The following is a 43,487-nucleotide window of genomic DNA, read 5'->3' on the forward strand; positions in this document are numbered from 1 at the left end:
GTCGGTGGCGGGTGCGACGATGATCCCCGCCTCCCACCCGGAGGCGCCGTAGGGAGGCGGGGAGCGTGAACGGGCCACTCGAGCCAGGGGTCTACCTGGTGCGCAACGTCGGCAGCGGGCTGCTGCTGGAGGTGTTCGGGGGACGCGGCGGCAGCGGCGTCAACGTCCAGCAGGGCAAGGAGAACGGTTCGCCCGCCCAGCAGTGGCGGATCGAGCCCGTGCCCAACGGCAACGGGCTGTACCACTTCGTCAATGTGGCCGGTGGCAAACGCCTCGACGTGGCGAACGCCTCCACGGAGAACGGCGCCAACGTCCAGCAGTGGAAGGCGAACAACTTCGGCGCCCAGGAGTGGATCGTCGAACAGCATCTCGACTCGCCGGGCACGGTGACCATCGTCAGCTTCATCAGCGGACTGCTGCTGGAGGTGGCCGACGGCTCGGGCGAGGACGGGGCGAACGTCCAGCAGTGGGAGGACACCGACTCCCCCGGCCAGTGGTGGCGGTTGGAGCCGGTGCACTCCTGACGGGCCGCACCCGGGTCGGGCCGCGGCCCCCGCGTCCCTTCGGTCCCGGTGTCCGTTCAGTCCTTACGGGCCGTGAACACGGTGCGCGCGGCCAGCATGTAAGCGTCGGACCGCCGCAGCAGCCCTTCGGGGTCCTCGGGGTCGAGCAGCCGGTCCAGGACCGCGATGTCCTCGTCCGGCAGCAGCCCCTCGACCAGCCGGCGCTGCCACGCGAAGGCGGACAGCAGCTGCGCCCGCACCGCCGCCGGCACGGGCGCCGGGATGTCGAGGAGGAAGGAGCGCGTACCGCTCGGCGTCAGCCCCGACGCGGCGAGCAGTGCCCGCCAGTCCTCGACCTCGTCCTTCGCACCGGGCAGCTCCGACCGCATCCGCGCGAACCACTCGTCGACGGCGGCACCGACCCGGCTCTCCAGGCCGGGCCTGCCGATCCCGAAGTCGCGCGGCAGATGGCGGGCCGGCAGCCCGCCCTCGAGTACGGCGACCAGACCGCCCGGTCGCACCAGGCGGGCCAGTGCCCCGAGCACGGCACGCTGGTCGCCCAGGTGGTGCACGGATCCCGCCGCCCAGACGAGGTCCGCCTCACCCAGGTCCGCGATGCCCTCGGGCAGTTCGGCGAGATGTGTACGGACGCGGTCGGCCTGGCCGTTGCGGGCGGCGCGCGCCTGTGCCCGTTCCAGCAGGGGCGCGGCGGCGTCCACGGCGACGACCTCGGCGTACGGGAACGCCTCCGCCAGCAGCCCGGTGATCACTCCGGGGCCGCTGCCGATGTCGAGAACGCGCCGGACGCCGCCGGCCGGTACCAGCTCGCGCAGCCAGTCGGCCGTCTGCCGGTACATGGGGCTCTGCAGCTCCGCACCCTGCTCCAGCAGTTGCGCGTGCTCGTCCCAGTCGATGTGTGTGGAGTCGTGGTGATGGCTCATGGGCACAGAGTGGACCGGGACCTGCGGTTACGGCGAGCTTTGTTGCCGTTCCGGCAAAGCGCCACCCGTTCGGTGCTCCTGCGGGCTGATGCCCCGTACCCGCTTGAAGGCGGCACTCAGCGCGAACGAGCCGCTGTAGCCGACCTTCCTGGCCACCGTCTCCACCGTCGCGTCGCTCTCGCGCAGCAGGTCGGCGGCGAGCGCGAGCCGCCAGCCGGTGAGGTAGGCCATCGGCGGCTCGCCGACGAGGTCGTTGAAGCGCCGGGCGAGCGCCGCCCGGGAGACCCCGCACTCGGCGGCCAGCGTCGCGACGGTCCACGGGCGGGCCGGACCGTCCTGGATCAGCCGCAGCGCCTGCCCGACCACGGGGTCGCCCATGGCCCGGTACCAGGCGGGGGCCTCCGCGTCAGGGCGGGAGAACCAGGTGCGCAGCACGGCGATCAGCAGCAGGTCCAGGACGCGGTCGAGCACCACGCTCTGGCCGGGGTCGTCGCGGGCGATCTCCTCGTCGAGCACGGTCATCAGCGGGTGGTTCCACACCTCGGCCGACAGATGCAGCAGCGGCGGCAGCGCGTCCAGCAGCCGGCCGCTGACCTCGCCCTTCATCTGGTAGGTGCCGATCAGCATGGACGTCGAGCCGTCGGGCGCGTTGCCCCAGGTCCGCACGCCGAGCCGCATGGCCTGGGCGAGCGGTTCCCCCTGGAGGGTGTGGCAGGTGCCGCCGGGTCCGATCCTGGCCTGCGGCTCCGCGCCGGGCGCGTGGGAGACCGTGTACGGCTCAGGTCCGCGGGCGATCGCCACGTCGCCGGGCCGCAGCAGCACCGGTTCGCCGGAGGCCGGGGCGATCCATGATTCCCCCTGGGTGACGCACATGAGGCAGAGCGGGGCCTCGTCGTCGATGTGCACGGACCACGGCGGCTCCATCACCATGCGCAGCAGAAAAGCCCCCCTGGCCCGCGGCCCGTCCAGAAGTCCGGCGAGAGCGTCCATGGCCACCAGCGTAGACGGACGCGTATGCCGGCAGGGCCGCGACACCTGCCGACGGCACCGGCGACGGCGTGCGGGGCTCCCGCCGCGTCAGCCTTCCTTGCGGAACGCCCGCAGGGTGTACGACGGATCGGGGCGGCGGGAGTCCTGGCCGGGCAGCAGGGCCAGCTCCGAGGCGAGCGCGCGGGCCGTCGCGCCGTCCGCGTCGGTGAACCAGGAGCGGAAGCGTCCCGCCGAAAGGGCTGAGGCGGCGCCGCGGGGTGTGCGGCCCTGGCCGTGTCCGGCGAACCGCGCTCCGCCCGCGGGCCGCAGGCCGTGCGCCGCGGCGTACGCCTCGATCCTGTCGGCGCGGTCGGAGGCGGCGGCGAAGGAGCGGTGGGGGCGCAGGACGGTGTCGATGTCGCTGTCCACGTCGTGACCGGCGTCCTTGTCGACGGTGGTGACGAACACCCCGCCGGGCCTGAGCACCCGGGCGGCCTCCGCGACGACCGCCGCGGACCGGGGGACGAGGTGCAGCAGCCACACGGCGCTGACCGCGTCAACGGCCCCGTCGCGCAGCGGCAGACGCCGTACGTCGCCGAGGACCACGGAGCCGCCGATGCGGCCCGTGGCCTTGCGGGCCATACCGTACGCCCCGTCGCAGCCGAACACCCGCAGCCCGGGGCGGCGCAGCCGTTCGGTCACCAGGCCGGTGCCGCAGCCGATGTCGAGCAGCGTGCGCGCCCGGTCCGGCACCAGGCCGAGGACCGCCGCGGCGGCGGCCTCCGCCCTGGGCACGCCACCACGGGTGGCGTCGTACGCGTCGGCTTCGAGGTCGTAGTCCAGCATGATCCGAAGCATGCCGGACCGGCGGGCGGGACGGTGCTGTTTTCGCGTCCCGCCTCAGTTCGCCCCGTGGGCCGGGGCGATCTCCTCGACGCGCTCGGCCAGGGCGAAGTCGCGTTCCGTCAGGGCGTTCACATCGTGCGACTGGACGGTCAGGGCGACCGAGTTGTAGCCGAGGGTGAGGTCGGAGTGGTGGTTCAGCTCCTCCTGGATCTGGGCGATGTGGACGACCAGGGCGGTCGCCGCGAAGTGCGAGTCGAGGCGGTAGGAGCGGGCGATCCTGTCGCCTTCCAGGGACCAGCCGGGAAGCTCCCGGAGCCGGTCCTCGATCTCCTTCTGCGACAGCGGCTCTGTGGGCATGGCCAGGATCCTTCCGGCAGGGGGCGGCGGACGGGAACACCATAGATCCGATGCCCGATAAATCGGGTGCCCGCACGGGCCACGCTGTGTACGTTCCACCGAGTGGAACCATTGACCGACAAACAGATCCGTGCCTCCTTCGTGAACTGCACCAAGGGTGAGGCGACGCGTATGCGCCTGCCCGCCGACTTCGCCGAACTCCCCTGGCCCGACCTGGACTTCCTGGGCTGGGTCGACCCTGGAGCGCCGCTGAAGGCGCACCTGGTGCTGCCGCGGGAGGAGGGACCGGTCGGCATCACGCTCCGAGTCCCGTCCACCGGACGGACCAGTGCGGTGAAATCGAGCATGTGCCAGGCGTGCCTCACCGCCCACGCCTCGTCGGGGGTGACCCTGTTCGCGGCGCCGCTGGCCGGCGCGGCGGGCCGGGAGGGGAACACGGTCGGCACGTATCTGTGCGCCGATCTGGCCTGCTCGCTGTACATCCGCGGCAAGCGGCAGCCGAAGCTGCGGCACGGACGCTACGAGGAGAACCTCACTTTGGAGGAGCAGATCGACCGGACCACGGGCAACCTGTGGGCCTTCGCCGACAAGGTGCTCGGCCTGCGCTGACCAGCCGGGCCGGGCGACGCCCGGCGGCCGGCGGTCGGTCCGCGCTGCCGGGCCCGGATCAACGGCTCGCGGCGGACAGCGACCGGAGGCGGAGGAGCGACCGGGGCGGAAGGGCGCGGGGGCGGCGGATCAGCGGCCGTGCGGCGGGTCAGCGGCCCGCGGCCAGGACCTGTTCGATCGTGTCGGCCTCCGCCGCGGACTTGTCCGGCCGGTGGCGCAGCACCCGCGCGAACCGCAGGGCGACGCCCGCCGGGTAGCGCGTGGACCGCTGGAGCCCGTCGTAGGCGACCTCCACGACCAGTTCCGGCCGGACGCGGACGGTGAACCCGTCGTCCTCGACGGCCAGTTCCCCGAGCATCTCGGTCTGCCGGCGCAGCATGTCGTCGGTGAGGCCCTTGAAGGTCTTGCCGAGCATCACGAAGCCGCCGTCGGCCGAGCGGGCGCCGAGGTGGAGGTTGGAGAGCAGTCCGGTGCGCCGGCCGTGGCCCCGTTCGACGGCCAGGACCACCAGGTCCAGGGTGTGGACCGGCTTGACCTTGAGCCAGGAGCGGCCGCGGCGGCCGGCGCTGTACGGCGCGTCCAGTGCCTTGACGAGGACACCCTCGTGCCCACGGTCCAGGGTCGCGGTGAAGAACTCCTCCGCGGCGGCGACCTGTGCGGGGTCGGACGGGTCCTCGACGACCGTGCGCCGTACCCGCGTCGGTTCGGGGACGAGCCGGGCGAGGATCCGGTGCCGTTCACGGCCCGGCAGGTCGAGCGTCGGCTCCCCGTCGGCGGCGAGCACGTCGAAGTACACCGGGTACAGCGGCAGGGTGGTGCGGGCCGCCTCGACGTCGAGCCGCGAGCCCACGCGGGAGGCGATGTCCTGGAAGGGGACGGGCCTGCCGTCGGCGGCCATCGCGATGACCTCCCCGTCGAGGATGAACCGGTCGCCCGCCATTTCCCGGGTCTGCTGGGCCACTTCGGGCAGCCGGTGGGTGATGTCGTCGAGAGACCTGGTGAAGATCCGGACATCGGTCCCTTCGCGGTGCACCTGCACACGGATGCCGTCGAGTTTCTCCTCGACGACGCAGGCGGCACCAAGGGCCTCGACGGCTTCCGTCACGGACTTCGCGCTGTGGGCGAGCATGGGCTGCACCGGGTTGCCGACCCTCAGCCGGAACTGCTCGAGTGCCGCCGGACCGCCGGCGAGCAGCGCCGCCGCGACGCGGGGCAGCGACCCTTCCAGCATGACCGCGCGGCGCACGTCCGCCGACGGAGCTCCCGCGGCCTTCGCGACGGCCTCCAGCGCGACGGCGTCCAGTGCGCCCTGACGGACCTCCCCGGTGAGGAGCCGTACGAGGAACTCCTGCTCCTCCGCGGTGGCCGCCGACATCAGCCGGTGCACCCGGCTGCGGCGTTCCGCCTGGGCGCCGGGGCCGGAGACCTGGGCGAGGGCCGCGAGCGCGGCGTCGGTCCCGCCGACGGTGAGGGACGGCACGGAGGCGGGCGGCACGGATTCCTTGAGGACGCTCCAGCCGATGCCGATGCGGCCCTGGGGCACCCGCCCGGCCAGGTACGAGATGACCAGGGCGACATCCTCCGGCCAGGCCTCCGAGAAGAGGTCCGCCAGCGCGGCGATCTTGCGCGAACGGGCCGATGTGGCGGCCACCTCACGGGACACTTCGGCGACGCGGGCGAGCAGCATGCGGCCATCGTGCCCCGGCCGGGCGACGCACGCACCCCGGCGCCGCGCCCCGTCCGGCCCGCCCTCGGCGACCTGCCCGCAGCGCACCCCGGGGGCGTCCGCGGCGGCCGGCACGGTCTCCGGGCGGTTCACCCAACTCCCCTGCTCTTCCGTCGGTTTGACCGCTCGACGCACAGACAGGGGCCCGTCGGCCGGCTCTCTCGCGTCGCTGTGACGACGGCCGTCGCGGCTCAGGACTGCACGCCCCACACTCGCTCCGGCGCAGCCGGCCAGCACCGACCGGCGGCTACGGACGCGCGCGGCGTCGCGCACGCGATCGACCGGACGAATCCGACGGAGCAGCAGGCCCGCAACCGCGTGGCCCTGCCGGTGGGGCGGCACGCGGCGGGGTGTCCGCGGGCCGGTACCCGCTGCCGCAGGCACCAGGCTCCGCGACCGTAGACCTTGCCGACGGGACGGCACGCGAGCCGGGTGTCCGCGGGCCAGTACCCGCTGCCGCAGGCACCAGGCTCCGTGGGCGCGTGGCACTGCCAGTGGGGCGGCACGCGAGCCGCGTGTCCGCCGGCCGGTTCCCGCTGCCGCAGGCGCCGGGCTCCGTGGGAGCGCGGGGCGGCGAGTGGCCGGGACGCGCCAGCGCGCCCGGGGTAACGGCGAGTAACCCTCGTCACAGACGGGGCGGGGGATTCCACGGAACACCATTCGATGGTTTATCGTTCATCTACACGTGGATGCGAAGGGGACGCACTCCCCCGACCTCGCCGTTCGCGCGCCGGGAAGACCGTTCGACCGACGCTCCCGCGGAGCGCGTCACCCGGTGGCGACCGACGTTCGCACCACACCCAGTGACCGCCCCGGCCGGAAACCCCCGTCCGGCCGGGGCCTCCCCTTCCCCGCCCGCCGGACTCCCGGCCGGCAGCGCGCGGATCCGGTTTCCGGATACCCGCCCGTAACCCGCCCCCGGTCCCAAATACACGGATATGCGGTGGCGCAAAACCCTAGCCATCCTGGCTCAATCGTTTCAGTCTTGGTGATGCAGGTCACACGCGCCACTGGCGTCGCTCGCGGGCACGGCCTGCCCGGGACGACGTACGTGCACGAGAGCGGAACCGCGCAGCAGCAGAGGAGCGAGCGATGTCATCGACCATCGAGCAATCCGTCCGGGCCCGTCTCATCAGCGATGCGCCCCACTCCCTGTCCGTGCCGGTGGTTCTGCGCTACTGCGACACCGACCCGTTCGCCGTCCGCATGGTCTTCCCTCCGGAGGCATGCCTGAACGACACCGGCGTGACCTGGACCTTCGCCCGCAGCCTGCTCGACGCGGGACTGCGCGCACCGACCGGCGACGGCGATGTGCACGTCTGGCCCTGCGGACGCGTGCAGACCATGATCGAACTGCGTTCGCCGGAGGGCGTCGCGCTGCTCCAGCTCGACACGGCCGGCCTGCGCCGGTTCCTGGTCCGCTCGTACGCGACCGTGCCGGCCGGCAACGAGGCGGCGGCCCTCGACATCGAACGCGCCCTCGCGGCGCTGCTGGGCAACGCCCGGGGCTGAGTCACCGATGGCCGGCGTACTACGGTCTGGCTATGACAACTGTCGCGTCCGGTACGGGAGTAGGGCCGCTGCTGCGCGGCTGGCGCGAGCGCCGGCGGTTGAGCCAGCTCGAACTGGCTCTGCGCGCCGGCTCCTCCGCCCGCCACATCAGCTTCGTCGAGACGGGCCGCTCCCGCCCCAGCGAGGACATGGTCCTGCGCCTCGCCGAGCATCTCGACATCCCGGTACGGGAACGCAACTCCCTCCTGCTGGCGGCGGGTTACGCCCCCCGGTACGCGGAGACACCGCTGGGCGACCCGGCGATGGAGGCATTGCGTGAGGGCATGGAGCAGCTCCTGAACGGCTACGAGCCGTACCCCGCGCTGGTCGTCGACGGCACGTACAACGTGCTCGCCGCGAACCGGGGGATCGCGATGCTGCTCGACAGCCTGCCGGAGCACCTGCTCGCCCCGCCGCTGAACGCCATGCGGATCACTCTGCACCCCGAGGGTCTCGCGCCCCGGATCCGCAATCTGCGCCAGTGGCGCGCGCATCTGCTGGCCCAGATGGAGCGGCAGATCGCGTTGGCCCGCTCCGACGCGCTGCGCGCGCTGTACGACGAGGTCGCGGCCTATCCGCTGCCGGAAGCCGGCGACGACGCGCACACGGGCCTCGCGGAGGACGAGAGCGAGGCAGGGGAAGCACCGTTCCCGTACTTCGCTCTGCCGCTGCGGATCGAGCACGAGGGCCGGGTCCTCTCCTTCGTGTCGTCGATCTCGACCTTCAACACGCCCATGGACGTGACCGTCGCCGAGCTGGCCATCGAGACGCTGCTCCCGGCCGACCCGGCGACGGTGAAGTACCTGCAGTCGCTCACGCCGTAGTGGTCGCGCGCAGCGCGGACCACTGGACGACGGCGAAGCCGGCGACGGTCAGCGCCTGGACCACGGCCCAGGCTGCGCCCACGGCGGTGGGATCGAGCCACAGCACCAGAGCGGCGAGGCTGAGCACCGACCACAGGATGTTCGTGTCGACGACCAGGGTGACCGCGGCCCTCGGCGGCCGGGGGCGGGCGGCGAGCACTCCGACGAACGCCGCGTAGGCGGTCAGGAAAAGACCGAGGCCGAGCAAGAGTGTGGCGTCGACTCCGAGGAGCCGCCCGAGCGGCCCCGAAGCGGCCGCATAGGCAAGGCCGTTGGCGCCGGTCACGGCGGCGTCGGCTGCGAGGAACCGGCGCAGCATGGTCTGCGGCTCGGTGGTACGGGAGATGTTGGCGAGCAGGGTGGCGGACATGGCGGATCAGCCTCCGTCGAGGTTGCGGGCTGGTCGTGGGCCCGGAGCCCGGACGGAGTGCGCCGCCCGGGTCCCGGTGCTCACAGACTGCCCTGCGCCCCATGCGGAGGTCGATTACGCCGGAGGTAATGCGGCAGCGGACAGGACGACATCCAGAGGGAGCCAACCCAAGTGATTTGCCGCTTCGAGCACCGAGCCGGCGGACACGCTGACCCCTGCATCTGGCACGGCTGTGGCACGGCGGCCTGTTCGGTTCGAAGCAACTCAAACGGGGCTCTCGGGCGATGACATCCAAGCGAAAGCGTCGGCTGTTCGGGCAGCCAGCGATCCGCACCGCCAAGAATCGGTTATCTCGGTCCAGCGGTCGAGGCGGGCGCTACGCGCGCCGTGCTCTGCTGCTTGGTCATAGTAGAGAGTGAACTTGTAGACCCTGCCTTCCTCGGAAATCACCCGGCCGTCCTCGTGATCGGGACCTTCCTGCAAGAGGTCGACGACGATCGTTCGGTCCGGATCAAGTCCCTGGGCCTTCAGAAGCTCCCGCAACCGGCTCCACAGGTCGTAGTCGCTGGTCCGCAGGAGATCGGTGTACTGAACGACGATGCTTGACACCATGACCCCATGATCGGTCCGGCATGCGGCGAAGGGAAGCCGGCCGCTGAGATGCCGGCGGTAGGCCATCAGCTTGGGAAGCTGCGATCGTTCACGGACGGTTCGAGCGCTGAACGGGGCGAACGTACGGCCCTCTGACCCCAACATCCCACCCGTGTCAGGAGATCCGAGAATCAGTGCCTAGTCCCGGGTGCCTCGCCAGTCCAGGCAGACCACGGTGGCGTCGTCGTGCAGGACACCTTGTTGGGCATGTAGGACGGCCTGGGTGAGCGCGTGAACGGCCTGGCGAGGATGCAGATCGCGGGTGGCCTTGATCAGGGCGGGAAGGTCATCGGCGGCGGCGTTGCGCTCGAGCATGCCATCGGTGACCAGGATGAGGCGGTCACCTGGTTGCAGCTGGAGGGACTGGACGCGGTGCGGGTGCGGCAGGGGGGCGCCGAAGGGCGGATCGATGTTGGGAGTGATGTGATCGAGGCGTCCCCCGCGCAGGCGCCAGGGCCAGGGGTGGCCGGCGTTGACGAACTCGGCGCTTCCCGTCTGCAGGTCGATGCGCAAGAGCTGGCCGGTGACCAATGGGCCGAGGACGCCGTGGTCGAGCAGGGCCTGATGGGCCTGCCGGGCCTGTTCGGCGAGGTCGGCTCCACTGCGCCGGGCACTGCGCAGAGCGCCGACAAGCAGGGTGGCCATGAGAGCGGCACGGACGTTGTGGCCCATGGCATCGGTGATGGACACATGAAGGGTGTGTCGGTCGAGGGAGTGATCGAAGGTGTCACCGGCGATCGTCTCGGCCGGGATCAGCTCGCCGGAGATCGTGAACTGCGGTGCTTCGCAGGTGAGGCTGTCGGGAAGGAGAGTGTTCTGGATCTCGGCGGCCAGGTTCACCGGGAGGGTGCGGCGACCCCACTGGTACAGGTCGGTGAAACGGCGATTGGCGATGAGGATGTAGGCCAGAGCATGGGCCGCTTCGGTCATTGTCTGCACAGTTGCGGGTTCGGGGGCTTCAGGGAGGAGGACTTCAAGAAGCCCGATGGCGTCCCCGCGGTTGGTCACTGGGGCCACGATCTGGACCTGTCTGTCGTTCTCCGGGGCTGGGCGGACGGACACCCGCTGGTCGCGCAGTACCTGTTCATAGATGGTGCCGGGCAACTTGATGTGCTCCCGTTCCTCGGCGGCGTCGGCGTTGCTCAGACGCACGACGGCGTTGCCGGTGAAGTCAGTGATCAGGAAGGACACGGATCGCGCGTCCAGGCTCCTCGCCAACGCGAAAGCGACCGCCTCGGCCGACTCAACGGGCATCCTTGCCTCTGCCGCAGCAAGCAGTCCGGCCAGCCCTGCAGAACCCTCGACCATGTCCGGCTCCTTTCAGTGGATCCGCTCAGAGGCCACTCGCGTGCTGTGTGCACCCCCGGGCGGCACCCGTCATGCGACGCAACACAGCGTTATCCCGCCAGACGGGCCAAACCCCCATTACGCCGCCAGCGGCATGTCACACACCGTCCGCCGCACACCGCGGGGTGTCCGATCACGGCATCCCGATCGAGGTCATCGCCCGCGTCGTCGGCCGCAGCGGCACAGCAGTGACCGAACGCGTCTACCGCAAGCAATTCCGCCCGGTCATCAAGGAGGGAGCTGAAGCCATGGAGCACATCTTCAAGTCCGACGAGTCCCCGTCCGCTGACGGCTGAGCGAATGCCTGATTCAGAGCAACATGGCTCCCCTTATGGCTCCCCCTGCCTGATACGCATCAATGCATCTGCCGCTTGACCAGGCCGAACGCCAGGCAGGCAGGGGGGAATCCGGATTGCGCCGGAGGTAATGACGGTCAGGCGCCCGGGACGATCACCGTGACGCCCGTGCCGGACGCGGTCCCGAGCGCCGTCAGGGCGTCCGGTACGGCGTCGAGGCCTATTTCCTTGGTGACCAGGAGGTCGGGCCGCAGGGCGCCGGAGGCGACCATGGCCATCATCTCCGGGTAGGCGTGGGCCGCCATGCCGTGGCTGCCGAGGATCTCCAGCTCGAGGGCGACCACCCGGTCCATGGGCAGTTCGACGCCCGACGGGAGGAGGCCGACCTGCACGTGCCGGCCCTGCCTGCGCAGGCTCTGCACCGAGTTCACGCAGGTCACCGGCGCGCCGAGGGCATCCAGTGAGAGGTGTGCGCCGCCTCCGGTCAGATCACGCAGCGCCGCGCCGACCTCGCCCTCGGCGAGCTCGGAGGCGTCCAGGCAGACCTCCGCGCCGAAGGTACGGGCCAGTTCCAGCGCGCCCGGCGAGACGTCCACGGCGACGACCCGGGCCCCGCAGGCCGCGGCGATCATCACCGCGGAGAGGCCCACTCCGCCGCAGCCGTGCACCGCGACCCACTCCCCCGGCCGTACCCGCCCCTGGCCCGCCACCGCGCGGAAGGCGGTGGCGAAGCGGCAGCCGAGGCTCGCGGCGGTGGTGAACGACATGCTCTCCGGCAGCGCCACCAGGTTGGTGTCCGCGTGACGGAGCGGGACGAACTCGGCGAAGGAGCCCCAGTGCGTGAACCCCGGCTGCTCCTGGCGTTCGCACACCTGCTGGTTGCCGTCGGCGCAGGCGGCGCACCGCCCGCAGGCGCAGATGAACGGCACGGTCACCCGGTCGCCGGGGCTCCAGCGGACGACGTCCGGGCCGACGGAGTGGACCACGCCCGCCAGTTCGTGTCCGGGGACGTGCGGAGTGGCTATGCCCTCGTCGTGGCCCATCCAGCCGTGCCAGTCGCTGCGGCACAGCCCCGTCGCCCCGACCCGGACGACGACGCCGTCGGGCGACGGCCGCGGGTCCGGGACCTCGCGTACTACCGGCCTTCCACCGAACTCGTCGAATACGACTGCGCGCACGTGCCACTCTCCTCGGTTCCTGCGGCCCTGGTCCTGCGGGCCGACATCCAGGCGTACACCAGCACCCCGGCGAAGAGGAACAGCACCCCCTGGTAGACGGCCTCGTAACCGGAGCCGGCGACCAGCCACATGGAGAATCCGAAGGCCGCGGCGGCGAGGACCGCGTCGCGCACGAGGCGCCGCCGGTCCACCCTCTCCGGCCGGCCGGAGAGCAGGTAGTAGATCTGGGCGGCGGTCGCCAGCAGGTAGGGCACGGTGGCGGTGAAGGTGGTGACGAGGACCAGGATCTCGAAGACCCGCTGCGATCCCGCGGTGTAGTTGTAGATGGTCAGCAGCGACGCGAGGACGACGGTGACGAGGACGCCGGCGGTCGGCACACCGCGCCGCTTGGTGGCGAACACCGGGGGGAACAGGCCGTCCTTCGCCGCCGCGTACGGGGTCTGGGCGCTGAGCAGGGTCCAGCCGTTGAGGGCGCCGACCATGGAGACCAGTGCGGCCAGGGCGACGACGGTGCCTCCCCAGCTGCCGCCGAACATGGAGTCGACCGCGTCGCTGAAGGGCGCGGTGGAGCCGACGAGCTCGTCGTGTGCGACGGTGCCGAAGACGGCGAGGGTGCCGAGCAGGTAGATGCCGGCGGCCGCGGCGGTGCCGAGGACGGTGGCCCGGCCGACGTTGCGCGCGGGGTCCTTGACCTCGCCGGCGCTGACCGCGGCGGACTCGACGCCCAGGTAGCTGAAGAGCAGGATGGCGGCGGACGCGGAGACCGCTCCGGCCGCGCTGTGGTCACCGGCCTGGAAGGGGCCGAGGTTGTCGGTGTCGAAGAAGAACAGCCCGCCGACGGCGACGAGCAGCAGCGGCACGAACTTCAGCACGGTGGAGACTAGCTGGACGGCGCCGACGTAGCGGGTGCCGGCCAGGTTGGCGAGCGCGGGCAGCCACTGCAGGACCAGCGCGGCGGCGATGGTGGCCGCCGTGGAGTGCTGGACGGGTATCAGCACGTCGAGGTAGCCCACGGCGGCGACGGCGAGGGCCGCGTTGGAGACCCAGGTGGTGATCCAGTACGACCAGGCGGCGAGGAAGCCGGCGAAGTCGCCGAACGCCTCGCGGGCGTAGACGTACGGGCCGCCGGTCCTGGGGTGCCGCTCCGCGAGCCGGCCGAAGACGAGGGCGAGCGCGATCGCTCCGGCGGTGAGGACCACGAACGCGACCAGGCTGATGGTGCCGAACGGGGCGACGGACGCGGGGAGCAGGAAGATGCCGCCGCCGATGATGTTGCCCATGACCAGGGCCGTGGCGACGGGCAGCCCGAACCTGCGGGCATGCCTGTTCTGTGGTGCTTGGGTGGTCATGGGGTGTGCGGCCTCTTCCGGTGCGCGGCGGTGTCGGGGACCGGGACATGTTCCGGCATGGGAGAGGCTGCGGAGAAATCACCCGTTTTTGTCCGGCACGACTCCCCCGTCAACCGGAATTTCTTCTTCCGTTTCGCTGTCCGGCCGGGAAACCTGCACCGTCCCGATCGGGATCTGCGGGCCTTCCCCCTCCCGCAGCCAGCGGCGCAGCACCCGGTGCACCTGTTCCGCGCCGATCAGGTCGTCCCCTGGAGGGACCGGCGGGGACAGTTCGAACGGCGACAGCAGGAACGCCTGCGACTGCTCCCCGCCGAGCCCTCCGTGCGACCCGATCTGCTCCTCGAAGGCGTGCACGACACCCGTCCTCGGGTCGTGCATCGAGTTGACCATGATGTCCGCGACGTGGGGGAACGAGTCGGTGCGGCGCACTGCGTCGGCCGCGCCGGGCCCGAAACCGGCCAGCGGTCCGGCGTCGTCCTTCAGCGCTTCGACGGGCACCTCCGTGCCGTCCGGGCCGAGCACCACGGAGCCGTACATTTCGCTGCGCACCAGCAGGAAGCCGATGCCCGGATGGTTGGCGAGAGTCGGCAGCAGCGCCGGATGGCGGCGGCGGATCTCCTCCTGGCTCATGCGGTACGGCACGTCGGGGAACGAGATCAGGGCCAGGTTCCCCGAGGCGAGCACGATCGGGTCTGAGCCCGTCGCCGGACGCTCCTCACCGTCCCCGGCCGGCTGCCGGTGCAGCGCGGTCCGCAGCGCGTCGCGCGCCGCGTCGCGGGCCTCCGCACCGCTCTTCGACCGCCCGGCCCGCCGCGGCACCGGCAGCCCGCAGCCGGCCCGCACCAGGTCCTTCAGCGTCAGCCCGTACGCGCCCTCGAAGGTGTCGCCCGGACTCTGGCCGTGGTCGGAGAGCAGCACGATCCGGTAGGCACGCGGCGCGTGCTCCGCGACCTTGGCGATCAGGGCGATGGACCGGTCCAGCCGCTCCAGCACCGCGAAGGCGTCCCCGCTGTGCGGCCCTGAGTGGTGGGCCACCTCGTCGTAGGCGACCAGATCGGCGTAGACGGCCCGGCGTCCGGCGAGCATGTCCCCCATCACGGCGGCGACCACCACATCGCGCTCGACGACGGTGGCGAACGCCCGGATGAAGGGATAGAGACCGCCACGCCCGACCCGGGGCGTGTCGCCGCGGAGCCTGGCCCTCGTCGACTGGCCGATCTCACGGCCGACCTCCGCGACGAAGGACACCGCGGTGCGCACCGCGTTGGCCGGATCGGAGAAGTACGCGAAATAGCCGGCCCGGGAACGGTTCGCCCTGCCGCGCCGGGCCGCCATCGACAGCACCAGGGCGAGCTGGTCCGCGCCACCGCTGAACAGGTTGCCTCGGCTCGCGCCGTCCACTGTCAGCAGCCCGCCGTCGCCGGTGAGCTCGATCGCCCGCCGCTGGAGCTCCCCGGCGCTCGCCGGACGGTTGCTCACCACGATCCGGCGGGTGTCCTTCTCGTACCAGCGGAACGCGGGCACGTCGTGGTTGGAGCCGTGCAGGATGCCGAGCTGACTCGCACCGGTCTGGCTCGACCAGTCGGTGCGCCAGGGCGTGAGCCGGTGTGTGGCGCCCAGCCAGCCGGCCACGGTCGGCATCACACCGCTCTCCGCGGCGCCGCGCAGTACCTCGTAGCCGACGCCGTCGAGCTGGAGGAAGACCGTGCCCGGCGGGCCCGAGCGGTCCTGTGAGGTCCTGCCGCGCCCACGGCGGTGGGCGAGCCGGTACAGCCTTCGCCGGTAGGCGTTGTCGTCGCGGACGGCGAGCGCAGTGGAGGTGGCGGAGGCGACGGCCGACATGACGGCCGCCACCACCACCGCCGTCTCCGGGTTGGCCGTGCCGCGTCCGTCGGGAACGATCCACAGGGCGATCAGCAGCAGCGAGCCGTTGAGGAAGAACACCAGCAGGCCGAGCACCAGGGCGGGTACGAGCAGCAGGGCCCGCACCACCACGGGCCAGACGAGGCCCGTGAGAAGTCCGAACGCGCCCGCACCCGAGGCCGCGGTGACCGCGGTCCGGGTGGCGCTGTCGCCGTCGTCGGACTGGAGCCGGAAGTCCGGCAGAAGCCCGGCCAGCGCCAGCATCGTCAGCGTCGAGACCGCCCACACGACGGTCACACGTACGACGGCGCTGCCGGCCCTGCGCCACCGCCCTTCGCCCACGCCCCTTCACCTCATCCTTCGAGCAGGACTCCAGCGTGGCACAGCGCGAAGCCGGGTCCGGCGGGGTGGCCGCACCGGGCCCGGACCGCCCGCGAAGGCCCTAGGCTCGTACGGTACGGGGGTTCTTAAGGAGGAGGCATCGCGTGCCGGTGGAGGTCACCTGGTGGGGTCATGCCACCTGCACGATCGAGGACTCCGGGGTCCGGGTGCTGACCGACCCGCTGTTCGTGCGGCGGCTGGCCCATCTGCGCAGACGCCGCGGCGAACTGCCGCCGCCGCAGGCCGCCGTAGCCGACGCGGTGCTCGTCTCCCATCTGCACTCCGATCATCTGCACCTCGCGTCGCTCGCCCGCCTGGCGCCCGGCACGCGCCTGATCCTGCCGCGCGGCGCGCCGCGTTCGGTGCCGCGGCTCGGCCGGCTCGTCCGCACGGCCGCCCTGCGGGTCACCGAGGTCGGTCCGGGCGACGAGGTACGGGTGGGGGACCTTTTCGTACGGGCCGTGCCGGCGATGCACGACGGCCGCCGGCTGCCGCTCGGGCCGCACCGCTCACCGGCGCTCGGCTTCGTCGTCAGCGGCGAGTCGCACACCTATTTCGCGGGTGACACCGGCCTGTTCGACTCGATGGCGGAAGAGGTCGGCCCCGTGGACGTGGCACTGCTGCCGGTCGGCGGCTGGGGCCCGTTCCTCGGCCACGGTCATCTGGACGCGGGCCGTGCGGCGCAGGCCGCCGCCGTGCTCGCGCCGCGGGCGGCCGTGCCCGTCCACTACGGCACATACTGGCCGATCGGGATGGACGGCATCCGGCCGCACGAGTTCTACGCGCCCGGGGACGAGTTCGCGCGCAAGGCGGCGCTGCTGGCCCCGAAGGTGGCGGTGCACCGGCTCGGACACTGCGAGCGGATCCGGCCGGAGGAGAAGCGGTGAGGACGCAGCTCGCCGAGGCGCTCGGCCAGTTGTCGGAGCTCGTACAGCAACTGCCCCCCGAGTCGACCCAGCAGGCCGTCGGCTATCCGTCGCTTTTCCTGCTGGTGGTGCTCGGCGCGCTGGTCCCGGTCGTGCCGACCGGAGCCGTGGTCTCCTCCGCCGCCGTGGTGGCCTTCCACCAGATGGCACCGCTCGCGCTGCTGTACGTCTTCCTCCTCGCCTCCGCGGCCGCGTTCCTGGGAGACGTCACCCTGTACTGGCTCGGACGGCGCGGGGTCCGCTCGAGGAACGGTTCACGGTGGCTCGCCGCCCTGCGCCGGCGCGTCGCACCCGACCGGCTGGAGCAGGCGCAGCGCAAGCTGGACGAGCACGGCGTGACGGTGCTGGTTCTCTCGCGCCTTGTGCCCGCCGGGCGCATTCCGGTCATGCTGGCGTGTCTGCTGGCCAGAATGCCGCTGCGCCGCTTCGTACGCGGCGACGTCCCGGCCTGCCTGGCGTGGGCCGCGACCTACGGTCTGATCGGCATCGTGGGCGGTTCGCTGTTCGCCGAGCCGTGGCAGGGGGTCGTCGCCGCGGTCGTGCTGACGCTGGTGATCAGCGGGGCGCCTGCCGTCTGGCGCAGACTGCGGACGGCCTACGGCTCCGACAGCCGGCCCGCCTGACCGCCCGCTCCCCGCAGCGCCCTTCCCCGCGGCCGGGGCGGGCTCCGCCACAGCGGCTGACGGCCCTCAACGGAGCCCGTCGAAGACCGATCGCAGATTCTCCAACGCCTGCGCGACATGCGGCAGTTCAAGTGGCTCCGCAGCGGCGAGCGACTCGAGCCGCTGCTCGGCGTTGGCCCCCAGGAAAGGCGCCGTGTCCAGCCTGACGTGCAGTGCGCCCAGTTCGTCGCCGAACCGGTGCCCGCCGGGCACCGGCATGCCGAGGCGCTCGGTCAGATAGTCCTCCAGCTCCATGGAGTCGCTGACGCCCAGTTCCGCGAGGCGGCCGCGCAGCGGGCTCAGGTCGGCGTAGAGGTGCCGGCCCGCCTGCGGGGGCCGGGAGACCGCGCCGGCCTTCACCACCGTGCGGTGCACGGCGGCCGCCGTCCGCGCGTGCAGCGCGACCGCTTCCGCTGCCCGCTCGGTGATCTCCGGGGGCTCGTCGAGCGCGTGCGCCGCGGCGGCGGCGACCGGAGCGGGGACGACGGCGCCGAGCGCGGTGAGGATGTCGAGGGTCCTGGCCCGCCGGGCCGCGCCCCGCTCCCCCTGCGGGAAGCGGGCGACGGAGACCGGCCAGGACGACGGGAGGAGCGCGCCGGCGAGGTCGCTCATGACCGTCACCTGCTCCGCGTACATCTCGGCGGGGCTGACCAGCATCGTCGCGTGCGGCTCGTGCACGGTGTCGCGCCAGGTCTCGTCGCTGATGATGTGCAGACCCTCACCGACCGCCGCCTCGCAGACCTCGCTCAGCATCTCCGGCGGGGTGACGGTGGCGGTGGGATCGTCGGCGACGGACAGCAGGAGCAGCCGGGGCCGGCCGCCTTCCAGCCGCACCCTGCGCACGGTCTCGAGCAGCGCGACCGGGTCCGGCACTCCGCCGCACTCCGCGGGGACCGGCACGTGGTAGGCGGGGCGCCCGAGCAGCCGCACCTGCGGGGTCCACCTGGCAGGGCACGGACGGGGCATCAGTACGTCTCCGCCGTACGCTCCGAGCACCGCGAACAGCAGGGACTGCGCGCCGGGCGCGGCGACGACCTCACCGGGGCGGCTGCGCAGTCCGCGCCGCCACCAATATCCGCAGGCCGCCTCCCGCAGCGTCGGCCCGCCGCCCGGCGGCTCGCCCTCCGCCGCGTCGGCGGCGGCGGCCAGGACGGCACTCAGAGAGGGCAGCACGGGAAGCCCCGCGTCGGGTGCGGGCGGTCCGTAGCGCACGGGGCCGTGGCCCTCCTGGTCGGTCCCCGTCATCCCGTCCACCTCCGCCGCTCGCACCCCGGGGGCGCCTGCCCGCCCACGAGCCCTTTATACGGAGGATCGCCGCCCGGCGCCCCGTAGGAGGGTCCGTACGCCGGTGCGGCGGCGTGGCGCGAGGCGGGACGGTGCCTCGGCGGTGCGACACGGATGGTGGCGGCCCGGCGTGGTGGCGGCGGTCCCGGGGTAATCGCGGAACATGTCGGACGCTCACGCAACTCACGTACCAGGCACACGGTCGCTCGGCGGGCAGCCGCTCCGCGGGCGGATCACGGCGCTCCTCGGCCGATGGGACCGCAGCGTCTTCCATGCCGTGGCCGCACGGGAATGGCCCGGCGCGGAGCCGGTGCTGCCGCGGCTGAGCCGCAGCGCCAACCACGGCATCCTGTGGTTCGGCGCGGCCGCCGGGATCGCCGCTCTGGGCCGTGACACGCGCTCGCGGCGAGCCGCCGTTCGCGGTGTCGCCTCCCTGGCCGTCGCCTCGGCCGTCATCAACACCGTCGGCAAGCGGTCCGTGCGCCGGGCACGGCCGTTGCTCGACGCGGTGCCCGTGATACGGCAGTTGAAGCGTCAGCCGTTCACCACCTCCTTCCCCTCCGGGCACTCCGCGTCCGCCGCCGCCTTCGCGACGGGTGTCGCCCTGGAGTCGAAGGGATGGGGCGCCGCCGTCGCCCCCGTGGCTGCGTCCGTCGCCTTCTCCCGCGTCTACACGGGTGTCCACTTCCCGAGCGACGTCCTGGTCGGCGCGGCGCTGGGCGTGGGCGCGGCGTTCGCGGTGCGCGGCGCGGTCCCGACGAGGTCGCAACTGCCGACCCCCGGCACGCCGCACGCCGACGCTCCGGAGCTGCCCGACGGCGAGGGCCTGATCGTGATCGTCAACCGGGAGTCGGGCTCCGCCGACATGGCGCCGGTCGTGCAGCAGGCACTGCCGCGGGCGGAGGTGGTGGAGTGCGCCCCCGACGAGCTGCGGGCCGAGCTGGAGAAGGCCGCCGGGCGGGGACGCGCGCTGGGCATCCTCGGCGGGGACGGGACGGTCAACAGGGCGGCGGCGGTCGCCGCGGTGCGGGGCCTGCCGCTGGCCGTCTTCCCCGGAGGCACGCTCAACCACTTCGCGTACGACCTGGGAATAGAGTCCGTCGACGACACCTGCCGGGCGCTGGCCGCGGGTGACGCGGTCCGGGTCGACCTGGGCCGGTTCACGCCGGGGCCCGACGGCAGCGCGGAGCCCGGCCACTTCCTCAACACGTTCAGCCTGGGCGTGTACCCGGACCTGGTGAGCGTCAGGGAACGCTGGTCGCCGCGGATCGGCGGCTGGCCCGCCGGTGTCCTGGCGGCCTTGCTGGTGCTGCGCGGCCGGCAGCCGCTGGAGGCGCAGGTCCAGGGCCGCCGGCGCCCGATGTGGCTGCTGTTCGCGGGCAACGGCGTCTACAAGGGCGTCGGCCCGACACCGGGCCACCGGCAGAATCTCGTGGACGGCCTGCTGGACGTCCGCGTGGTGCACGGGGGCCGGGCGCCGGGCTGGCGGCTGCTGGGCGCGGCGCTCGTCGGCAAGCTGCGCCGCTCCCCCGTCCACGCGACACGGCACCTGCGGCGGCTGCACATCGGCGGGCTGGCTCCGGGGACCCTGCTCGCCTACGACGGTGAAGTGGCCCCGGCGCCGCCGGAGTTGATCCTGGACAAGCTCCCGGAGGCACTGACGGTCTACCGTCCGCAGGCCCTGCTGTAGGCGCCTGCGGCAGGGTCCCGCGTCCCGTCGGAGGCGCGGTGCGGTCGCCCGCGGGGGCGGTGCGTTGTCCCGCACGGACGGTGCGTCTTGCCGCGCGGGAGCGCGTCCGGCCCGTGCCCGCGGTACGTCATGCGGCGCCGGCGGCGCCTCCCGCGCGGGCGGTGCGTACGGGCGGCGGTGTCAGAAGCGCAGGACGTACCGTCGTTGCCACGGCGTCTCCACCGCGCCCCGGTGGTAGTGCTCGCGCACATACACGACGGCGTCCTCGGCGGGGACGCCGTCAAGGACGGCGAGGCAGGCGAGGGCGGTGCCCGTGCGGCCACGGCCGCCGCCGCACGCGATCTCGACCCGCTCCGTCGCGGCGCGGGCCCATGCCCGCTCCAGCAGTTGGCGCGCCTGCGCCCGGTCGGCCGGCAGCCGGAAGTCGGGCCAGCGGATCCAGCTCGCCTCCCAGTCGGTCACGGGAGGCCGGCGGCCGAGCAGATAGACCCCGAACTCCGGCCGGGCACCGTCCGGCAGGGGCCTGCGCAGGCCTCTGCCGCGTACGAGCCTGCCGCTGGGCAGGCGCATGATCCCGTCACCGTCGGATGGCCATGTCTCCGTCACCCGGCCAGCCTATCCACTCATGGCGCTGTCCATACTCCAAGACACGGGTCTTGAAATGCGGGACGGAGGCGTAGCGTTGCGGCATCGCCTCAGCAGAAGGAGACACGTCATGCCGCAGGAGACAGCCGTCTACACGCACGGGCACCACGAGTCCGTCATGCGCTCGCACACCTGGCGCACCGCGGCGAACTCGGCCGCGTACCTCCTCGGTGAACTCCGGTCGGGGGCAACGGTGCTGGACGTGGGCTGCGGACCCGGCACCATCACCGCCGACCTCGCGGAGCTGGTCGCGCCGGGCCGGGTCACGGCGGTGGACGCGGCGGAGGGCGTGCTCGAGCAGGCACGGGCGCACGCGGAGCAACGCCGCCTGGACAACGTACGGTTCGCCGTCGCCGACGTCCACGCGCTGGACTTCCCCGACGACTCCTTCGACGTGGTCCACGCCCATCAAGTGCTCCAGCACGTCGGTGACCCGGTGCAGGCGCTGCGCGAGATGCGGCGGGTGTGCCGCCCGGGCGGGATCGTCGCGGCGCGCGACAGCGACTACGACGCGTTCGCCTGGTATCCCCGGCTCCCCGCCCTGGACGAGTGGCTGGACCTCTACCGGCGCGTGGCCCGCGCCAACGGCGGTGAGCCGGACGCCGGCCGCAGACTGCTCTCGTGGGCCCGCGCCGCCGGCTTCACAGACATCACGCCCAGCGCGACGGCATGGTGCTTCGCCACACCTGACGATCGCACATGGTGGAGCGGCCTGTGGGCCGACCGCACGGTCGCGTCGGTGTACGCGGAGCTCGCGGTGGAGGGCGGGCACACCACCCACGAGCACCTGCGGACGATCGCCGACGCGTGGCGCACCTGGGGCGGCCACGACGACGCATGGTTCATGGTTCCGCACGGCGAGGTGCTCTGCCGGGTGTGATCCGGCCGGGCCTTCGTGCCCGTCCGGCCCGATTCCGTCGGGCGGGATCGCCAACTAGGCTCGCCCGTATGGAGATCCTCGGAACCACGCTCCGCATCTGCGTCGACGACCTGGAAGCCTCCGCCGCGTTCTACGAACGCCTCACCGGCGCCCCGCCGCTCCGGTTCGAACGCGGCGGGGTCTCCGTGGCGGCCGTCGGCTGCTTCCTGCTGATGAGCGGCCCGGAGGCGGAACTGGAGATCCTGCGGAAGGTGTCGGCGACGATCGCCGTGAAGGACGTGGACGAGGCGTACTCCACCCTCACCGGCATCGGCGCACGGGTGCTCGCCGGCCCGGTGGAGACGCCCGTCGGCCGCAACCTGATCGCCGTCCATCCCGACGGCTCGGTCTTCGAGTACGTGGACCGCAGGCCGGCTTCCTCATGATGACGGTTTCGAGACCGTGGGCGGCGACCTGGAGGCAGGCTGCGACCAGGACGATGTTCTGGCCAGGACGGGAGACACGGGTCATCGCTGGCTCCGATGCGTCAGGCCAGGTGGCGGGAGGTGCACCGTGGGGAGAGGGAGCGGTGCCGCAGGTGCGGAAGGAGCACAGGCCCCGCGGGCGAAGCGTGCCCGCGGGGCCTGGTCATCGGGCTGGACTTGTCTCTGACGGCGTCATCCGAAGTTGACGTCGCTGCACAGGAAGTACTTCTGGTCCATGTGCGAGGCCTTCCAGACGGTCACCACGACGTGCCGGCCGCTGTAGCCGGACGTGCTGACGTCCGTGACGTAGTGCGGCTGGGAGGGGTAGCGGCCGGTCTTCTTCACCAGCTCGAGGTCGTTCCAGCCGATCAGCTGGTACTCGGGGTTGAAGCCCTGCTTGGTGACGTAGACCTCGAGCCAGTCGGCGCCGTGGCGTGCCTCGTCGTAGAGGTCGACGGTGAAGTCCGAGCCGATGTCGGTGGTGATCCAGGGACCGGGGCGGTCGAGCGGCCGGTAGTTGGTCTCGCCCTGGCCACCGGCGCTGCATATCTGCCCGTCGGGGATGACCTGCTTGTAGTTGTCCCCGGTGTTGTTGGCGTAGACGGCCTTCCATGCTCCGATCGCGTTCGGGTTCTCGTGGTAGGTGCGGTAGCACATGGGGTCCTGCGCCTCGTTCGGCTCGGTGTAGCCCCACCGCTGCAGGCAGCCGTAGTTCCGGGTTTGCGGGGTGATCACTGTTCCGTGTGCGGAGGCCGTCGGCGCCAGCGGAAGCAGGCAGGCCACGCCGGTGGCCAGGACGCCGGCGCTGAGGACGGTGCGACGGGTGGGGCGGGAAGGTGCTCGGTCCATGGTGCTTTTCCTCCAGAGTGATTGGGGGATCGGCGGGCTGGTGTTGCCCGCGTGGTGCACATGACGGCGGTCCGGATCAGTTCTGGTTGTTCGGAACCTCCCTTCGGCTGTGGCGTGGGAAGCGCTGCTCGATGGACCAGCTGCCGGGCCCGAGGGCGGCGATGAGCAGGAACGACCAGCAGAAGAGAACGGCGAGTTCACCGCCGTTTTCCAGGGGGAACAGTCCGTCCGCCTGGTGGTGGACGAAGTAGGCGTAGGCCATGGAGCCGGAGCACACGAGTGCGGCGGGGCGGGCGGCGATGCCGAGCAGGACGAGCGCACCGCCGATCAGCTGGATGAGCGCCGCCCACCAGCCGGGCCACTGTCCTTCCGAGGGCGCCTGGCCGTGGGGCCCGCCGAGGACGTCGAAGAGGGTTGCGGCCCCGTGGCAGACGAACAGCAGGCCGACCACGATGCGGAACAGGCCGAGAGCCTGCGTTGCGTACCTTGCTTCCACAGAGTTGCCCTTTCGTCGGGGTGCGTCAGGGGCGGGCCGGCCGCCGGCCGGGCGGGGCGGCGAGCCCGGGTTCCGTCAGCTGGTGAGAGTCCACTTCTGACTGGCCCAGCTGCTGCAGTCCCACAGGTGCAGGCGGGCGCCATCGGCCGTGCTCTGGCTTTCGATGTCGAGGCAGCGGCCGGACTTGAGGTTCTTCAGGGTGCCACCTGCCTGGAAGGCCCACTTCTGGCTGTCCCAGCCGCCGCAGTCCCACAGGTGGGCCCTGGTCCCGTTCGCGGTGTAACCGCCTTCGACGTCCAGGCACTTGCCGCCGGACTTGAGCTGCTGGCCGTCGAGCGTCCAGGTCATCGAGGGGGTGGTGGCGCAGGACCACTGCTGGATCGCGGTGCCGTTGGCGGTACCGGCGCCGGCGCGGTCGACGCACTTGGATGTCGCGCCGTTGACGATCTTTCCGCCGGTGGCCGGGTCGGGGTTGTTGCCGCCGGGGCCCCAGGCGTTCCAGTTGTCCCAGGTCTCGGCGTCGAAGCCGATCCGGCCGAGCTTGTCGGCGGCCCAGTTGGGGCCGGACTTGTTGATGGCGGTGCCGCCGACGGTGTAGTTCTCCAGCTTCAGACCGCGGCTGTCACGTGTTTCGTTGCCGAGCGTCACCTTCTGCCCGGCGGAGTTGGTGTAGCGCTTGAGGAGGCTGACCTGGGAGCCGGCGTCCAGTTGGTTCCAAGCGTCGATCTTCAGGTTCTTGACGTGGATGTTCTCCGTGCTGGAGAGGGCGAAGACGCGGATGGCGCAGTTCGTCATGCCCTCGACGGTTATGTTGTCGAACGTCATGTTCTTCACCCACGTGCTCGGGTCGGCCTTGGTGGTCGAGCCCATGTCCTCCCAGTGCGAGGAGGAGTTGAGGATGCAGGTGTTGTATTTGACGTCCTTCCAGTACATCCGGTTGTGGATCACGTGCGTGTTGCTCACCCGCACGTTGTCGATGCTGCGCGGGGTCCAGCCCCACTGGATGACGGGCCCGTTCTCGTTCTTCCAGATGACGGTGTTATCGATGCTGACGTCGCTGTGGTACATCTTCAGCACGTCGTCGTTGGCGTTGAAGAACGTGTTCTTCATGGTGCTGCCGCGGTAGAGCTCGATGCCGTCGGTCTGCCAGTACCAGGACCCGACCTGCTTGTAGTTGTCGACCCGCATGCTGAAGGTCTGCTCGTCGCCGTAGACGACGAAGGAGTGGTAGGGCGGCTCGTTGATGGTCACGCCCTGCAGGTCCAGGTGCTGCTGGCGGCCCTGCGCCGATGCGAACTGCAGCATCTTCACGCAACTGGAGTGGCAGTTGGAGGCGCCGCTGAGGTGGTCGTAGTTGTTGTTCGTGTCCGCCTCGTAGACGTACTGCTCACCGGAGAGGACGCCCTGGCCGGTCACCTTGTAGAGGCCCTGGCTGTCGTCGGGGAACCGGATGGCTCCCTTCACGTATGCGCCGGGCGCCAGGTAGACCCACTTGACCTGCTTGGGCAGCAGGGCGTGGTACTTGGAGGTCATGTAGTAGGTGCCGGGCCTGAAGTACAGGATCTCCTCGGTGATCGTGTTCAGGTTGGTGACCTGGCCCTGCTGCGGGTAGTGGATGCTTCCGGAAGCGGCGGTCGGGATCAGCCGGTCCTTCTCCGCGCCGGTCGGGGCCGGCTCCGCGAAGATCATCATGGAGTTGCGGGGCTCGGTGTGGATGGCCCGCCGGCCGCTGCCGCCCTGGTCGGTGAGCTTGCCGGCGTCGTTCGCGGGGCCGGACATGTCGTTGTAGGCCGTGTACAGCTGCGGATCGAACTCCACGGAGAACCGGTAGCCCTTGGCGTCGTAGGGCACCTTGACGCGCACGGTCTTGCTGTCGACCAGTTCCTTGACGAAATCCAGGCTGCTGGGCTTGATCTTGACCTGGTCGGCCGAGGAGATCGTCTGTCCGGAGCGCAGGGTGACGTCGACCCACACGTCGGTCGTGTACTGGAAGGACGACCAGCTCATGGTGAGGTTCGCGCCCGAGGAGAACTCGGCGCCGTCCTCTTTGGTGTAGCCGATCTTGCCCTTGCCGCTGCGCGGGATGCTCATGTAGGCGTACGAGTCGTACTTCGTCCCCGGCTCGGCAGCGGTGGCGACCTTCACGTCGTAGAACGAGGAGCGCCTGACCTTGTCGTTCGCCACCGGGCTGGTGGTGTTGAACTCCTGGTTGTCGTGCCACCAGGTCTGCAGTTGTGCGCTGTCGGCGGTGGTCGCGGCGCCTGCGGTACGGGGAGCGGCGGCCTTCGGAGCCTTGGCCGGCTCTGGTCCGGGCGACGCCGCGGCGGGTGCGACGACGCCGGCGAGCGACAGCGCGAGTCCGACGGCGACAGCCGCCAGCCTGGCCAGTCGTTGCGGTCTTGCTGCGGGCATTGAGGAGCCTCTCCTTCGTCACAGGGGCGTGGCCCGGCGGCATGCGGCCGGGGGCAGTCGTGCCGGTCGGCCGGCCCTTGCGGCTGCGCGCTCCGGCAGGCGTGTGCAGTGCCTGGAGGAGCAGGACGCAGAGGCACGGGGCTGCTGAGACCCGGGACACGTGGGTGGAGGACGGCCGGGCCGTGCCGCATGCCGTGAACGACGATGCGGTGCGTGGTCCGATCGCCGCATAACGTCGCGCCATTTCTTCGCGGTGTCAATGAAATGCACGAGATTCACTGTCCGGGGGACACCTACGGGAGCCGCAACACCTCACCAATGAGGGCGAAGCGGACGTGCACGGTCCCGGAGTGGCGTGCGTCACGGTTGCGTAACGCCCGGTTTTCTTTCTTGACGCACAAAAAACGTCGGGGCCACACTCCTGTCACACGCAGTCGTCCGGCCCCCGGGGCGGACCCACCGCGGCAGCCGTGGCGACCCCCGAACCATTCCTCTCGATCCACCTGTGGAGGCATCGCGCAATGACCCCGTCCAAGATCCGTTTCTCGGAGCTGGTCAGTGAGCAGACCCGTGCGGAGATCTTCGCGACGGTCCTGACCGCGGGGCCCATTTCGCGGACCCAGCTCGCCCAGCGCCTGGGCCTGGTGCCCTCCTCGGTGACCCGGATGCTGCCCCCGCTGCTCGAGCACGACTACCTGCGCGAGAGCGACTCAGCACCCCAAGGTCGGGGCCGGCCGCAGAAGATGCTGCACGTCAACGCGGACAAGCACCTCGTCGTCGGCATGAAGATCGGCCCGGCCCTGGTGTCCGGGGTGATCACCGACATGGCCGCACGCGTCCTCGCCCGCGCCGAGGAGCACATCGCCGACCGCACACCCGAAACGGCCCTGTCCGCCGCGGCTTCCCTGACCGGCCGGCTTCTCTCCGAGGTATCCGGAGCGGCGGACAGGGTTCTCGGCCTGGGGGTGGGGGTCAGCGGCCACGTCGACTCCACCTCGGGCGTCTGCCGGTACTCGGCGCTGCTCGACTGGAACAAGGTCGACGTCGCCCGGCCTCTGCGTGAGGCCACCGGCCTGCCGGTCGTGGTCAACAACGACGTCAACACACTGGTCGTCGCCGAACGCTGGTTCGGCGAAGGCCGCGACATGGACTCGTTCGCCGTGGTCACAGTCGGCCCCGGTATCGGGTGCGGCCTCTTCCTCGACGGCACGCTCTTCTCCGGCACCTCCGGAATCGCCGGCGAGCTCGGCCACATGCCGCTGGACCCAGCAGGCCCCATGTGCAGCTGCGGCCGCCGCGGATGCCTGGAAGCCCTGGCCGGCGACAGGGCCGTGCTGAGGCACCTGCAGGACGGCGGAGTCGACTGCACCTCCATCGCGCACGCCATCGACCTCGCCCGTTCGCCGGGCACCTCCGGCCACACAGTTGCCGGCTCCGCCTTCACCGAAGCCGGCACCGCTCTGGGACGAGGCCTGGCCGGACTGTGCAACCTGCTCAACCTGCAGAAGATCATCATCGCCGGTGAAGGAGCGGTCGCCCACGACCTCTTCGGCCCGGCCATGACCGCAGCCCTGGACGCCCACGCATTCTCCACCGCGGCCCGCGACTGCCAGATCCACGTGGACCCGGTCCGGCACGACCTGTGGGCCAGGGGCGCAGCCTGCCTGGTCATCAGTGACGCGGTCGGAGCGGCGATCTGACCGTCGCCGGTGACATCACCCACACGCACCCGAAGACAGACGATGAGGTTCTGACGTGCCCGTGAACGAAGCCAGTCCCGCAGACGCCTGGTGGAGCGAGGCGGTGGTCTACCAGATCTATCCGCGCAGCTTCGCCGACTCGGACGCGGACGGCATCGGCGATCTGCAAGGCATCATCGAGCGCCTCGACTACCTCTCCGAGCTCGGTGTCGACGTGCTGTGGCTCTCGCCCGTCTATCCGTCGCCGCACGACGACAACGGCTACGACATCAGCGACTACCAGGACATCGACCCGCTGTTCGGAACCCTGGCCGACTTCGACCGCCTCCTCGAGGCCGTCCACGAGCGCGGCATGAAGCTCGTCATGGACCTGGTCGTCAACCACACCTCCGACGAACACCCGTGGTTCACGGCCTCCCGTGAGGACGGCCCTCACGGCGACAAGCGCGACTGGTACATCTGGCGGCCCGCCCGCGACGGCATGGAACCGGGCACACCGGGCGCGGAACCCAACAACTGGGGCTCCTTCTTCTCGGGCCCCGCCTGGACCTACGACGAGACGAGCGGCGAGTACTACCTGCACCTTTTCTCCCGTAAGCAGCCCGACCTCAACTGGGAGAACCCGGTCGTCCGCCGGGCGGTGCACACCATGATGCGCTGGTGGCTCGACCGGGGTGTCGACGGCTTCCGGATGGACGTCATCAACCTCATCTCCAAGGCACCCGGGCTCCCGGACGGGATCGTGCACGAGGGGGACCGCTACGGGGACGGCAGCCCCCACTACATCTGCGGTCCCCGGATCCACGAGTTCCTCGCCGAGATGCACCGCGAGGTCTTCGAGGGCCACCCGCGCAGGCTGCTGACCGTCGGCGAGATGCCCGGCGTCACGGTGGAGGAGGCCAGACTCTTCACCGACCCCGCCCGCCGCGAGGTCGACATGGTCTTCCAGTTCGAGCACGTCGGCCTCGACCAGGGCCCCGGAGGGAAGTTCGACGTCCGGCCCCTGAAACTGACCGACCTCAAAGCCAGCCTCGGACGGTGGCAGACCGGCCTCGGCGACACCGGCTGGAACAGCCTGTACTGGAACAACCACGACCAGCCGCGTGTCGTCTCACGCTTCGGCGACGACGGCCCCGCCTACCGCGACCGCTCCGCCAAGCTGCTGGCCACCGTCCTCCACCTGCACCGCGGCACGCCCTACGTCTACCAGGGCGAGGAACTCGGCATGGCCAACGCGCCCTTCGCCTCGATCGACGACTTCCGCGACATCGAGTCCCTCAACCACCACCGCGAGCAGACCGCCCTCGGCGCCGACGAGAACAGCGTCCTCGCCGGCCTGCGCCACCGCAGCCGCGACAACGCCCGCACCCCGATGCAGTGGGACACCACCCAGCACGCCGGCTTCACCACCGGCACACCGTGGATCGCGGTCAACCCCGACCACCGCACCGTCAACGCCAAGGCCCAACTCGCCGACCCGGACTCCGTCTTCCACTACTACCGCCGCCTCATCGCCCTGCGGCACACCGAACCCGCCCTCACCCACGGCGACTTCCACATGCTCCACCCGGACCACGAACAGTTCTACGCCTTCACCCGCCACGACGCCGCATCCGGCACCGAACTGCTCGTCCTCGCCAACTTCGGCGCAACCGGCCTCACCGTCGACCTGCCCGAAGGCTGGGAACACAGCGAGACGCTCATCGCCAACGTCCCCGCGACCACACCTCTCGCCGCCCGGCACACCCTGCGGCCCTGGGAAGCCCGCGTCCACCGCCGCAACGCCTGACACCCCCCACCGTCCTGCCGAAAGAGCCCCGAAGCCCCACCGTCTATCCCCCCGCACCGCCCTACCCGTGCAGACCCAAGGAAATCTCATGACGAACATGCGCCTCCGTGCCACCCGCCGCACCACACGCCGAGCGCTGCTCGCCGTGTCCGCCCTGGCACTCGTGGCACCGCTCGCCGCATGCGGCGGCGGATCCGACACAGCAGAGGGAGACGGCAAGACCCTGCGCCTGTGGCACTACGAGCAGGAGGACGGCGCCCTCAGCAGGGCCTGGGACGCGGCCATCGCAGAGTTCAAGAAGACCCACCCCGACGTGAAGGTCGTCTTCGAACGAAAGACCTTCGAGCAGATCCAGCAGAACGCAGGCATGATCCTCAACTCCGACAAGGCGCCCGACGTCATGGAGTACAACAAGGGCAACGCCACCACCGGCCTGCTCGCCAAGCAGGGCCTGCTCACCGATCTGACCGCCACCGCGAAGGAACGCGGCTGGGACAAGAAGATCAGCGAGAGCGCCTCCGTCACCGCCCGCTACGACGCCAAGGGCGAGATGGGCGGCGACAAGTGGTACGGCATACCCAACTACGGCGAGTTCGTCCTCACCTACTACAACGACGATCTGTTCAAGAAGCACAACGTCGCCAAGCCCACCGACCTCAAGAGCTTCGAAGCCGCCCTCGCCAAGTTCAAGGCCGCCGGAATCACCCCGCTCGCCAACGCCGGCAACGATCACCCCGCCGGCCACTGGCTCTACCTGCTCGCCGTGTCCAAGGCCGACAACACCTGGGTCGACAACTACCAGCTCTACAAGGGCAAGGTGGACTTCCACGGCCCCGAGTGGACCTACGCCGTCAATACGTACAAGGACTGGCTCGACAAGGGCTACTTCGAGCAGAAGGACGTCGGCCTCAAGGGCTCCGACATGACCGAACAGTTCGTGTCCCAGAAGCGGCCCATCATGGTCGGCGGCAACTGGTGGTTCGGCAGCCTGACCAACGACATCACCGACTTCAAGTGGTCCACCGGCCCCTACCCGGGCAGCGAGAAGACCCTCGGCTCCGGCGGCAACAACTGGGTCGTCCCCACCAAGGCGAAGAACAAGAAGCTCGCCGAGGACTTCATCGACATCACCATGTCCGAGAAGATCCAGAAGCTCATCGGCGAGGAGGGCAACATCCCCCTGGCGGCCAAGGCCGACACCATCACCAACCCGCGCTCCCGTGAACTGATCCAGGCCTTCGCCACCTACCAGGACGGCAGCGGACTCGCGTTCTACCCCGACTGGCCCGTCGCCGGCTATTACGACACCTGGCTGGGCGCCACCCAGAACCTCATGAACGGCGGCAAGCCCCACTCCGTTCTCGACGAGCTGGCAGCCCCCTACGAGAAGTACGCGGCGACCCGATCCTGAGGCTCGACCGGCCCTCGCCACGCCGGTCCCTCACCCTTCCTCCGGGGAACGGCGGCCCGCCCGCACCGGGCCGCCGTCCCGCCCACCTAGGAGCAACAGTGAAAGCCACACGTCACCCGCGGGCCACAGGCTACGCAGTCTTCCTCGCACCCGGCCTGCTCCTGAGCCTGCTCTTCCTCGTCGTCCCGCTGGTGATGACCTTCTACTACAGCCTCACCGAATGGCAGGGCATCGGCGACCCCGTCTTCACCGGCCTGGACAACTACGTTCGCCTCTTCCAAGACGCCGACTTCTGGGCCTCGTTCCGCAACATCGCCGTCGTCATCATCGGCATCGCGGTCGTCCCCACACTCCTCGGCCTCTTCCTCGCCGCCCTGATGTTCGACTACATCGGCAAGAAGCACGGCGACGGCATCGTCAGCGTCTTCCGATCCGGCCTCTACCTGCCCCAGGTCATCCCCGTCGCCGTCACCGGCCTCATGTGGGGCTGGATCCTCGCCCCCGAAGGTGCCGTCAACAGCATCCTCGAGACCGTCGGCCTCTCCTCCCTCGCCGAGAACTGGCTCGGCGACCCCGACCTCGCCCTGTGGATCGTCCTCGCCGTCCTTGTCTGGATGCAGCTCGGCTATCCCCTGGTGCTGTTCCTCTCCGGCCTCCAGCGCATCGATCCCGAACTCTACGAAGCAGCCGCCCTCGACGGCGCCACGTGGTGGCAGCGCTTCACCCGCATCACCGTGCCGATCCTCCGTCCCGAGGTCTACGTCGTCCTGGTCACCACCACCATCGCCGGCCTGAAGGTCTTCGCACAGATCTTCGTCCTCACCGGAGGAGGACCCGGCAACTCCACCCTGGTCCCCGCCTACTTCGCCTACCAGAACTTCTTCGAACGCGCCGACGTCGGTTACGGATCAGCCATCTCCAGCACCATCACCCTGCTCGTGCTGATCATCGCGGCAACGATGCTCACCCGCCAGGCCCGCGAGGACGGATGACCATGACCATGACCACCGAACGCACGGCCGAGCACGGCGCCCACCCGCCGATACACCCGGCCGCCCCAGCCACTCGCTCCAGCAAGAGGCCACGCAAGCGCAGCGCCGGCTCCTACGCCGTCACCGCCGCAGTCGGCGTCTTCGTCCTGGCCTTCCTCTCCCCGTTCGTCATCATCCTGCTCAACTCGTTCAAGACCAGCGCGGACTACCGGACCAACGGATCACTCTCCTGGCCCGTCCAGTGGAACTGGGAGATCATCAGCGACGTCTGGGAACGCGTCGACTTCAGCCAGAAGCTGGTCAACAGCATCCAGATCAGCCTCGGCGTCGTCCTCATCGCCGTCCTGTTCGCCCTTTTCAACGCCTACGCCATCGGCATCGGACGAGTGCGCTGGCGCACCGCGTTCCTCGTCTTCTTCCTCGGCTCCAACGTCCTGCCGCAAGAAGGCCTGGTCTACCCCATCTACTACCTCTTCAAAGAGATGGGCCTCTACGACGGCAAGCTCGGCTACACCATCCTCGTCGGCATCACCTACAGCGCCTTCGGCACCTACCTGCTCTCCTCCGTCTTCAGCAGCTTCCCCCGCGAACTGATCGAAGCCGCCTCCATGGACGGAGCCGGCCGGTGGACCATCCTGTGGCGCATCGTCCTCCCCATGAGCTGGCCCACCCTCTCGGTGATGTGCGTCTTCTTCTTCGTCTGGAGCTGGAACGAGTTCCTCTACCCCCTCGTCCTGCTCATCTCCAACGACAACCAGACCGTCCCGCTCGGACTGTCGGTCATGCAGGGGCAGTACACCAGCGACCCCACCGCCATGAGCGCCGCAGCCCTTCTCGGCATCATCCCCATGGTCGTCTTCTTCCTCATCTTCCAACGTTCCCTGACCCGCGGCCTGACAGCCGGCGCCGTCAAGTAGCCACCGCACCACCCCGGGTCCGGCCAACGCCCGCCCCGCAGCCGGACCCGGGGTCCACATATCGCGCCCGCCTACCGACAGCGCAGCACCTCGAGCCGTCGTCACCTTGCATCCCCACCCGTCGTGCGGTCCTGTTGTCGGCTTCTGCCGGGAGCGCGCCGGGAGAGCGGCAAGGAGAAGCGCGGACAGGCCGCACCGCATCAGACCTTTGGCCCTTCCCCCGGGGAACCGCGCCGCCGGTCAAGCCACCGTCTTGTCCTGCTGCCGGCGCACCATCTCGGTGATCCAGGTCGGCGCGAACGGAGACGTGCAGCCTGGGGAAGTCGGGTAGTCCTTGAGGACCTCCAGGCGCTCCCCGATGCCGATCGCGCGGGCGCGGTGCTCGGCGTGCTCGATCCCGATCTGGGCCAGGCAGTGGTTCATCGCCCATTGCAGGCGGTCCGGGGCGTCCTTCATCTCCGCCTCGATGACGTCGAGCAGTCCCTCGAGGTCGAGACCGTCGGGCTTCTTCGCCACACGTTCGGTGGTCAGCGCCCAGCCGGCACTCGCGACCACCGGGTCGGGATCGGCGGACCATGCCCGGCGCAGGTCTTCGGAGTGCGGGCTCTTCTTCACCACGTAGTTCACGAGCCAGTCGTGCACCTTGGGCGTGCGCGCCTGGCGCACCATGGCGTCCAGTTCGTCACGCTCGAACGCCTTCGGGCGGCAGATCAGGATCGCCAGCAGTCTCGCCGCGCTGTCGTCCGTCTCCCAGAGCCGGCACGCGAGTTCCTGCTGCGTCTTGAGCCGCTTCGCGAGCGCGCGCAGCTTGCCGAGATTCACACCGTGATCGTCACCGTGTCTCTCGTTCACCTCGCGTGCCTTCGGGTCCTCGAGCTCGGCAAGCTCGGCCATGACCTCGGCCGCCGTCGTCTCGGCCACCTCGGCCCTCCTGTCCGTCGTGTGCGGGAATTCAGCCTACGCGGAGGTCGGCCTCCGGACCGGACATGCCGGTTCGGCGGCGGCCAGGGACACGACATCGCGCGTCCTCGGCCCCCACCAGGGAGGGCACTCTCACGGCGACCGATCCGCCGGGACGCGGCGAAGCCTCAGGTGTTCTGGATGCGGCGGGCCGCCGCCACCAGGTCGGCGGGCAGCGCGGGGCCGGCGCACGCGACATCAATCAGCAGGTCCCGGTACGAGTCGTTCGGCAGGTTCGGCACCAGTTCGACGAGTTCACTCAGGTCCGCCGGGGAGCCGGTGAGCCGAGACCGGTAGGCCGCCCCGGCCGCGCGGAGTGTGAGGTCGGCCGGCTCGTGCTTCATTCCCTCGGCGACCAGGCGGACGGCGGAGGCGAAGTCGCCCTGCTCGGCGCGCACGTCGGCCAGGTCGAGGAAGAGCGACCAGTTGGCCGGGTCCAGCGTGAGCGCGCGCTCGAACGCCGCGGCGGTCTGCTCGAAATCGCCCAACTTGCGCCATGTGCCCGCCCGCACGACCTCCGTCAGCATGAGCCGCTCAACGGCGTCCGCCCGGTCGCAGAGGGCGAACGACGCGTCGGTGAGACCGCACGCCCGCAGCAGGATCGCCATCTTGGCCAACGCCTCCGGCAGCGGCCGGCGGGCGACGACCGCGTCGATGGCGTCGAACCAGGGCCGGAACCGTTCCCGCATGCTTTCGGAGTCCAGACCATGGCCGTAGTCCATCGTCCGCATCGCGGCCTCGGCCAGCGCGTCGGCACTTACCGCGCCGAGGAATCGCTCGTCGCCGAACCAGGGGGCTTTCGCCCAGGCGATGCCGGGCCGCACACCCGTGACCGAGCCGATCGACAGCGCCGCGTCGTCCATGTCGCCCTCGAGGAAGCTGATGTACGACCGCGCCAGTACCGTCCTCAACGAGTCACCGTTCCGCACGACCTCGGCCAGCTCCGACCGCTTGTCCTTCCACAATTCGGCAAGGACCGCATAGGGCTCCGGGTCCTCGGGCGCGGAGGCGATGGCGCCCGCCAGATGATCCACCGCTGCCGCCGGACTGCCCCCGCAGTGCGCCAACACCCGCGCGAGACCGACACCAGCTGCTACCGCCCGATTCGACATCGTCCGAGGATAGTCCTGACCCGATCACGTCAGGCCCGTCGGTCATGTCTCGCTGGACACGATGCCCGTCGGCCACGGCACGCTCACGGCTGAAGGCGGCTGCCTGCGTCTCCGACGGATCGGTCCCGGGTCGTCATCTCCCGGGTGATCGCCCAGCGCTCGTGGTCGCGCCAGGCGCCGTCGATGTACAGGAAGTCGGGCGAGTAGCCCTCGAGCCTGAAGCCGACCGACCGTACGAGTCCCAGCGAAGCCGTGTTTCCGGGCTGGATGTTGGCCTCCAGGCGGTGCAGCCCCAGGCCGCCCCGCGCGAAGGCGTGCTCGACCAGGAGCCGCAGCCCCTCCCCCATCAGACCGCGGCCCACGGCGTGCGCGAAGGCCCCGTAACCCACGGCGCCACTCAGGAACGCGCCGTGGACGATGTTGTTGATGTTGATGTATCCGGCGATCCTGCCGGCCGGGCGCTCACACACCAGGAAGCCCGCACGGGCCGGGTCCTCGATGAGCCGCCGCGCGTACCCGGCGTAGTCGTCGGCTGTGAGCGGCGGGAAGAGCCACGGCCGGTGGTGGTCCTTGCTCCGCCGCGCGGCCGCGGTGAATTCCGCGGCGTCCTCGTACGTGAGGTGGCGCAGGGCGACGCGTGTGCCGGTGGCGACGTACGGGTCGCCTGTGGAAGACCGGGGCTCGGACTCGGACATGGCGTCAGCTTGTCATGCGGCCCGTCTCCGAGGCCGCTCCGTTACCAGGGCGCCCGTCCCCCGCGCCGCATCGGTGAGAGACTTGTCAGACAGGGTGTGCGCCCCTCGGCGGGATCGCAGAGGAGGCCCGCACCACGTGGTGAGCCCAGGGAAGGACCGGTCCAGTGGCAGTGAGCAGGCAGCAGCGCAGACCCGTCGTCGTCCTGTACGAGCGGATCGCGGACGCCATCCGCGAGGGCGTCTACCCGCCCGGGTCCACCCTCCCCTCGGAGCCCCGGCTCGCCGGCGAGCTCGGCGTCAGCCGCCCCGCCCTGCGTGAGGCGCTGCTGCTGCTCCAGGAGGACGGCCTGCTGTCCGTGCGCCGAGGGGTCGGCCGTACGGTCAACGCCCATCCGCCCCGGCGCGGTTACGAGCACCTCCAGCCGCTGGAGCTGCTGCTCTCCGGCGCCGGAACGCCGCTGCGGGTGCGGCCGCTGCTTCGGACCACGGAGGAACCGACCGATTTCACCACCCAGCATCTGCTCGCGCCCGCCGGGTCCGAGCTGCGCTTCTGGGAGTCCCTGCTGGACGGCGACGGCGCTACGGGGGTGCTGAGCCACGAGTGGGCCGCGCCGGAGGAGACGCTGGAGGCGGCGCATCCCGCGTTCGCGGCGGCGCTGCGGGAGGCGGGGCCCGCGGTCTCGATGCTCGCCGCGCTGACCGGGGCGTCCCGCGGGATCGCCCTCACCGCGCACAGCGGCGTGACCGCGACGCTTCTCGGCACCCGCCGCGGCCGACAGCTCGACCGGGCGGCGGACACGCCGGCGGTCCTGGTGACGCAGGTGGTGCGGGTGGGGGAGGTACCGGTACTGGCGGCGAAGCATGTGCTGGCGACGGGGGCGGGGGCGCTGCCGGTACGCCAGTCGAACTGAGCGGGGGGGCCGACCCGTCCCCGTGCCGTACACTCCCCGGATGCACTTGTCTGACATCTTGCGCGCACCCAAGGCCGTCCTCCATGACCACCTCGACGGCGGGCTGCGGCCCGGGACGATCATCGAGCTGGCTCGCGACTGCGGCTATCAGGGGCTGCCGACCGAGGATCCGGCCGCTCTCGCGGTCTGGTTCCGGGACGCCGCCGACTCGGGGTCGCTGGAGCGTTACCTGGAGACCTTCGCCCACACCTGCGCGGTGATGCAGACCCGCGAGGCGCTGGAGCGTGTCGCCGCCGAGTGCGCCGAGGACCTGGCCGCGGACGGTGTCGTGTACGCAGAGGTGCGGTACGCGCCCGAGCAGCACCAGGAGCGGGGGCTCGGGCTCGACGAGGTCGTGGACGCGGTCAACGCGGGGCTGCGGGAGGGTGAGCGGCGCAGCGGCGGGAGGATCACCGTGCGTGCGCTGCTCACCGGTATGCGGCACACCGACCGTTCCCTGGAGATCGCCGAGTTGACGGTCGCGCACCGCGACCGCGGTGTCGCCGGGTTCGACATAGCGGGCGGTGAGGTCGGCAATCCGCCGGCCCGCCACCTCGCCGCCTTCCAGCACCTGCGCCGCCACAACTGCCACTTCACGATCCACGCCGGCGAGGCGGTCGGCGCGGAGTCGATCCATGAGGCCGTGCAGGTGTGCGGCGCGGAGCGGATCGGACACGGTGTCCGGATCACGGACGACATCCAGGTCCACGACGACGGCACGGCCACGCTCGGCCGACTCGCCTCGTACGTGCGCGACAACCGCATCGCTCTGGAGGTCTGCCCGACGTCCAACCTCCAGACGGGCGCGGCGAAGTCCTACGACACGCACCCCATCGACCTGCTGCGCCGCCTCGGCTTCCGCGTCACCCTGAACACCGACAACCGTCTCGTCTCGGGCACCACCATGAGCGAGGAGTTCCGGCACATGGTGGACGCCTTCGGCTACGGGCCCGAGGTGTTCGAGGAGTTCACCGTCGCGGCGGTGGAGTCGGCGTTCCTGCCGCTGCCGGAGCGGCAGCGGCTGATCGACGAGGTGATCCGGCCCGGGTACGCGGCCCTCGGAGCGTAGTCAGGACAGGGATCCCCGGACGACGGGGAGTTCGAGCACTCCGGTGTCGCCGGGCGCGCTGACGACCGTGACGGGTTTGACGCCGCGGTTGCCGAAGTACGCCGTGTCGCTCGCCGCGATGACGAACTCCAGCCGGTGCCCGGTTTCGTAGCGGTGCACGACGGCCGGCAGCTCCACCGTGAACGCCTTGGTCACGTCCGGTACCCGGACCGGCGCGACCAGGCGGTTCACCAGGGTCTTGGTGCCGTTCGGCGCGATGTCGTACACCTTGGCGAACAGCACCAGCTTGTCGGCCGCGTCCCCGGAGTGCTGGACGCGTTCCGTCCGGGGTGAGACCACCTTGAGCCGGGCCCGGGGCGCGCCGACCACGTCGACGGGCGATGTCAGCGGCTCGCTCCGCCAGCCCAGGTGGGTGCCCTTCATGTCGTACGGCCGGATGTCGGGCGCACCGATGACGCCGGCGAGCGAGGATTCCGAGTGGCTGGTCGGGACGAGCAGGTTGGTGTAGGTGCGGCTGCCGCGTGCGACCTTGGCGCGGGCGTCGACGAGTTTGCCGTCGCCGGACAGGTAGAGCTTCTGGGAGAGGGAGGGCACGGCGGCCGCCTCGCCGTAGCCGCTTTGCCAGTCGCGGTAGTAGGCGAAGTCGGGGCCGGTGTCCACGGCGGTGTTCTTGTGCAGGTACCGGTCGAACCAGGCGAGGATCCGCCGGCCCACGTAACTCGCCTCGAGGTTGCCCTCGCCGAGGTTGAGCTCTCCGGACGCGGGGTCGGTCATGCCGCCGCTGTGTCCCCACGACTGCCAGATCATCTTGGTCTCGGTGCCTTCGGCCTTCAGCGTCCGGTAGCTGTTCTGTGCCTCGTTGAGGGTGAACAGACTGTCGGCCTGCCCCTGGACCAGCAGCGTGGGCGCTTCGACGCGCGGCAGATAGGAGACGGGCGAGACGCTGCGGGCGAATGTCCGCATCGCGTCGACCCGGTCGGCGGGATAGCGGCCGGAGTTGAGCAGGCGCAGCGTGTCGCAGGCCTTGGCGACGAAGTGCAGGCACTGGAACGAACCGAAGCGTGAGGGGTCCAGGTTCGGGTTCGTCAGCGGCTGCCCCTCCCCGATCAGCCAGAAGCCGTCGGCCCACTGCCATTTGAAGGCACCCGGCACGGTCGTCGCGACCGCGTTGTTGGGGTCGAGTGAGTGGTTGAGGTCGTTCCAGGTGATCATCGGGACGAGGGCGTCGACCCGGTGGTCCACGGCGGCGGTGGCCAGCTGGATCGCCCCGCCGTACGAGCCGCCGATCATGCCGACGCGCGGGTCGCCGTGACCGTCCCTGGTCACGAAGTCGGCCGTCGTGCCGTCGTCGGCGGCGCGCTTCCCGGCGAGGAAGTCGATGAGCCGTGAGGCGGATCTGCCGTCGATGTCCGGGTCGTCGAGGGAGATCAGGCAGCCGGAAGCGCCGAAACCCAGACCGGAGTAGGCCAGTGCGACATAGCCGCGGGCCGCGAACGCCCGGGCCGTGGCGTCCGTCGAGCCGTCGGCCTTGCTGCCGCCGAAGCCGTTGGTGGTGAGGACGGCGGGAGCGGTGCGGTGCCGGTCGAGGCCGGCGGGGCGGTAGAGGTCGGCGTCGATCACGCAGGTCCTGCGGCCTGCCTGGACGGTGAACTTCAGCGCGGTGACGCTGTAGGCGGACTGCGGCGTCTGGTCGGCCGTGGCGGTGGAGGCGGCCGTGAGCGGTGCGAGGAACGCCGCTCCCGCGGCCAGGGCGAGGGCCTTGCGGCTTCGGGGCAGGGCACGGGACACGAGGACCTCCGCATCGAGGACGTCACAACAGGGGCCGCCGTGTCCGAGGTCGACATGACCCAACTCGCCATACCGACCGGTAAGTAGGCGGCCGACGCCCATGCTGCGGGACATGTCAGATGCACGTCAACGCTCGTGCGTGAGGTTGTCGACAGATGTTCAGCAGGGACCGGACCAGCGGCGGATCAGATCAGCGCCGGCACGTCCAGCGTCAGCGTCCCCGCGTCCGCGTCCAGCACCGCCGGGACACCGAGCGGCATCGTGAGGTTCGTGGGGCCGTGGCCGAAGCCGAACTCCTCGACGACCGGGACGCCCAGCCCGCCGAGCCGGTCGGCGAGGACCGCGCGGATCTGCTCGTAGGGGCCGCACTGCGCCCAGGAGCCGAGGACGACGCCCGCGACACCGTCGAGCCACCCGGCACGCAGCAGCTGCGTAAGGATCCGGTCGAGGCGGTAGTTCTCCTCCTCCACGTCCTCGATCAGCAGCAGCCCGCCCCGTGCGGACGGCCGGGCACAGGAGGTGGCCAGGTCCGCGGCGATCAGCGAGACGCAACCGCCGAGGGTGACCCCGCGGGCGCGGCCGGACACCATGGGGCGGACCTCCCCGACGCCATGGAGCCGCTGAACGGTCTCCGGCTCGAAGAGCGTGGCGCGCAGCGAGTCCTGGGTGCGGGCGTCCTTGAGGAAGACCTCCGTGCCGGACATCGGCCCGTGCAGGGTGGCAAGTCCCATCCGCACCGCGAACGCCTCGTGGAGCGCGGTGATGTCGCTGTAGCCGACGAAGACCTTGGGTCCGGCGGCGCGCATCGCGTCCCAGTCGGCGAGGTCCACCATCCGCTGGACGCCGTACCCGCCCCGTGCGCAGATCACGGCGGAGACCGACGGGTCGCACCACGCCCGGGTGAGGTCGCGGGCACGGGCCTCGTCCGAGCCCGCGAGATACCCCAGCTCCGGGTGCGTCTCGCGGACGTGCGGCATGACGACGGGGTCGAGGTCCCAGCCGCGCAGGATGTCCAGACCGGCGTCGAGGCGCTCTTCCGGGACGGGACCGCTGGGCGCGACGACGGCGACCCGGTCCCCGGCCCGCAGACGCTTGGGACGTGCGAGCGGCTCCAGGTTCATTTCCTCAGCTCCAGCAGGGGGACGTCGGGACGGGACACGCCGAAGGCCTGGGCGTACAGCGACAGTTCGGCCTCGAGCGCCCGGACCAGAGTGTCGGTCCTGCGGAATCCGTGGCCCTCGCCCTCGAAGGCGATGTACGCGTGCGGGATCCGGCGCCCCGCGATCTGCTCCAGGAACCGTTCGCACTGCACCGGCGGGCAGATCACGTCGTCCAGGCCCTGCAACAGCAGGAACGGCGCGGTGATGTGGTCGACGTGGTTGATCGGCGAGCGTTCCCGGTAGCGGGCGGGGACCTCGTCGATGGGGCCGACCAGCGACTCCAGGTACCGCGACTCGAAGTCGTGGGTCTCCCCCGTGGCCCAGGCGAAGAGGTCGAGGATCGGGAAGAGGACCGTGCCGCAGGCGTACACATCCGTGGTGGCGAGCGAGGCGGCGGCGGTCCAGCCGCCCGCGCTGCCGCCGCGGATCGCCAGGCGGGCGGGGTCCGCGGTCCCCTCGTCGGCGAGCGCCTGCGCGACGGCCGCGCAGTCCTCGACGTCGACGACGCCCCACTGCTCCTTGAGCCGGTCGCGGTACTCGCGGCCGTAGCCGGTGGAGCCGCCGTAGTTGACCTCGGCCACCCCGATGCCGCGGGAGGTGAAGTAGGCGATCTCCAGGTCGAGCACGAGCCCCGCACGGCCGGTCGGGCCGCCGTGCGCCCGGACGACGAACGGCGGCAGCTCGTCGTCGGGCGCCACCCGGTCGGGGCTGTGCGGCGGGTAGATGTGGGCGTGGATCTCGCGGTGCCCCGGCCCGGTGAAGGTACGGATCTGCGGCTCGGGGTAGTACGCCGGGTCCACGGGGTCGTCGTGCGGGCTGCCGATGACCCGGGCGCGGCCGGTACGGGTGTCCAGCTCCACGATCTCGTACGCGCTGCGCGGGCTGGCCGCCACGCCGAACACCCGGTCGCCGTGCACGGCGAGGGTCGGCGCCCACTCGCTCCACGGCCCGGGGGCGTCGACGAGTTCGCCGGTCTCCGGGTCCAGTATCCCGAGCGCGGTCGCCCCCTTGCCGTGGATGACGGCGATCAGTCCGCCGGGGAGCGGCCTGAACCACTGCGAGCCGATCTTCCACAGCGGCCCGCCGAACTCCTCGCCGCGGCCCGGGCACAGCGGTGTGCGCCCCTCGTGGTCCGGGGCGCCGGGCCTGATGCGCTGGAGCTCCCACCATCCGCCGCCGTCGGCGCTGAACAGGAGAGAGCCGTCGGGGGCCCATTCGACCTGGGCGACCGACTCGTCGCTCCCGCCCGCCGCCGCCCGGACGTTCTCGAACGGGCCGTCTTCCGTCACGTCGCCGACCATGACGACGGTGCCGTCCCACGGCATCCGCGGGTGGTCCCAGGCGATCCACGCCGCCCTGGTCCCGTCGGGCGACAGCCGCGGCCCCGTGACGAAGTGGTGCCGGTCGTCGCTGAGTTCACGTACCGCGGACCGGTCACCGGCCGCCGAGCCGTCCAGCGGTACGGCGGCGACGACCCGGCGGACGTCGGTGGGAGAGGGTCCGGTGAACTCCTCGAGGACGCACCACACCTCGCCGCGCTCGGGCCGCGGTTGCGGATCGGCCCAGCGCAGTCCGCCGCCGATGTCCGACACGGGGGTGAGGGGCCGCGGCTCGGCGCCCGGACGGTCGGGCTCGTAGGCGTAGAGCCGCTGGTCGGGGAAGTGGACGAACACGACGAGCGGGCCGTGCTCCGCGCGGTCGAAGCCGGCCCAGGGGATGCCGCCGTACTCGATGACGCGGCTGCGGACGTTCCACGGGGCGGGGAGCACCGATTCCTCTGCGCCGTCGGGCCGCCTGCGCATCAGGGCGCGTCTGCCTCCCTCCGCCGGGCGGGGCGCGGTCCACCACACCTCGTCGCCGACCACGCCGAGATACTCGGGGCGTCCGTCGTGCGACGCCGCCAGGGCCGCGTCGATCGGCGACGGCCAGGTTCCGTAGGCCCCGGTGGGCACCATGTCCGATCCCCCTAAGCGGTCTGCAGATAGTGGTCGAGGACCCGGACGCCGAAGTGGAGGGCGTCGACGGGGACGCGTTCGTCGACGCCGTGGAAGAGCGCCTGGTAGTCGAAGCCGGGTGGCAGCTTCAGCGGTGAGAAGCCGTAGCCGGTGATGCCGAGCCGGGCGAACTGCTTGGCGTCGGTGCCGCCCGACATGCAGAACGGGACCACGTGGGCGTCGGGGTCGAACGCCTCGATCGCGGCGCGGAGTTTGGCGAAGGTCGGTGAGTCGACCGGCGCCTGGAGGGCGATCTCGTTGTGGTAGAAGTCCCATCGGACGTCGGGGCCGGTGAGCGCGTCCATGGTCGCGTGGAACTCTTCGTCGGTGCCGGGGAGGATTCGCCCGTCCACGTAGGCGGTGGCGTTACCGGGGATGACGTTGAGTTTGTAACCGGCGTTCAGCATCGTCGGGTTGGAGCTGTTGCGGACCGTCGCCTCGACGAGCTTCGCGGCCGGGCCGAGTTTGGCGAGCAGCTCGTCGACGTCGAAGCCGGTGGTCTCCAGGTCCTTCCTGGTCACGTCGATGCCGTGGAGCGCGGCGAGTTCGAGCAGGGCGGCCGTTACGGTCGGTGTGAGCCGTACCGGCCAGCGGTGTTCGCCGATCCGGGCGACCGCCGCGGCGAGCCGGGTCACGGCGTTCTCGCGGTTGACCTTGGAGCCGTGGCCCGCCCTGCCGTCCGCGGTGAGTCTCATCCACGCCGTGCCGCGTTCGCCGGCGGCGACCGGGTAGAGCGCCATGTCGGGGCCGGCGTGGAAGGTGTAGGCGCCGGATTCGCTGATGCCTTCGGTGCAGCCGTCGAAGAGGTCGGCGTGCTCGGTGGCGAGGAAGCCGGAGCCGTC

40 protein-coding genes are annotated in these 43,487 nt (G+C 71.0%); 17 read left to right on the forward strand and 23 right to left on the reverse strand.

Translation table 11 applies throughout. The features are described 5' to 3' along the window. The first annotated feature begins 65 nt into the window (after window positions 1-65). Window positions 66-524: an RICIN domain-containing protein gene (locus ACWGH4_RS02240; protein WP_453454560.1), complete on the forward strand. Its 459-nt coding sequence runs from the start codon at window positions 66-68 to the stop codon at window positions 522-524. A gap of 56 nt (window positions 525-580) precedes the next feature. Here the strand turns inward: ACWGH4_RS02240 and ACWGH4_RS02245 are convergent, their stop codons facing one another. The 4 genes from ACWGH4_RS02245 to ACWGH4_RS02260 form a co-directional block, all read right to left on the reverse strand. After that, complete coding sequence (locus ACWGH4_RS02245) at window positions 581-1,444, reverse strand: class I SAM-dependent methyltransferase (protein ID WP_453454562.1); 864 nt, start codon at window positions 1,442-1,444, stop codon at window positions 581-583. 27 nt (window positions 1,445-1,471) lie between these two features. Next, the gene (locus ACWGH4_RS02250; protein ID WP_453454564.1) at window positions 1,472-2,434 is read right to left on the reverse strand and encodes an AraC family transcriptional regulator; all 963 of its coding nucleotides are present in this window, start codon (window positions 2,432-2,434) and stop codon (window positions 1,472-1,474) included. 87 nt (window positions 2,435-2,521) lie between these two features. After that, window positions 2,522-3,259, reverse strand: a complete 738-nt coding sequence (locus ACWGH4_RS02255) for a class I SAM-dependent methyltransferase (protein ID WP_453454566.1) — start codon at window positions 3,257-3,259, stop codon at window positions 2,522-2,524. A gap of 54 nt (window positions 3,260-3,313) precedes the next feature. Further along, window positions 3,314-3,616 carry a 4a-hydroxytetrahydrobiopterin dehydratase gene (locus tag ACWGH4_RS02260; RefSeq protein WP_441261710.1) on the reverse strand — a complete coding sequence of 101 codons (303 nt, stop codon included), beginning with the start codon at window positions 3,614-3,616 and terminating at the stop codon, window positions 3,314-3,316. A 102-nt stretch (window positions 3,617-3,718) separates the two neighbouring features. Between ACWGH4_RS02260 and ACWGH4_RS02265 the strand changes: the two genes are divergently transcribed. Then, window positions 3,719-4,225 (forward strand): FBP domain-containing protein, encoded by a 507-nt coding sequence (locus ACWGH4_RS02265; RefSeq protein ID WP_037773270.1) that lies wholly within the window; start codon window positions 3,719-3,721, stop codon window positions 4,223-4,225. 148 nt (window positions 4,226-4,373) lie between these two features. Here the strand turns inward: ACWGH4_RS02265 and ACWGH4_RS02270 are convergent, their stop codons facing one another. Beyond that, window positions 4,374-5,912 (reverse strand): ATP-dependent DNA ligase, encoded by a 1,539-nt coding sequence (locus tag ACWGH4_RS02270; RefSeq protein WP_453454569.1) that lies wholly within the window; start codon window positions 5,910-5,912, stop codon window positions 4,374-4,376. A 1,131-nt stretch (window positions 5,913-7,043) separates the two neighbouring features. Between ACWGH4_RS02270 and ACWGH4_RS02275 the strand changes: the two genes are divergently transcribed. Continuing rightward, window positions 7,044-7,463, forward strand: a complete 420-nt coding sequence (locus tag ACWGH4_RS02275; protein ID WP_441261707.1) for an SsgA family sporulation/cell division regulator — start codon at window positions 7,044-7,046, stop codon at window positions 7,461-7,463. Between the two features lie 32 nt (window positions 7,464-7,495). Continuing rightward, entirely contained in the window at window positions 7,496-8,326 is an 831-nt protein-coding gene (locus ACWGH4_RS02280) for a helix-turn-helix domain-containing protein (RefSeq protein ID WP_453454571.1), read from the forward strand. Here the strand turns inward: ACWGH4_RS02280 and ACWGH4_RS02285 are convergent. The 3 genes from ACWGH4_RS02285 to ACWGH4_RS02295 form a co-directional block, all read right to left on the reverse strand. After that, on the reverse strand, window positions 8,316-8,735 hold the full coding sequence (locus ACWGH4_RS02285; RefSeq protein WP_453454572.1) for a hypothetical protein: 420 nt from the start codon (window positions 8,733-8,735) through the stop codon (window positions 8,316-8,318). The two genes, ACWGH4_RS02280 and ACWGH4_RS02285, sit on opposite strands and share 11 nt — an antisense overlap. Window positions 8,736-8,999: 264 nt before the next feature. Next, the gene (locus ACWGH4_RS02290) at window positions 9,000-9,347 is read right to left on the reverse strand and encodes a hypothetical protein (protein ID WP_453454574.1); all 348 of its coding nucleotides are present in this window, start codon (window positions 9,345-9,347) and stop codon (window positions 9,000-9,002) included. Window positions 9,348-9,524: 177 nt separating this feature from the next. Further along, complete coding sequence (locus tag ACWGH4_RS02295; RefSeq protein ID WP_453454576.1) at window positions 9,525-10,694, reverse strand: PP2C family protein-serine/threonine phosphatase; 1,170 nt, start codon at window positions 10,692-10,694, stop codon at window positions 9,525-9,527. Window positions 10,695-10,858: 164 nt separating this feature from the next. Between ACWGH4_RS02295 and ACWGH4_RS02300 the strand changes: the two genes are divergently transcribed. Continuing rightward, window positions 10,859-11,029: a hypothetical protein gene (locus tag ACWGH4_RS02300; protein ID WP_453454577.1), complete on the forward strand. Its 171-nt coding sequence runs from the start codon at window positions 10,859-10,861 to the stop codon at window positions 11,027-11,029. Between the two features lie 137 nt (window positions 11,030-11,166). On the opposite strand, the gene ACWGH4_RS02305 is transcribed toward ACWGH4_RS02300, so the two are convergent. The 3 genes from ACWGH4_RS02305 to ACWGH4_RS02315 all read right to left on the reverse strand — a co-directional run bounded on the left by ACWGH4_RS02305 (window position 11,167) and on the right by ACWGH4_RS02315 (window position 15,761). Continuing rightward, window positions 11,167-12,207 (reverse strand): zinc-dependent alcohol dehydrogenase family protein, encoded by a 1,041-nt coding sequence (locus ACWGH4_RS02305; protein ID WP_453454579.1) that lies wholly within the window; start codon window positions 12,205-12,207, stop codon window positions 11,167-11,169. Beyond that, on the reverse strand, window positions 12,165-13,556 hold the full coding sequence (locus ACWGH4_RS02310; protein ID WP_453454581.1) for an amino acid permease: 1,392 nt from the start codon (window positions 13,554-13,556) through the stop codon (window positions 12,165-12,167). Before ACWGH4_RS02310 ends, ACWGH4_RS02305 begins: the two co-directional genes overlap by 43 nt. A 78-nt stretch (window positions 13,557-13,634) precedes the next feature. Further along, window positions 13,635-15,761, reverse strand: a complete 2,127-nt coding sequence (locus ACWGH4_RS02315; protein WP_453454583.1) for a phage holin family protein — start codon at window positions 15,759-15,761, stop codon at window positions 13,635-13,637. Between the two features lie 143 nt (window positions 15,762-15,904). On the opposite strand from ACWGH4_RS02315, the gene ACWGH4_RS02320 reads away from it, so the two are divergent. Then, complete coding sequence (locus ACWGH4_RS02320; RefSeq protein WP_453454584.1) at window positions 15,905-16,687, forward strand: MBL fold metallo-hydrolase; 783 nt, start codon at window positions 15,905-15,907, stop codon at window positions 16,685-16,687. Next, window positions 16,684-17,349, forward strand: coding sequence for a DedA family protein (locus ACWGH4_RS02325; RefSeq protein ID WP_453454586.1), 666 nt, complete (start codon window positions 16,684-16,686; stop codon window positions 17,347-17,349). The genes ACWGH4_RS02320 and ACWGH4_RS02325 overlap by 4 nt, the downstream gene beginning before the upstream one ends. A 66-nt stretch (window positions 17,350-17,415) precedes the next feature. On the opposite strand, the gene ACWGH4_RS02330 is transcribed toward ACWGH4_RS02325, so the two are convergent. Next, a complete protein-coding gene (locus ACWGH4_RS02330; RefSeq protein ID WP_453454587.1) occupies window positions 17,416-18,633 on the reverse strand; it encodes an aminotransferase class I/II-fold pyridoxal phosphate-dependent enzyme in 1,218 nt (405 codons plus the stop codon). A gap of 202 nt (window positions 18,634-18,835) precedes the next feature. Between ACWGH4_RS02330 and ACWGH4_RS02335 the strand changes: the two genes are divergently transcribed. Then, window positions 18,836-20,362 (forward strand): phosphatase PAP2 family protein, encoded by a 1,527-nt coding sequence (locus ACWGH4_RS02335; RefSeq protein ID WP_453454589.1) that lies wholly within the window; start codon window positions 18,836-18,838, stop codon window positions 20,360-20,362. Between the two features lie 180 nt (window positions 20,363-20,542). On the opposite strand, the gene ACWGH4_RS02340 is transcribed toward ACWGH4_RS02335, so the two are convergent. Then, entirely contained in the window at window positions 20,543-20,932 is a 390-nt protein-coding gene (locus tag ACWGH4_RS02340; protein WP_453454591.1) for a protein-tyrosine phosphatase family protein, read from the reverse strand. A 145-nt stretch (window positions 20,933-21,077) separates the two neighbouring features. On the opposite strand from ACWGH4_RS02340, the gene ACWGH4_RS02345 reads away from it, so the two are divergent. Together ACWGH4_RS02345 and ACWGH4_RS02350 are read left to right on the forward strand one after the other, a co-directional pair. Continuing rightward, window positions 21,078-21,887: a methyltransferase domain-containing protein gene (locus ACWGH4_RS02345; RefSeq protein WP_453454593.1), complete on the forward strand. Its 810-nt coding sequence runs from the start codon at window positions 21,078-21,080 to the stop codon at window positions 21,885-21,887. A gap of 68 nt (window positions 21,888-21,955) precedes the next feature. Beyond that, window positions 21,956-22,312 (forward strand): VOC family protein, encoded by a 357-nt coding sequence (locus tag ACWGH4_RS02350; RefSeq protein WP_453454594.1) that lies wholly within the window; start codon window positions 21,956-21,958, stop codon window positions 22,310-22,312. A gap of 231 nt (window positions 22,313-22,543) precedes the next feature. Here ACWGH4_RS02350 and ACWGH4_RS02355 read toward each other — a convergent pair whose 3' ends face one another. From ACWGH4_RS02355 to ACWGH4_RS02365, 3 genes are all read right to left on the reverse strand, one after another. After that, window positions 22,544-23,200, reverse strand: coding sequence for a lytic polysaccharide monooxygenase (locus ACWGH4_RS02355; RefSeq protein WP_453454595.1), 657 nt, complete (start codon window positions 23,198-23,200; stop codon window positions 22,544-22,546). A gap of 76 nt (window positions 23,201-23,276) precedes the next feature. Then, window positions 23,277-23,696: a DoxX family protein gene (locus tag ACWGH4_RS02360; protein ID WP_453454596.1), complete on the reverse strand. Its 420-nt coding sequence runs from the start codon at window positions 23,694-23,696 to the stop codon at window positions 23,277-23,279. A gap of 75 nt (window positions 23,697-23,771) precedes the next feature. Next, entirely contained in the window at window positions 23,772-26,108 is a 2,337-nt protein-coding gene (locus ACWGH4_RS02365) for a family 49 glycosyl hydrolase (RefSeq protein ID WP_453454598.1), read from the reverse strand. 521 nt (window positions 26,109-26,629) lie between these two features. Here ACWGH4_RS02365 and ACWGH4_RS02370 point away from each other — a divergent pair. From ACWGH4_RS02370 to ACWGH4_RS02390, 5 genes are all read left to right on the forward strand, one after another. Next, entirely contained in the window at window positions 26,630-27,808 is a 1,179-nt protein-coding gene (locus ACWGH4_RS02370) for an ROK family protein (RefSeq protein WP_453454599.1), read from the forward strand. 61 nt (window positions 27,809-27,869) lie between these two features. Beyond that, window positions 27,870-29,597 (forward strand): alpha-glucosidase, encoded by a 1,728-nt coding sequence (locus ACWGH4_RS02375; protein WP_453454601.1) that lies wholly within the window; start codon window positions 27,870-27,872, stop codon window positions 29,595-29,597. Window positions 29,598-29,685: 88 nt separating this feature from the next. Continuing rightward, window positions 29,686-31,008, forward strand: coding sequence for an extracellular solute-binding protein (locus tag ACWGH4_RS02380; protein ID WP_441261689.1), 1,323 nt, complete (start codon window positions 29,686-29,688; stop codon window positions 31,006-31,008). A 98-nt stretch (window positions 31,009-31,106) separates the two neighbouring features. Next, window positions 31,107-32,000 (forward strand): carbohydrate ABC transporter permease, encoded by an 894-nt coding sequence (locus ACWGH4_RS02385; RefSeq protein WP_453454603.1) that lies wholly within the window; start codon window positions 31,107-31,109, stop codon window positions 31,998-32,000. Between the two features lie 8 nt (window positions 32,001-32,008). Beyond that, complete coding sequence (locus ACWGH4_RS02390; protein ID WP_453454622.1) at window positions 32,009-32,917, forward strand: carbohydrate ABC transporter permease; 909 nt, start codon at window positions 32,009-32,011, stop codon at window positions 32,915-32,917. A gap of 240 nt (window positions 32,918-33,157) precedes the next feature. Here the strand turns inward: ACWGH4_RS02390 and ACWGH4_RS02395 are convergent, their stop codons facing one another. The 3 genes from ACWGH4_RS02395 to ACWGH4_RS02405 form a co-directional block, all read right to left on the reverse strand. Further along, the gene (locus tag ACWGH4_RS02395; protein ID WP_453454605.1) at window positions 33,158-33,838 is read right to left on the reverse strand and encodes a DNA alkylation repair protein; all 681 of its coding nucleotides are present in this window, start codon (window positions 33,836-33,838) and stop codon (window positions 33,158-33,160) included. 167 nt (window positions 33,839-34,005) lie between these two features. Continuing rightward, entirely contained in the window at window positions 34,006-34,989 is a 984-nt protein-coding gene (locus tag ACWGH4_RS02400; RefSeq protein ID WP_453454606.1) for a tetratricopeptide repeat protein, read from the reverse strand. An 83-nt stretch (window positions 34,990-35,072) separates the two neighbouring features. Continuing rightward, the gene (locus tag ACWGH4_RS02405; RefSeq protein WP_453454608.1) at window positions 35,073-35,684 is read right to left on the reverse strand and encodes a GNAT family N-acetyltransferase; all 612 of its coding nucleotides are present in this window, start codon (window positions 35,682-35,684) and stop codon (window positions 35,073-35,075) included. A 164-nt stretch (window positions 35,685-35,848) separates the two neighbouring features. Between ACWGH4_RS02405 and ACWGH4_RS02410 the strand changes: the two genes are divergently transcribed. Together ACWGH4_RS02410 and ACWGH4_RS02415 are read left to right on the forward strand one after the other, a co-directional pair. Next, window positions 35,849-36,595, forward strand: a complete 747-nt coding sequence (locus tag ACWGH4_RS02410) for a GntR family transcriptional regulator (RefSeq protein ID WP_453454610.1) — start codon at window positions 35,849-35,851, stop codon at window positions 36,593-36,595. 40 nt (window positions 36,596-36,635) lie between these two features. Further along, window positions 36,636-37,703: an adenosine deaminase gene (locus ACWGH4_RS02415; protein WP_453454612.1), complete on the forward strand. Its 1,068-nt coding sequence runs from the start codon at window positions 36,636-36,638 to the stop codon at window positions 37,701-37,703. Here the strand turns inward: ACWGH4_RS02415 and ACWGH4_RS02420 are convergent, their stop codons facing one another. From ACWGH4_RS02420 to ACWGH4_RS02435, 4 genes are all read right to left on the reverse strand, one after another. Next, the gene (locus ACWGH4_RS02420; RefSeq protein WP_453454614.1) at window positions 37,704-39,491 is read right to left on the reverse strand and encodes a CocE/NonD family hydrolase; all 1,788 of its coding nucleotides are present in this window, start codon (window positions 39,489-39,491) and stop codon (window positions 37,704-37,706) included. A 185-nt stretch (window positions 39,492-39,676) separates the two neighbouring features. Continuing rightward, window positions 39,677-40,612, reverse strand: a complete 936-nt coding sequence (locus ACWGH4_RS02425) for a S66 peptidase family protein (RefSeq protein ID WP_453454616.1) — start codon at window positions 40,610-40,612, stop codon at window positions 39,677-39,679. Next, window positions 40,609-42,606, reverse strand: a complete 1,998-nt coding sequence (locus ACWGH4_RS02430) for an LpqB family beta-propeller domain-containing protein (protein ID WP_453454618.1) — start codon at window positions 42,604-42,606, stop codon at window positions 40,609-40,611. Before ACWGH4_RS02430 ends, ACWGH4_RS02425 begins: the two co-directional genes overlap by 4 nt. Window positions 42,607-42,617: 11 nt before the next feature. After that, window positions 42,618-43,487, reverse strand: an 870-nt coding sequence (locus ACWGH4_RS02435; RefSeq protein ID WP_453454620.1) for a M20/M25/M40 family metallo-hydrolase, incomplete at its 5' end; no start/stop codon positions are given.

It is taken from the genome of Streptomyces sp. NPDC054847 (genome assembly GCF_053610925.1).

Bases quoted from the DNA above. Each gene is read 5' to 3' on its own strand.
- ACWGH4_RS02275 (WP_441261707.1), top strand. From the start codon at position 7,044: ATGTCATCGACCATCGAGCAATCCGTCCGGGCCCGTCTCATCAGCGAT.
- ACWGH4_RS02330 (WP_453454587.1), bottom strand. From the start codon at position 18,633: ATGACGGGGACCGACCAGGAGGGCCACGGCCCCGTGCGCTACGGACCG.
- ACWGH4_RS02400 (WP_453454606.1), bottom strand. From the start codon at position 34,989: ATGTCGAATCGGGCGGTAGCAGCTGGTGTCGGTCTCGCGCGGGTGTTG.
- ACWGH4_RS02310 (WP_453454581.1), bottom strand. From the start codon at position 13,556: ATGACCACCCAAGCACCACAGAACAGGCATGCCCGCAGGTTCGGGCTG.
- ACWGH4_RS02290 (WP_453454574.1), bottom strand. From the start codon at position 9,347: ATGGTGTCAAGCATCGTCGTTCAGTACACCGATCTCCTGCGGACCAGC.
- ACWGH4_RS02260 (WP_441261710.1), bottom strand. From the start codon at position 3,616: ATGCCCACAGAGCCGCTGTCGCAGAAGGAGATCGAGGACCGGCTCCGG.
- ACWGH4_RS02365 (WP_453454598.1), bottom strand. From the start codon at position 26,108: ATGCCCGCAGCAAGACCGCAACGACTGGCCAGGCTGGCGGCTGTCGCC.
- ACWGH4_RS02355 (WP_453454595.1), bottom strand. From the start codon at position 23,200: ATGGACCGAGCACCTTCCCGCCCCACCCGTCGCACCGTCCTCAGCGCC.
- ACWGH4_RS02415 (WP_453454612.1), top strand. From the start codon at position 36,636: ATGCACTTGTCTGACATCTTGCGCGCACCCAAGGCCGTCCTCCATGAC.
- ACWGH4_RS02280 (WP_453454571.1), top strand. From the start codon at position 7,496: ATGACAACTGTCGCGTCCGGTACGGGAGTAGGGCCGCTGCTGCGCGGC.
- ACWGH4_RS02425 (WP_453454616.1), bottom strand. From the start codon at position 40,612: ATGAACCTGGAGCCGCTCGCACGTCCCAAGCGTCTGCGGGCCGGGGAC.
- ACWGH4_RS02380 (WP_441261689.1), top strand. From the start codon at position 29,686: ATGACGAACATGCGCCTCCGTGCCACCCGCCGCACCACACGCCGAGCG.
- ACWGH4_RS02270 (WP_453454569.1), bottom strand. From the start codon at position 5,912: ATGCTGCTCGCCCGCGTCGCCGAAGTGTCCCGTGAGGTGGCCGCCACA.
- ACWGH4_RS02370 (WP_453454599.1), top strand. From the start codon at position 26,630: ATGACCCCGTCCAAGATCCGTTTCTCGGAGCTGGTCAGTGAGCAGACC.
- ACWGH4_RS02345 (WP_453454593.1), top strand. From the start codon at position 21,078: ATGCCGCAGGAGACAGCCGTCTACACGCACGGGCACCACGAGTCCGTC.
- ACWGH4_RS02250 (WP_453454564.1), bottom strand. From the start codon at position 2,434: ATGGACGCTCTCGCCGGACTTCTGGACGGGCCGCGGGCCAGGGGGGCT.
- ACWGH4_RS02390 (WP_453454622.1), top strand. From the start codon at position 32,009: ATGACCACCGAACGCACGGCCGAGCACGGCGCCCACCCGCCGATACAC.
- ACWGH4_RS02350 (WP_453454594.1), top strand. From the start codon at position 21,956: ATGGAGATCCTCGGAACCACGCTCCGCATCTGCGTCGACGACCTGGAA.
- ACWGH4_RS02340 (WP_453454591.1), bottom strand. From the start codon at position 20,932: ATGCGCCTGCCCAGCGGCAGGCTCGTACGCGGCAGAGGCCTGCGCAGG.
- ACWGH4_RS02295 (WP_453454576.1), bottom strand. From the start codon at position 10,694: ATGGTCGAGGGTTCTGCAGGGCTGGCCGGACTGCTTGCTGCGGCAGAG.
- ACWGH4_RS02285 (WP_453454572.1), bottom strand. From the start codon at position 8,735: ATGTCCGCCACCCTGCTCGCCAACATCTCCCGTACCACCGAGCCGCAG.
- ACWGH4_RS02245 (WP_453454562.1), bottom strand. From the start codon at position 1,444: ATGAGCCATCACCACGACTCCACACACATCGACTGGGACGAGCACGCG.
- ACWGH4_RS02335 (WP_453454589.1), top strand. From the start codon at position 18,836: ATGTCGGACGCTCACGCAACTCACGTACCAGGCACACGGTCGCTCGGC.
- ACWGH4_RS02430 (WP_453454618.1), bottom strand. From the start codon at position 42,606: ATGGTGCCCACCGGGGCCTACGGAACCTGGCCGTCGCCGATCGACGCG.
- ACWGH4_RS02255 (WP_453454566.1), bottom strand. From the start codon at position 3,259: ATGCTGGACTACGACCTCGAAGCCGACGCGTACGACGCCACCCGTGGT.
- ACWGH4_RS02405 (WP_453454608.1), bottom strand. From the start codon at position 35,684: ATGTCCGAGTCCGAGCCCCGGTCTTCCACAGGCGACCCGTACGTCGCC.